Below are 55,976 nucleotides of genomic sequence, written 5' to 3'. Positions count from 1 at the left end.
CTGCTCAGTGGTTCTCGGAGCAATTGAACGCAAAATGGATTTGACTTTTGACCAAAACATCTCAATCGGTTATAAATCAGGAGAATAAGTGGGTAAGAAAATCAGTTTAGCGCCAGTATGCTCAATTGCAGTTTTGACCTCATCGCTACAGTGGAGATTGAGATTGTCTATCACAACGACCATTGTATCGTTTAGCTGTGGTACAAGTACCTCAGTCACATAAAACAAAAAAGTTACTGCATTGTTACTACCAAAAAATGATAGAGCCGCAATTACACCCGTAATGGTGATCGCCGCGATTATGGTCAGATTTTTACCTTTGTTGTGTGGGTTGCACCCATGTGCCCTTGTTCCTTTTTTTGACCTTGCATAAGTCCTAGCCATATTTAGGTTTGTGCCTGACTCATCGATAAACACCAGATTATTGGTTTCGATTGCCCACATCATCAGTTGATATTCTAGTCTCAACTGTTTGACTGCTTCACTTTCTTGTTTGTCGGCATGAAAAGTTTTTTTTGCGGGTTAACTCGATTTCCTACAAGGCTCGACAAATCGTGGACTGACTTCCCAATATCTCTGTCTTTTCCGCGAACCTTTGCCTGATTTCTAGCAAGATTATGTCGTTTTGACCATCAATGATTGCTTCTGGGATTGGGTAATGGGTTGCGTTGACTTTGGCTACTGCTCCTCCTCCATGGGGTTTTGCCGACACACTTCCTGTTTGTTTTTGTCTTTGCACCAGATTATTGACCCAGTTTCGACTTACCGCAAACCTATCTGCTACTTCTTTCATCGTGGTTTTCCCTTTTTGATAACCTGCGATTACTCGTTCTCTCAAATCCTGTGAATACGCTTTTCCTGTTTGCATTTTCTCTTCATTTTACCTTGCTCATGCTCATTTGAAAACCGCTATAACAGTTCTATCGTGGCGATCAACCTTGACACTTTCAAGCTCTCCGATTGGAAGTGAAAAATTTGAATAGCAAGTTTTTTTAGTTAGATCTTCAAAAATTATCTTTATCTTGATATTCATACCCGCGATCGCCTATTTCATTTAACAACCAGTAGACCTATTGGGTAATAAGCTCAAAAGCCTCAAAAGCTAATCTGGGTAAAAGTTTCAAGGTTATTGATTTAAAACTACTGAAACCTTTTCTGGATAACGATTTTAGCGATTTTAATTGTTACTACCCAACAGGTCTATTATTTACTGGAAGACAGGTAAACTGGTTGCATATCACACCATAGATGTGTTGTTTGTCATTGTGCGTTTGTGTTGCAAATCATTATTAACTCAACTGATGTAGAGGATATTAATTGGCATCAGATTTTTTCTGTCTCTCATTTTTACCCTTACATCGGAGTATTAATAATCCAAATGCCAGAAAAACTTAGTCTTGAGGAACTCAAGCTCGATCCATATATTTCACCAGTTGAAGCCAGACTTTTAGTACAAAAAATCTTGGAGGGGAAACCTGGTTTATTTCCTATAACAGGACAACTTGGCACAGGCAAAACCACAACATTATTTATAATTGCTTACTATGCTTGGCAAAAAAGTTTGCCTGTTACCTTGCTCTCCGAGGAGAGCAATTGGTTCGATTTAGTACAATTACAATTACCTCAAAGTTGGGTGACTCAACATGTGGAGCCATCTGAACAAGCTTGGTTGGATGCAATTGATCAGGCAACAGCCAATCCATCAACTATTATCGTCATTGATATACTCAATGGAAATAACGAAGCAGCAGCTCTCATGGCAGCAAAATCTAAGCACTGGGTCTTTGCCTGTATTGACACTCCTTTTGTAGGAATAGATGTACTTCCCAACCTACGGGCTAGAGGGTTAACCAGCCAAGAGATTTTGGAGAATGTTTCAGGGGTAGTTTCACAAATGCTCCTACCTCGTTTGTGTGGTAACTGTGGACAGTTAGTTGCAGCGAGTTTGGAGGAGACTCGGCTGGTTTATCCTGATAGTCGTAAATCAAAAGAACTATGGCGCGAGATTGGCTGCCAAGTATGTTCTGGTCGAGGAAAAATTGGGCGTTGTGCATCTTTTGAAGTCCTTCATATTGATGATGAAGTAAAACCTTTATTGGAAGACTATTTAGCCCGCAATATCTTAAATCGGCTTCCGAATCACAAACATTTCACCATGCAAAATGGATCGAGAGATTTGGTTAAAAATGGACTTGTGGGGATCCAAACTTACCAACGTGAAGTATTACAGAATCCACTGTTGCGGATACAACATTTCTGGGAACAAGAAAACTTTCGCGCTAAGCAGTTTCAAGAGATGTTTGGACGCTTTGTGACTCAACAGCTTGTAGACAGGATTATGTCTCAGCAAGACTTTGAGCAAATAGTTGAAGGCGAACGAAAATATGTCACCTGCTTCTTCTGTGATGTTCGTGGCTTTACAACTCGTGCAGAACAAAGCTCTCCGTCAGAAATCTTTCTAACTCTCAATCGATATTTTCGGGAAATAATCGATACAGTGTTCCAATATGAAGGGACGATCGATAAATTTATTGGGGATTCGGTGATGGTTGTTTTTGGGGCTCCCATCGAGCAGACTGACCAAGAACTTCGAGCTGTGCAATGTGCGATCGCAATCCAGCAAAAAGTGGCTGAAATCAATCGAACTGAGACTGTGCCGATTCACATTGGTATTGGAATTAATTCTGGCGAAGTTATGGCAGGCTGTCTCGGTAGCGATCGACGGATGGACTATACCATTTTAGGTGATGTTGTTAACACAGCAGCTCGTCTAGAAAGCCAAGCTCAGCCAGATCAAATTCTGATCGGTTCGGAGACTTATGCTGCTGTACAAGATAAGGTGGAATGTCGTGGCATTGGATCTTTAAAACTCAAGGGAAAAGTTGAGTCATTAGAAGTTTTTGAGGTTGTCTATGTATAGCAATCTTATCTGGAGTAATAAATCGTAGCTTTCATAGCGACAGGATGCTTAAACACCTTTTTGTTATGAATCTCAGTTTCCACAAAATGCAAACTTTATTTCTGATATGATTTCAAAGTTCCTACTCGATAGGAACTGTTATCTATTCAAAACAAAATTTTAAATGACCAAAGAAGAAAGGTGATCTCACGAGATCGCCTTTCTTTGTTAGTATAATGCCGCTTCATAGCCTTGGTAATAATCCCGATCTCTCATTTAACAAATAGGGGAATAATCTGCATGATCGAATAACTAGCGATCGTTCCCGCGATCATCATGGCTAAAAACCAAGGAAACATTTGCCAGATACAATATGCCATCACCCCCAATGATGCGATCGCATGGATGAAAAATAATAGGCGAAAATATGTGAGTCTAGATTATAGGTGTAGCAGATTTTAGTACCATGTTTGATGCTCTAGAGGAAAATTGTGAAAACCTTTGAAATGGACTGCGATCAATTTTTCAGAAACAATAAGATTACTCAGGTCATTTTCATGTCTTCTCAATCTCTACAAGAATTTAAAGACCAAATCTCACAATCAATTAACTTACAAGAGAAAATTGATTTGATTCAATCGCCTGTGGAATTAATTCTTATTGCTAAAGCGATGGGTATTGAATTAACTAACGATGATTTAAAGGAGATCGCGCAAACTGCTTTTCACCAATGGGTGTCACAGCTATCTGGGTCGATACAGAATTTTTTTGAAACAGCCCAAAATAATCAAGAGTTAAATCAAAGACTCAGACAATGTAAATCGTCAAGTGATGTAGTTGTTCTTGCTAAAGAACACCAGTTTGAATTTTCTGAAGTAGATCTTCAACAGGCAGCCACTTTATCTCAAAAATTAGAAGGGTTTAGTTTTGAAAAATTATGGTTCAAGCAATTGGGATTGATTTAGATAGAATTAAATAGCACCTCAGCAACAAAAAACTTAGTTTTCGGTTCTAGTGGAAAATAGAAATCGATGTTTGCCACTAGAACGACGGCAAGTCCTATGACTACAGAACAATTGCAAAAGATGTATACTGAGAGTCGAGCTTATTTGCGGTTGAATGCCTATATGTAAATAGAGATCGCTAAATCTCAACCCAACGCCATGATGATATTGTACTGAGACTCCACCACTATATAAGTACTCATCAGAATCTCTATGACCCCACCAGATGCCGAACGAGATCTCCTTGCTGCCTTAGAAAAGCTGAGGAATGCTTCCTTCCCTCTCGAATTATGGAAGAGTCCAATCTTCCGTGGAGCATCGGTGGTTCAGAGGTACTGTGCACCTAATTCTCCATATGTTGTCATTGCAATGGGTATTGTCTCTGACTTAGCTACCGTAGGCGCTAGTGGAGTCCTTGAACCAGGATGGGACAGCCCAAGGAGTAGTATGGTCGGACTATTGAATGCTGTACTTGAGGATGTGAGGGATGGCTCGCTTTGGCGTGGAATTTGGGACGCAAAGAACGAAACTTGCGCCGATATTCTTGAACAAGCTGAGAGCCTATTTGAGTCGAAATACTTTGCAGCCGCAACTGTACTTGCTGGGGGGACACTCGAAACCCATCTTAAGGATCTCTGCCTACGTTACAACATCAATTGGTCTGGTAATGGAAGTATCAACAATTATAAAGATGCTCTGTCAGCGGAGCAGAAAAAAGGTGCTATCTCATTTTTCTCTTTGGGTGACAGTAAGCAAGTGACTGCGTGGGGCGATCTAAGAAATAGTGCCGCACACGATCCTTCTTCAATCTCCACGGTAAACTCTGTAGCTATTCATAGCATGATCGTAGGAATTAGAGACTTCATTAATCGTGTACCTTAAAGCTTATATTGATCATACCCAATCCTAGATCTAACTTGCTAGAATAAGATTGTCGTACATATATCAGAGATGTTTGCTCTCGTTGACTGCAATTGCTTCTACGTTAGCTGTGAGCGAGTGTTTGACCCATCGCTTGAGGGTAAGCCTGTAGTCGTACTGTCGAACAATGATGGTTGTATCGTAGCGCGATCGCCTGAAGCAAAAGCACTCGGTATTCCAATGGGTACCCCTTACCACAAATATAAAGCTGTACTTCAAAAAGCAGGTGCGATCGCACTGTCATCTAACTACGAACTTTATGGGGATATGAGTCGTCGTGTCTAAGGTGTTCTTTTTGCCTCTGTGCCAGAAGTCGAGATTTATTCAATTGATGAATGCTTCTTAGAAAGCATTTATCAATTGACAGCAGTAAGATTTTTAAGCATTTTTCGGATCAAAGCTATGTAAATAAACGACTCTGAGATATTCTCATAAAATTCATAGTCCTTGCTAAGTCTACGATATTTGTCTATCCAAGCGAAGGTTCTCTCCACTACCCAACGCTTTGATTCAACAACAAACCCTTTCTGCGCTTCAGCCCGTTTGCTTACTTCCCAAGTGCAACTAAAGTTGTCTTTAACCCACTGGGTGATATCCTCGCCAGAGAATCCCTTGTCAACTAATATCTTTTGTAAGCGTCTCAGTGGATACTTGAGATTTGCTAATAGTCTCATCGCTCCTGCTCTCTCGCCAACATTTGCTGGGCATACGAGAGCGCCAAAGACTAACCCCAATGTATCAACCATGATGAAGCGTTTGCGACCCTTGACCTTTTTACCACCATCAATACCACGACTACCTGCACTATCCATTGTTTTAACACTTTGATCTTAGTACAGGACAAAAAGTTGCAAAAGTAGGCAGGGAGGGGTTTTATAAAAGATAACCACATCGTAAATAAAACCCCTATGAAAGAGATTAACCTATTCCGAGAAAAGTTGCAGCAACATCTGCAATGGAATAGAGCAAGACTAGCCTTTGTGTCCATGTTCTTGATCGCGCTAATGCGAGTAAAGACAGTAAACCTAGCTGAAATTGCCACAGGATTTAGTGGTTATGCCAAAGTCGAATCACACTATAAGAGGTTACAGAGATTTTTTCGAGACTTTGAAGTGGACTATGAAAAGATCGCACTCATGGTCGTCAAAGTCATGCAAATCCCCGAACCTTGGGTAATTTCTATCGACCGCACCGATTGGGAATTCGGTAAAACCGTGTTTAATGTGCTGACATTGGGAATAGTGCATTACGGTATTGCATTCCCGTTGGTATGGATGATGCTGGACAAAAAAGGTAACTCAAACACCCGTGAGCGCTGTGAATTGTGTAATCGATTTCTGGAAATATTTGGAGACCGCAAAATCGACTTTTTGAGTGCAGACCGAGAGTTTGTCGGTGAGGATTGGTTAGATTACTTGTTGTGTGAACCATGTAACCGTTTTCGTATCCGCCGTAAAAATACTTTGCTCAATGACGGGCAGAAAAAACTGCGTGCCGACATTTGTTTTCAAGACCTCCAAGTTGGTCAGTCCAAAGTATTGTCCAAGCCCAGAAAGGTTTGGAACCATTGGCTTCGTATAGCCGCTATGCGTCTTGATGATGGCGATTTATTAATTGTCGCGACGACTCATGACCCTGATACGGCTATTGCTGACTATGCTAAGCGTTGGGCTATTGAGACTTTATTCGGGTGCTTTAAAACCCGTGGCTTTTGTTTGGAGTCCACTCATCTTCAAGATCCTGAACGTCTTTCCAAACTAATTGCTTTGCTTACTCTGGCTTTATGTTGGGCTTTTTCTTCTGGGCTTTGGTTGGCTCAACTAAATCCCCTCAAGCCTAAAAAACACGGTCGTCTTCCTAAAAGCATTTTTCGCCTTGGTTTTGATTTCCTTCGTCACATCATCTTTGACTTACATCTCAATTCTCAAGCCTTCTTTAACTCCATTAAATTTTTGTCCTGTACTTAGCACTTTGACTATCGAGACTGACTAGACTCGGTGTTGCTTCTCGACCATCAGCTAATCGTACTTGTGTGCTTATCTGGTAATTGATTTCAGCTATAACTCCTGTTTTTGTCCATCTTTGAAAGTAGAAGTAGACCGTTGAATATGGTGGCAAATCATGGGGCAGATTTTCCCATGTACAACCATTCTTGGCTATGTAGAAAATCCCATTCAGCACTTCCCGAAAATTTGTTTTTGGTGGTCTCCCCAATTTTGATGGTTTTGGCAGCATTGGTGCAATTATTTCCCACTCTTCATTGGATAAATCGGTATTATAGGCTTGGCGCATTTTGGCTGGCTGATACTAGACTTCATCAGTATTCATACCTGTTTTGGTGCGCCCTTGCTTTCTTAAATGCTTTCTAAGATTTGGTACTGCTGCGATCGCGTCAGGCTTGGCACATGGTCAGTCTCATAAGTCACTGGTAACTTCAGATCGGGACAGACTTCAGCGTCAATGCCTTCAGGATGGATCTCACAGACTAAATCATTGCTATGGACATAATTGAGACAGCGATCGCAATCGGGTATTTGGGGTATTGGTTATAGATAGGCGATCGCGGTTCTAGTGGAAAATATTTTCCACCAGAACAGGTGTAAATATTTACAGTGGTTGATCGTGTTAAGAAATCCTCTGTGCGATCGCTATTCTCCGCCGACAACATTACTACTTCGGTTGAATGGCAGGTAGTGCTATTGAGTCACAGATCTTGAATAGATTCCATTTTTCTCTGCTAGTTTTTGCCGCAAAAGTCATTTGATGATCGTTTTTTAATGCGTAAACATAGGGGATTTTTTCTTTGTCGGAGATTACCATTGTGAATGATTGACTGTTTTGAGTGATCGTATATGGGAATTCAGAACGCGCAGAATTCTGCGTCTCATCAATAGATCGCCAAATCATTTTATTGTCTGAGGTAAAAATTGCTCTCACTACCATCGCTCGGGGTGCAATCATCAACCAAGTTCCAAGCACTGGATTTTTTGGCGAAGAAGTTAGTTCAGAAGTCTCGCAAGCCTTTCTTAATTTAAGCTTTTTGGAATAGTAAGATCCTGTGGAGTTGAATAAAGTAGCTTTATCATCTGCCAGCACTTGAACGTCATAGTTTGTGGTCACTTGATCGCTAGTTGTAATTGCTAACTTCTTACCGTCAGCAGAAAAAACATACTTGGCGATTTTCTCAGATCCTATTCTGTCTTCATAGGCAACGATTGGCAAAATCATTACTTGCCCATCTGCGGTGAAACGCATTCTGGAGAGACCTGAATTACTGTCGTCAGAGATCCAAATACCCTTTAATGGATTTGGTGGCTTAGCAGCTTGTATTTCAGTACTACAGGCGAGGATAGAGATAGAAGCACTAGTGACAATACCCAGCAAAGCTTGATTGATATTCAACATAATAGAGAATGGCATTGTTGCATAAAATAGGGACTGCGGTGGTGTGGCATGATAAGTTGAAACTACTACTAAGAAACACCATAGACATGAAAAGTATGCCCGATTAACAGCAGTGCGATCGCAGAGGTAACAGTAGTCAAAATCTGCTTTGCTTTCATGGCGTTTACCCAGATTGGTTCTAGTGGAAAATCTTAATACCCTCATAATCTCATGTTTGCCGAGCTATTGGTGATCGCAGTTTGTAACGGAGCGATCAACTTCTTACTCAATGGTCATTGTGGAGACAGCGATTATCGTTTTTTTTGAGGGGGAAGATACCAATAACAATGATGTCACGCTAATCGTTACAATGCGATCGCACTTTGTAACAGAATCCGATCCAAATAACCGCAGTATGGTCATATCAAAATAACTAGGCTTTATCCATGACAGCCAAAGAAATCACCGATCACCTCTCGACTCTATCCAAAGATTTGCTATTCCCCAGTGAATCCGAATATCCCCTATAACCGTTCACATGGGAATCAGCAACACTTACACCTCAAACTGTCTTTGAGCGATCGCATGATGTTCTAGGGGAAAGTTGCCAAGATTGTAGCGTTTATAAGATGAAATTTAGGGGCGATCGCATTTTGTAAATATATGAACCTTTTAGCCAAAAAATTTGTCTCAATACTACAAGTAGTCTGAATCATAGAGATGTCATGATTAGTTGTCTTTGCCAAAAAGAATATTTAAAGGAGATTTAACCGTGGAACGTCGTAAATTTTTGATGTTGTTTGGTGTTGGCACTGTGGCAAGTTATCTGCCTGTAGCGATCGCGGCTTGTTCTTCTTTGTTAAAACCCGATGCGGCTTCAGCACAATCTAATTTTTTGGTAGTTGGCACTGTCGCCGATCTAGACAATGCAGGTCAAATTCTTAAGGACACTGAAATTGGGACTATTGCAGTGGTTCGCTCTCCTGATAATCCACAAAACCTAGCAGCCGTCGATCCTACCTGTACCCATAACGGCTGTACGACAAGTTGGGATAGTAGCAGCCAAAGTTACAACTGTCCTTGTCATGGTGCTAAGTTTGATGCCTATGGCAATGGCATTAGTGGACCATCTAGAAAACCTCTCAGAACTTACGATGCGACAATTCAAGGTAATTCAGTTTTAGTTAGAAGAAGTTAAGCATAAGTTTCTTTTTGATGCGATCGCTTTTTTATACGGATGATATCTGAGAACTTGCGATCGCACTCTGTAAAACCTACCCGCAAGCCTAAACAGCCATTCCTAATCTCTCTACAAAATCCTTAAATACTTAGAGATAGACAATAATTGAAGATAGTCTTTTCAAAGATCGCATGATGTTCTAGTGGAAATTTACAATGCAAAAATGTGGTTTCAAGACTGCATTTAGAATCAATTACCGTTTGTATGGGAAATCAATCTGCAATTGATTATTTAGGCTTTGAGATAGAAAATTGCTTGCGGATAGGCTTGGAGTTGTCTGTATTTATGGAAAGTACAATCTCGTAATTACCATCGGGCCATCCATTAGTTGGGGCAGTTAGATAGGAATAAACGAATTTTGTGTCAGACTTTGTTTCGAGAGTTATGCTATCAATATCAGTTGCTTTAACTGATTCACCTCCTAAGTATTTCCAATCAATTTTGATCTTTGTTCCTTCAGGTGCATATTTGATATTCGATGTGACAAAGATTTTGGGTGTGTTGTTCTGAAATTGAGAGATGTCGCTAGCACATGGCTGATTTTCTGGGGCTTCGGTACAGGTTTTGACATCTTCTAGCGTTGCGGTAGATATGTTAAAGCTACAGGCTGCTGTAACAACAGCACTCAATCCAAATAGGACAGAAAGCCTTACAACTTTGGTGCTGTTTTTTTGCAAATTCTTTAACATTCTTTTCTCTTTTTTTGATTGTTTTCTTTACAATTTGTTCGAGACAAAACTATAGATGCGAAAAAATCATAGTGTTGTGATCCTTAAAGATCCAGTAGCGATCGCACTTCGTAACACCCTACAATCCAGACTATGAACACTCCCGTAACTTTAATCATTTCAGGTGGACAAACTGGTGCAGACTGGGGCGGATTGTTGGCGGCGGCGGATGTTGGTATTGCTATAGGTGGACTTGCTCCTAAAGGATACCTAACTGAGTTGGGAGCAAACCTAGAGCTTGCCAAGTTTGGCTTGGTTGAATCAGATAGCGCTGATTATGAGGTTCGCACTGTCCACAATGTCCTAGCTGCTGATGCAACGGTGATTTTTGCGGATCATATCGACAGCGACGGAACAAAATTAACGATCGCCACTTGCATCAAATATCAAAAGCCTTATCTCATCAATCCCAATGCTTTAACTTTGCATGATTGGCTATTGGAACAACAAATCAAAGTATTAAATGTGGCTGGTAATCGAGAATCTATAGCCCAAGGCATCAGCGATCGCACAAGGCAAATTGTTAGAGATGCCCTGTTATACTAAACTTAGTCAATAAACTTAGTCTAGTATGTTTATATGGAAACCGTTAATATTCATCAGGCTAAAACTAATCTTTCCCGTCTTTTGTCAAGGGTTGAACTTGGAGAAGAGATTGTTATTTCTAACCGAGGTGTTCCCGTTGCTAAGCTCGTTCCATTTTGTACTTCTTCTAATCGAAAAGCTAGTTTAGGAATAGATCGTGGGCGTTTTGTCGTGCCTGAAGATTTTAATGATCCTTTGCCAGAAGATATTTTGTCAGCATTTGAGGGTGGTGAAGGGTGAAACTGTTAATGGATACTCATATCTGGTTGTGGTGGTTTGCCCAGCCAGAGCGTTTGAGTGAAGAGGCGATCGCTTGCATAGTCGATGAAGCTAATGAAGTATGGTTTTCGGTGGCAAGTGTCTGGGAAATGTCTATCAAAGTTGCGCTCGGCTAGTTGCCACTACCAGAACCAGTAGATAGCTATATCTCAAGTCGCATGATGCAATTGGGGGCGCGATCGCTCGATATTTCAGCCAATCATGCATTGCAAGCGGCGGCTTTACCTTTACATCATCGCGATCCATTTGATCGAATGTTAATAGCACAGGCTCGATTGGAAAAGATGACGATTGTGACGGCTGATCATATGTTTAGCCAATATCAAGACGTTTCTATCCTTTGGGCGACAAATTTATAGAGATCCGATAGTAATCTCCAATCCCTTCACAAACATCGAACTATGATCGGATATGGTTCTAGGGGAAATTTGCCAAGATTGTAGCGCTTGTGAGATTTAGTTGGGGGGCGATCGCATTTCAGTCAGTTTATAGAATCCTTGAACCACGCGGAATTTTCAAGGATTCAGAATTTCACTGCAATCAATGGAGGAATTTCTTTCGGGGAATGAACAATAGCATCAGCACCATGATTATTTAATTCTTCTGGTGAGCCATAACCATAGGTGACTCCGATCGCAAAAACTTGATTTTGCTTTGCACCAATCACATCATGAGAGCGATCGCCAATCATCACGGTTGCATTAGGATCAAGATTTTCTGTGAGTAAAATATGCTTAATTAATTCACCTTTAATACTGCGTGTACTATCTAATTCACTGCCATAGATGCCATCAAAGAAAGCCGACAATTCAAAATGCTCAATAATCTGCTTCGCGTACACATGGGGTTTAGAGGTTGCTACATAGGTTTGATAGCCATCTGCACGAATAGATGCAAGTGCTTTGGGAATTTCGGGATAAAGCTCATTTTCAAATAAGCCAATGGTTGAGAAGCGATCGCGATACAAAGAAATAGCACGATTAATTACAGCTTGCTCCTCAGTTTGTAGCAGTTGTGCAAAACTTAGACTTAGGGGTGGTCCAATACACCATAGCAATTCATCAGTAATTGGTGGTTGATGACCAAGTTTGGACATCGCATATTGAATACAGGTCGTAATCCCAACCTTCGGATCGGTGAGAGTGCCATCAAGATCAAATAAAATTGCTGCCATTGTGATTTAAGCTTTTTCGCATCAGGGGATCGATATCTCCTTAAAGTTTATAAGGCGTTTAAATATAGAAATTCACGGTTACGCTGGGTTGCGGGGGCACATTGGCGATCGCATATTAGTTCTAGTAGAAATTTGCAAAGATTGTAGCGCTTGAGGGACTGGTTTGAGTGGCGATCGCTTTCCTCTCACCCCTTTTTATTTAGCATAATCCTACTGGCAAATGCTTTGTTATAGCGGTTTTCAAATGAGTGTATACTCATTTGAAAACAAAAAATCAGTCCCAGTAAGAGTTTTGAGTTTTCATTTTGCCGTAGGCAAAATGAAAACCGCTATAAAGGCTTCGACTTCTCTCAGCATAAGGTGAACGGTGAAATCGAAGCCTCATCCAACTATTTCGGATTGCTATATGTCCGCTCAGGCACGGGAAATCCACAAGAAGTTCCATCTTTATAGATTACTTCTTCTTCCCAAGGGAGAGAATACTTTCCCTTTACCATATCCTGCATATACGTGTAGGGACAGTCTTGAGCGCCACCTTTGACAGCCACATAGCCTCGATGCCCAAATTGGTAAATATTATTTTCTACACTCCAATATTTGCGAGCTTCACGAACTAGATCGGGACGAACTTCGGCAGTAATAATCTCATCAGGACGGTGACTACCCATCACCAAAGGCTGACCATCAAAGTTAACAATCATCCCTTCCCCCATAGAGTCAAAGCTACCATCAGACCCACACATGCAGACCGAAGCTGTCACCATCAGGTTACAGAAAGCATTTGCTTGATTAGTGATCTGCCAAGAATGACGAATTGGAGCTGTATAACCAGCAGTACGAATCATGATTTCTGCGCCCTTATAAGCACATTCCCTCGCCATTTCAGGAAACATGCCATCATGACAAATAATCAGCGCGATCTTACTCCCATTAGGTCCTTCACAAACTGGGATTCCGAGATCCCCCGGTTCCCAAGGTTCAACTGGAACCCAAGGATGTAGTTTGCGATAGTAAAGTTTCAATTCGCCTTGATTGTCAATGATAATTCCACTGTTATAGGGATTACCTTGAGGATTATATTCCATCAATGAGAAGCAACCCCAAATATTATTGTCAATGCAAGCTTGCTTAAATGCTGCTACTTCTGCCCCATCTAAGTTACACATGATTTCTGGATTAGTATCCATCGACAGACCATGCAAAGAATATTCAGGGAATACGACGAGATCCATAGTTGCCATATTTCGCCTTGCTTTAGCGACCATTTCACAAATACGTTGAGTTTGGGCTGCTAAGTCTTGTTTGGTGACAACTGTTGGAAGTTGAAGTTGCACCATCCCTATCACTAAACCATTAGGGGTTTTATTTAAGCCGCCGAGTCCACTCATGATTTCCTAAAAGTTTCTAGTTTTACATGGTTGATTATTAAGGTTATATCTCAAAGAGATGGTATTTTTTGATAGATAATCAATGATCAAATCGGGCATTGGTCAGCTAATCGGGGATAGGTGCTGAAACGCCCATTTCATGATGACAAAAAAGCCGCAAATACGTCGATCACACTTTAACTGTCCAGTGCCCGCTTGCTGTTACTGTCTTGGTTTAGCCATTCCACAGGTGAAATATTCCGCATTGCCAAATAAACCAGCTTGAAAGCAGCTTCGTCGGTCGGAAAAATCTGTTGAGACTTAATCACCTTCCGCAAACTGCTATTCATCGACTCAATGGCATTGGTGGTATAAATCGCCCTACGAATCTCAGTGGAGAAAGCAAAGAAGGGGATAATGTTCGCCCAATGACTACGCCAAGACTTGGAGATTGATGGATATTGCTTGTCCCACTTTTCAGCAAACAACTCAAGGTTAAACTCAGCCTCCGACTCCGTTGCAGCGCTATAAATAGCCTTGAGGTCAGCACAAACTTGCTTGCGCTGTTGCCAAGGTACAAAAGCGACTGAATTCCTGACCATGTGGACAATGCATAACTGCACCTGAGTTTTCGGAAATACCGTCTCAATGGCATTAGGGAAACCAGTCAAGCCATCGACACATGCAATCAAAATATCTTTGATGCCACGGTTGTGAATTTCGGTCAGTACTGACAGCCAGAATTTCGCACCTTCATTGGGAGAAATCCACATACCCAGTAATTCCTTGTACCCATCCATATTCACCGCCAAGGCAAAGTACAGGGACTTATTAATTACCCTGCCATTGTCTCGGACTTTAATGACCAGACAGTCCAGAAATACGATTGGATAGACCGCATCAAGGGGACGATTTTGCCATTGCTTTACCTCATCAATCACGGCATCAGTGACATTGGAGATTAATGTCGGTGATACTTCGACTCCATACATTTCCTGCAACTGGGCTTGAATATCCCTGACACTCATGCCTCGTGCGTAGAGAGCAATGATTTTTTCATCTAGTCCTGACAAGCGGCTTTGTCCTTTCTTCACCAGATGTGGTTCAAACTCACCACTGCGATCTCGCGGTACTGCAATTTCTGCTACGCCAAAGTCCCCTTGGACTTTTTCTGGCTATAACCATTGCGACTGTTGGTTTGTCCTTCTGGTCTGGGTTCATGTTTGCCGTAGCCAAGATGGTTTGATAGCTCTGCTTCCAACGCCCGTTCCACCAACGCGGTCGTCAGTTGCTTCAGGATTCCTCCTTCTCCGAATAGGTCAGGTGGAGTTTTACATTCTTGCAACAATTCGTTTAGCAATTCTTTGCGTATATTCATCTTTTGGGTGTTAGTTATTGTGTGTCTTGATTATCTCTCTGTATACTTCCTAGACTTTACACAGATTACTTTACACTCTCTGCTAATCCCTTCTTTGCCCTTTTTGTCAAAATACCTTTGTTTAAGGTCATCACTGAAAAGAATCACAATGCCACAATGGATAGAGCTTATCAAGCACTAAAACAGAAATTATAGGCTTAGCGCTGTAGAGCGCTTCTTGAGTTGAATTATTCCAAAGAATCTCCAAAAATAGATTTTGCCCAGAGTAAATAATTTTGCTCAACTGCGATCGCTGGTATGGCAATAATTTCTGGCACTTCATAGGGATGTAGAGAACTCAATCTAGCTGATAGGGATTCATAAAGGCTTGCCATGGTTTTGATTAAAACTAGATGCTCTGATTCTTGACAGGTTTTACCTTCCCAAATATAGGTAGATGTCATACTGGGCATCACTTGAACGCAAGCAGCAAGTTTTTCTTCGACAAGTATTTTGGCAATGTTATTGGCAATATTTAGATCGGGAAAGGTTGTCATAATGACTATTAACTCTGGGTTAGACATAGCTACTGACTGTCTCCTTACTTAACAAACAGTGTAATTATCTGCAAAATCGAATAACCTGCGATCGATCCTGAGATTATCATGGCAACAAACCAAGAAAATATTTGCCAGATGCAATATGCCATCACACCCAATGTTTGCGATCGCAGGGATGAAAAATAATAGGCGTAGATATAGCAATGTAAGAGATAGCTAGGACAAATCAAAACCCAAAAGATGAGTGGCAGCACTTCTCGCTGCCACTCATCTTTTGGGTTTTATGTCCTAAGCAAAACTTACATTGCTATACCTGAATTTTGATTTAGGTTTAGCAGACTTTAGTTCCATGTTTGAATTGTTCTAGTGGAAAATGAGGAGGATAGCTTAAGGGAACACTATGGAAATGGGTTTATATAAAGAAGATTTTTATCGGTGGACAGTAGAGCAATCTAATCTATTACGATCAATTGAATTAGAAGGGCTTGATACAAAAAACCTAGCCGAAGAGATTGCATCGTTGGGGAGGCAAGAACGGAAAGAGTTAAGGACTCATTTTAATGTTGTACTTGGTCATTTACTAAAGTGGCATTTACTACCACAAGAGCGCAGTAAACTTTGGCAAGTGACAATTGACAGCGAACGTCGAGAAATTCTCTGGATATTGCGAGACAGCCCTAGCCTCAAAGAAAATCTCAGCGAAATTATCAAGGATAGTTATGAGGCAGCTTTGTATCTTGTGAGGCTTGAAACTTCTCTTGAGTCTAAGGATTTGCCAAAAGAATGTCCTTATAATGGTGAACAAATTTTGGATTTATGTTTTCCTACTGGTATTGATGAGGAGTTGGATTAAAATCCTATGAAATGGACTGAGATCAATGAGGTTGTATTACTCAATGACAGAAAGTTATAAAATATTTCTAAACTTTATCTAGTTGTGAGAAATCTATGCCTCTTCCTGTTGGTTCTAATCTCAATCCTATTTTGCAATTAGCTCAGTGGATTACTGATCCTTTAGGAGTTATGGATAGCAATGCGGCTCAGTTTGGGGATATCTTTACCTTGCGTTGGGCGGGATTAAAAAACATTGTGATGGTCAGCGAACCGAATGCTTTACAAGTAGTATTGACTAGTCCTTCTTTTACGGCTCCTGGGGAAGCTAATGAGATTGCTCGTCCTTTGGTTGGCGATCGCTCAGTAATTTTAATGAGTGGTGAGCAACACCAACAACGCCGCAAGTTGTTAATGCCTCCTTTTCATGGCGATCGCTTGGTCAGCTATGGTCATATTATTAGCAAAATTAGCAATCAAGTTATAGACCAAATTGGCTTAAATCAAGCTTTTAATGTCAGAGCTATCATGCAAGACATCACGTTGCGGGTAATCTTGCAGGTAGTGTTCGGTTTGTATGAGGGTGAGCGCTTAGAATTACTGAAGCAACGCTTGGTTACTCGGCTAGATGTATCTTCCACAAAGTTGGGAGCGATGTTTATTTTTCTTCCCTTCCTACGCCAAGATTTAGGTGCGTGGAGTCCTTGGGGACGTGTCATGAAAATGCAAAAGGATTGCGATGAGTTGATTTATGCTGAAATTCAGGAACGTCGAGCTAATCCTGACCCCGAACGGATTGATATCCTTAATCTCTTGTTAGCGACTCAGGATGAGGATGGTAATTATTTAGGTGATGTGGATTTGCGTGATGAGTTAATGACTTTGCTGTTTGCGGGACATGAAACAACGGCTACGGCTCTAGCTTGGGCTTTGTATTGGGTGCATAAGTTACCCGATGTTTATCAACGATTAATGTCGGAGCTACAAAGCTTAGGCGATCGCCCCGATCCCATGGCTATCTTTAAGGCTCCTTACCTAACTGCTGTTTGTAATGAGACTTTGCGGATTTATCCTGTGGCAATGACGACTTTCTCAAGACTAGTAAAGACTCCCGTAGAAATTTCAGGTCAAATGTTGGATGCTGGCACAGAAGTCCTTGCTTCTATTTACCTCACGCATCGCCGTACAGATTTGTATCCTGAACCTGAGAAGTTTCGTCCTGAAAGGTTCCTCGAACGTCAATTTTCTCCCTATGAGTTTATTCCTTTTGGCGGTGGTAGTCGTCGGTGTTTAGGTATGGCTTTGGCTCAGTTTGAAATGAAAATTATTTTGGCGACCATTTTAACTAATGCTCGGTTGAGTCTTAGCAATCCATCCCAAAATCTTTCCCCCGTAAGGCGTGGGGCTTTACTTGCTCCAGAAGCTAATTTTACGATGCTCAAATCCTAATGGTTCGATACAAATTTTTGTGAAACAACTGAATCTATAAAATTACAATCGATGTTTTCCCTAGAAATAGTATGGTAGCCCTAAAAAGGAAAGTATTTATTGTGGTAAGGATGGGCGACGTGAAGCGCTGCCCATCCTTATCTATTTAGCACTCCCAAATCTCGGAGCGTTTGGGCTAGCGGCGATCGCACTTTAGCCAATTACTAATCTAATCAAAGTATTTGACCAACCATTAATTCAGCCTCCTCTTCATTAGAACTCAATTCAGGTAATGGTTGTGGAAGTTCAGAACTTTCTAGCATCTTTGCAGGAGGATCGGTTATTGGTGATGCAATATCTAATGAAGGATAGAGCCAGCCTGAGAATAACTTAGTCATTTGTGGCATCAGCAGATAGGACATTGTCGGAACAGCGATCGCTGTAATAATTGCCACACGAAATACTAAAGGCAAATTTGATAATGGCTGTTTAAGAATTAGAGAAATGAAAGTAATTAATGGGAATACCGCCAACCAAGTAACCACAGTCATTTTGTAGCGAGGTGGAGGTGTAATTGATGGATTTCCAGAAAGAGTAAACCAAGTTTCTAAACCAGTTAGCACCTGAATCTGAGGTGGACTGACAGTCAGTGATTCGGCTATGTCAAACCAGTACTTACGTTCTGGCGATGTTTCCCAATTACGGAGATTGCTGAGGCGATCGAACTTAAAAATGATGCGATACTCTGGATCATCAGAATTAACAGGGGGAAAGATACTACTGCCCAAATGACCATGAAACTTTTCACAGGCTGCGGTGATACCCGATAGAAACAATTCAAATTCGGCTTTACATTCAGGCTTAACCCGTCTTGAAATTACAACAGTTACCGATGGATCATGCAAATTATTTTGGGATTGTGACATGATTGATTTTCCCTAGTGATGTGATTTATGCCAAAACAGTCTCAGGCGATCGCGGATGAGGCGAGGTTGCTATTACAAACTGTGATCCCACATGGATCAGATAGCGTGACATTGCTATGCTATTTGTCAAATCTCCCTAGAATAGTTAATGAATGTAATGACAAACCTTATTAAATCAATAAAGCAGTCAGAATCAATTCAGATTTTAGTCCGCAGATTTGCCACTTATCTTGTCTTGTCAGCAGTTTTCATCCTATTAGGGCTAGGGATAGGCGTTATTGGTTATCACTGGGTTGCTGGTTTCAGTTGGGTAGATGCTTTAGTTGAAGCTTCAATGATTCTGAGTGGTATGGGACCAATTAGTCCATTACCGAATATCAGCGCTAAGATTTTCGCCTCTGTATATGCTCTTTTTAGTGGATTAGTTTTTGTCCTTGCAATGGGGATCGTTTTATCTCCTGTTGTTTATAGCTTGCTCAGACATTTTGATATCAATAAAGAAGCTTAGATGAGAACCAAAATCTTTGAGGCTTGGCGAAGCCACGCCTCAAAGATTTTGGTCAAAAAATGTTCGCTTTTACCTTAGTTTCAGATGGCTGCAAGTCACGGTAGAATAGGCATAGCTGAGCAAGAGTTATTTGTTTGTAGGAGTTGGGTTTGATTTCTTCAGCAGCAATGTCTAAAAGTTTAGAGTCTGACACTTTAGAGCGCGATCGCGAACAGGATTTGTTAATGCATCGATCGCATTTTCCTGCTTTAGAAGTTGAAAATCGTACTTACTTTAACTATGGTGGTCAGGGGGTTTTATGTGGGGCAGCCTTAGAATCAATCACCAAAAACTTTCATCATATTGAGCAATTAGGTTGCTTCTCCAATGCCGCAGGTGACTGGATGATGGCGGAATATGCAGCCACCAAAGAAGCGATCGCTCAAGAGTTTCAAGTGAGTGCAAATACAATCACCCTCACCGAAAATACAACTATTGGTTGCAATATTGCCCTATGGGCAGTGGATTGGCAACAAGGCGATCACCTATTGCTATCGGACTGCGAACATCACGGGATTATTGCCAGTGCCGTCCAAATTCAGAAACGTTTTGGTGTGGAAATCGACTATTTCCCTTTGAGCAATACGCGCAATGCTAGCTCCAATGACAAAGACAGCACCGAAGTTGTTGACTTACTAGTACAGCATTTGCAGCCCAAGACCCGTTTGGTCATGCTCAGCCATATTTGCTGGAATACAGGACAGGTTTTGCCACTAACTGCCATGGTTAAAGCTTGTCATGAGCATCATGTTTTAGTTGCTGTGGATGCAGCTCAGTCAGTAGGCGTATTGTCGCTCAACCTTGGGGAAATTGCCGCAGATTTTTATGCCTTTACGACCCATAAATGGTGGTGTGCGCCCCTCGGTTTAGGAGCCTTGTATATTCGTCCTGAAATTTTTGATCAAATCGAGCCTGTCTTTGTGGGTTGGCGTGGACTCACAGGTAAAACCCCGATTCCTCAATGGAAACAGGATGGTGCTAGGTTTGAGGTGGCTAGCTCGACCTACACACTTTATGAGGCTTTACGCCTAGCGATCGCCCATGCCAATAGTTGGGGTACGCAGCAACAACGCTATCAACGGATCTGTGAATTGAGTCAATTATTATGGCAACAACTCAATGATTTGCCCCACATTGATTGCGTTCGCCAAGTGCCGCCAGAATCAGGTCTAGTTTCCTTCCAAATTAATCGAGACATTGCTAAAAGCGCGATCACGCAAAAGTCACATGGGCTAATTGCAAGACAACTAGAATCAGAACATCAAGTCTTTATCCGTGCTCTTCCTGAACCAGACTGTCTCAGGGCTTCAGTCCATTACTTGACTACTATGGCAGATCTTGATCGCCTCGTCTCCATCATTGCCACACTTGCTTGAAGACATAAGTGAGTATCTCTCTCATAATCCTGCCCCTTTTTAACCCAACCAAATAATCATTAGGCTCCCGTCATGGCTCTCTTCTCACAAGCTCCTCAGCAAAATCAAGATAAAAAAAACGAAACTTTATCGCGATCGCAAGTCCTAATTGCTATGGCAGTGACCGCAATCATCTTTTTAGGAATTTCTAAGGGTTGGGTTTACTTAACAGGTATCCCGATGGTTCCGCTTTACTGGCAACCACAACATGGAGCGATCGGTTTGGGAATTGGCGTAGGAGTGGCTTTGCTCAGTAGTCTAATTTATGAAATATGGGAAAGCTATCGCCTTGCGGCTCAAGAATATCTAGAAATGGTACTTAAACCACTAGAACTAATTGATTTAGTTTGGTTAGGTTTATTACCTGGGTTGAGCGAGGAAATGCTATTCCGTGGTGTGGCTCTACCTGCTCTCGGCATGAATGGACTTGCCTTGATTATTACTAGTGTTGTGTTTGGTGTATTGCATATGGCAAGTGCCAAGCATTTGTCTTACACAGTTTGGGCGATCGCGGTGGGTATGATGCTCGGCGCTGTGACAATGTATACAGGCAATCTCCTATCCGCGATCGTTGCTCATGTACTGACCAATGCTCTCTCTGGGCTAATCTGGAAATACAAGCAATCTAAGCTTGCCTAGGGGTTCTGGGATTTAGATTTTACACATCATTAACTAGATACTTTCCTGCCAAAGTCAGGAAAGTATCTAGTTAAGATGTGTAAGTAACGCTTGACGCATGGTGTCAATGGGCACAGACTGATCTAGCCACCATTCAAGAGCGATCGCCCCCTGATTGATCAGCATCTCTAAACCATCGATCGCTTTTAGTCCCCTTGCTGCGGCGATTTGCAGAAACTTGGTAGGACGGGGGGTATAAATTAAATCATAGGCGATCGCCTTGTCAGGTAACATTGCCATCTCTGCTTCAGAAATCGGGGTATTGGTATCACTAGACATGCCTATGGGGGTAGCATTGATCACGATTCCAGCTACTTCTAATAAATGGGGAATTGACGACCAAGGATGCACCCGCAAATTGTAATCACGAAGTTGACTGGTCATTGTGCCGTGAAATTTTTTGAGCTTCTTAGCATCGCGCCCAACCACATGAATAACGGGACAGCTAAGTTCTAGACAAGCTGCTACCACTGCCTTTGCCGCACCACCACTACCGAGAATAATCGCGGGCATATTTTTCCAGTCGCAGTCAAGTTGCTTTAGTGGTTCGAGAAAACCTGCTACGTCCGTATTAGTGCCAACCCAGCGATCATCAATCCGCTTCACGGTATTAACTGCACCAACGGATTTCGCGATCGGTAAGACTTCATCTAGTAAGGGGATGACTTCAACTTTATGGGGGATGGTGAGGTTAAAACCCTGTACCGATTTAATAGCTTTGAGTCCAGCGATCGCTGCCGATAGATCTTCAACGGGAATTGGGAAAGGCACATATACATAGTCCAAACCCAAGGAAGCGATCGCCGCATTATGCATCACAGGTGAAAGGCTATGACTGACAGGAAAACCCATCACTCCTAAAATTTTAGTTGTCCCTAAGATGCTCCCGCTCATAGTCGCTTACCTAAACGTAGTTACAAAACTATGACATAAATGTTTCACCACAACTTTCATCAAACGAATAAATTTTTAGAAAATGTTGCGAAGCAACATTTTCTAAAAATTTATTCGTTTGGCTTTACAAACCTTTTAGATTAAGCAACTAGACTAAGCAACCTAAAAAGCCTTCGCGCAATTTATCTGCTTCGAGATGCCTGCCGATGAAGACTAATTGATTCTTGCGAAGTTCATTGTCTTTCCAAGGGCGATCGCGAGTTGCATCAAACTGCATATGCACACCTTGAAATACCAAGCGTTCCTCAGAACCAGCTAGATTAATAATTCCTTTAGAGCGGAAAATATCTTGACCTTGAGTTCTCAGTAACTCACTAATCCATGCTTGGAATTTATAGGGATTGACTGAGCCAGCTTCCAAAATACTGACCGAGCCAACTTCCTCATCATGAATGTGATGATGGTGTTCGTGATGCTCGTGGTCATGGTCATGATGCTCGTGATCGTGGTCATGATGTTCGTGGTCATGGTCGTGATCATGTTCATCCTTGACTTGAGCCGCGAGAAATTCAGGGTTCTTTTCGAGAATGCGATTGAGATCAAAACCTCCTACATCAAGGACTTTATTAATACTTTGTTCAATATTCTCTGTACTAGTTTGATTTAACTGAACGCGCTCCACTCTGGCTAAGACATTCAAATGCTTGATTTTTGCTTCTAGTTCCTCTAGCTCCTCAGGAGTAACCAGATCAGTCTTGTTGAGCAAAATCACATCGGCAAAACCAATTTGTTCGAGAACTTCGCGATCGCCCCAATGTTGTTGGACATGCTTGGCATCAACTACTGTGACCACAGCATCTAGAGACACTTGGCGATGGATATCCTCATCCATAAAGAAGGTCTGCACCACAGGACCTGGATCCGCTAAACCTGTGGTTTCGATTAAAAGATGATCAAACTTGTTGCGGCGGCGCATCAGGTTGCCAATAATCCGAATCAGATCGCCCCGCACGGTGCAGCAAATGCAGCCATTATTCATCTCAAAAATCTCTTCGTCAGCACCAATTACCAATTGCTGATCGATACCCACTTCTCCAAATTCATTAACAATGACGGCAACCTTCTTACCATGCTCAGCCGTGAGGATGTGATTGAGTAATGTCGTTTTACCTGCACCAAGGAAGCCTGTCAGGACGGTAGCGGGAACTTGTGCTGATGCGATGCTCATAGACTATGCCAATTGCCTGCAATTATTGATAAAAGGTTTACTGAACAAAATTATAGCGCTCTTACTTTATCGCGCTTCTCATATAGGGAAGTTTCCGTGCCTTCGGCACGGAAACTTCCCTAGCCACCACCAACAATTGTGACAATCTCTAGGCGATCGCTATTTTGAATAATTGTATTTTCCCAGAGTTGACGATGCAAAATTTCGCCGTTATATTCCACCGCAACGAGACGCGGATTTAGCCCTAGATATTTCAGCAATTCAATCATGGTGAGGTTTGGCTCACATATGCGATCATCACCATTTACTTGCAACGTAATCATAGATATTAAGTTTAAATTCTGATTTTTAATCTTGTCTTAGAGATCTTATACTTCAATACTAAAACGTACCTGTGTGTCTATGTCTCAATCTACATCAGCAAATACGCCAGACTTGCCAACAATCAACCTAGATATCGGGCTAAGTGAAGCTGAAATCGCCGAGAGAAAGCAGCGTGGTGATATTAATGTCGTCGTCATGCGATCGAGCCGCACCTATAAGGAAATCTTTCAAGAAAACGTTTTTACATTATTTAACGTTACCTTTGGCGTAGTTTTAGTTTTGATGACAGCTCTCGGACAATTCACTGATGCTATCTTTTCGGGATTTTCAGTATTTATGAATATTCTGGTGGGGGTTGCTCAAGAGATTCAGGCAAAGCTGACATTGGATAAACTCGCCTTATTATCAGTGCAAAAGGTGAAAGTGCGGCGCAATGGCGAATCTCAGGAAATTCCTGTAGGCGAAGTGGTGCGTGATGATTTGATTGAGCTAAACCCTGGCGATCGCGCTCCAGTCGATGGCGCAGTGCTAGTTTCACAAAATGTGGAAATGGATGAGTCTCTACTGACAGGCGAATCCGATCCCGTTGCTAAGCAGATTGGCGATATTGTACTTTCAGGTTCCTTTTGCTTAGCAGGAAGTTGTGTATTTCGAGCCGATAAGATTGGCAATGAAAGCTATGCTGTCAAGCTATCCCAATCCTCTCGGGTATATAAGCGAGTATTTACGCCTTTGCAGAAAAAGATTGACATTTTAGTGGAAATCTTCATTCTGGTGTTAATTGTTGCCGCCTTCTTGCATCTCGCCTCCAGCCTCAACTCAGGGCGGACAATGGTGGATACAATTCGCTATGCTTCGGTAATTATCAATAGCTTTGTTCCCGCAGGTTTAATTCTCTCAATTAGTGTTGCCTTTGCGATCGGGGCAGTGGAAATTAGTAAACGACGCACGTTAATCCAAAAAATCAATGCCGTTGATTCGATGAATAGTGTGCGGATTCTCTGTACTGACAAGACGGGAACCTTGACCCAGAATAAATTGGTGGTGAAGTCGATTGTGCCTTTAGGTGATACCGATGAAGATTCGCTAAGGGAATTAATCGCTCTCTATACCAGTTTTATGGGATCGCAAAATAGTAGTGCCAGAGCCATGGCTGCCTTTACGGACAAACCCCGATCGCAATCGAAGTTTGTTAGCGAAGTCCCTTTTAGTTCTAGCCGTAAATGGGGGGCGATCGCGATCGACATCGGTACAACGATCATGGTCGGTGCTCCTGAAATTTTATTCACTAGTCCTGAGACTCAAGAGCAAGCTAAGCAATTTGGTCGTCAAGGTTTGCGAGCGATCGCCGTTGTCACCAGCGAGGATAGTTTCGACGCTTCCGAAAAAAATCCCGCCTTACCCAGCAATCGGCGCGATCGCGGTATCGTTTTACTCGAAGACAGCCTACGTCCCGATGTAGTTGATACGATCTCCGAATTACAAAACAAGAATATTCGCCTCAAGGTAATTTCAGGCGATAGCGTCGAAACAGTTGCCTCAATTGCCCGTCAAGCAGGTATCGCTGTTCCTGAAGATGCAGTCTTTACCCAAAAGACCTTAGAAGAAATGGATAACAATACCTTTAGTCGTTCTGCCGCCTATGGTGCTGTGTTTGGCAGAATTACCCCTGACATGAAGCGTCGTTTAATCTCGGCAATGGTGAAGCGGGGTGGCTATGTGGGTATGGTCGGTGATGGGGTGAATGATGTCCCTGCATTTAAGGAGGCTCAGCTAGCGATCGCCATGAATGATGGCGCACAAATTAGCAAAGATGTTGCCGATATAGTCCTACTCGATAATAATCTCTCCGCCCTACCCCAAGCCTTCACCGCAGGTGACGATATTAAGCAAAAGATTCTCTCTTCCGCTTTGCTCTATCTCACTAAAAATATCATGGTGATCCTGACAATTTCCTTTGCGGGATTTGTGCAACTTCCCTTTCCTGTAGAACCTCGCCATATGACAGTTTTAACGATGGCAGTAGTTGGCTTACCGACAATTTGGATCGCCTTTGGCTGGCTCAAGCCTAGACGTTTAGAGAACTTCTTACGCGATGTGTTGGGTTACAGTTCCATTGCAGGGATCTTTGGGGCGATCGCCATGACGACAGGTTATGTCTTTTCCTACTACATTAGTGGTTGGGCTTTGCTCAAGATGCCTCATGGTGTGACGATGATTGATTCCGATACATTCCAAGATATTGCTAAAGGTCAAGCTCAATGCGTCAGTACGATCATTGGCACAGTCTTCTGTCTATTTGTATTTTGGACTTTAACCAATGTTTCCATCTGGAAAGTCCAAACCTTATTTAAAAATGCCACAGCTACAATTCTGGGTGCTGCCTCCGTTGGTTTGTCAATTATATTAATGCTGCTATTGCCCGAATTTTTCCAAGTTGAAGTTCCTGACCAATTCGGATGGGCATTGATTATCTTTTTACCCACTTCGAGTTATTACCTATTGCGAATGTTGCAATCAAGCAAGCTATTCCGCCATTTACCAAGCTATCTCAGTCAGCCTTAATCAAATCCTTAGATGACCAATCTCGCAAAACTTGAAACCCAGAATCAATGAAACCTAGAATCTCAAAACGCCCGATGGCAATTACGATACTTGCAACCACAATGGTTGGCTCCAGCCTCTTGCTGATTAGCGATCGCCTATTAAACTTCTACATCTATCGTTTACTAGAAGGAGATATTCCTTTAGTCGGCAATAATTCTACCAATTTACAAGTAGTTTCAGGGATTGCCTTCATTGGTTTTAGTTTAGTCCCAATCCTCTTAGCGATCGGTCTATGGCATTTAAAATCGTGGGCAAGATTTCTCAGCATTTGTCTGTTTAGTGCCGTGATGTTTCCTGCGGCAGCAGCATCTTTGAATTTGGTTTCACCCCCCTCAGCTACCAAACTTTTGGCGATTCCAACGGTATTTGATGATGCCCTCAATGTGGATGTGTCTACACCTGTTTCCCGACTAATGGTTTTAAATCCATATATTGCGCTTGGCAGTGCGATCGCCCTTGCCGTTTTGCTGACTCCTGCGATCGGTAGAGCTTTTCGCTCGTATCACAGTTCTAGAAATCTAGAAGATAATTAGACCGTCAGTAATTTTACAGAGTATTGCACTGAATTAAAAAATAGAGAAACCTTTAAAAGTATAGTTGTTTTAAATAATTTGCAGAGGGGCTTCGACTCCGCTCAGCCATCGGTGTAAGCTAGCTGAGCGAAGTCGAAGCTGTAGTTCTTATTTGAATTATCTATAAGGCTTTGCCTTGCTTTTAAAGGTTTCTCTAATAGGCTGTAATTAAACTGGTTGAAAATAGAAGGCGAAGCCTAGAATTGCGTAGGTTGCTACGAGTAGAGAACCTTCTAGCCAATTTGATCGCCCATCAGAGCTAATTGAGTTGGCAATCAAAACTGCTACGGCAACTGCCACTAATTCAAAGGGATTGAAGTTTAAATCCATTGGCTTACCAAGGAACCAACCGACAATTACGAGCGCAGGCGCAACAAAGAGGGCAATTTGCATACTGGAGCCAACAGCAACTGATACCGATAGTTCCATTTTGTTCTTCATCGCTACGGTAATTGCGGTTGTATGCTCCGCCGCATTACCAATAATTGGCAAGAGGATTACCCCAGTAAATAGTTCCGTTAAACCTAGTTGAGCAGTTGCTTCTTCTAAAGTGCCTACTAATAGTTCCGATTCAAAAGCGACTAGTAGAGTTACTCCAAACAGAACAGCAATCCATAGTGGTAGATTCACTTTTTGAGGATGTCCTTCTTCTGCCTCAGCGTCATCGGCTTCTGATTTACCGACATCATAGAGATAGGCGTGGGTTTTCATCGAAAATAGAAGCGTGAGACAATAGACAATGATCAACACGATCGCTACAGACAGAGATAATTTTTGCAAAATCTCTTCGCTAATTCCCGCAGTTGTAAAATTTGCTGCTGTGGGCAATAAAATCGCAATTACCGCCAAATTCATCACTGAAGCATTTAATCTCGCCATAGTTGGCTGAAATTCTTGCTCTTTGTAACGCAATCCGCCCAAAAACATGGATAATCCCATGACTAGCAAGAGGTTTCCAATAATCGAACCTGTGATGCTTGCTTTTACCACACTGGTAAATCCTGCATTTAATGCCACGATCGCAATAATTAGCTCGGTTGCATTACCAAAAGTAGCATTCATCAATCCGCCCCACGAGGGACCAAGGACTACCGCAATCTCCTCAGTTGCAGTGCTCAGCCAACCTGCTAGGGGCAAAATGGCGATCGCTGAAGTGACAAATATAAGCGTAGAATCCCATCCGAGAAAATGACCAATGATTGAAATCGGGACAAACACAAGTAATCCAAAGGAGAAGATGTTCTTAAACATAACCAGCCATTGTAGTGTCAAGGGTAAATGTACCAACGTAATGATATAGCAGTTTTCATTTTGCCGTAGGTAAAATGAAAACTCATAACCCTTGATATAGCTACCGCCAAGTGTATTAAGACGTAAAAGCCAAAAGAGAGGGACGGCGCTTCGCGCCGTCCCTCTCTTTTTAGGTTTTGATTTTGTCCTAACACAAGCGACGGTGGCTATATGACTAATTTTGGTGTTTTAAAATCAGGATATGCTGATTTTAAAATCACTAAGCAGCATCGCAAGTTTGCGTATTACACTTTAAAATGTTGGTATATCGCGACTTACAAGAAATCCTTATGACTGAACTTACTGCCGAACAACATCGTGTTAAGATGCAACGCCGTCAAGAGGTACAGCATCAAAGGATTGCTGAACGTAAACTCGAAAAGGGGCTGATCATCGTCAATACAGGTGACGGTAAGGGAAAAACTACTGCGGCTTTAGGAATGGTGTTGCGATCGCTTGGTCATGGTTACAAAGTGGCGATCGTCCAGTTTATTAAAGGAGCATGGGAGCCTGCGGAAAAGAAAGTTTTTGAAATGTGGCAAGATCAACTGGTTTTTAAGGCTCTGGGTGAGGGCTTTACATGGGAAACTCAAGACCGCGATCGCGATATTGCCAAAACCAAGGAAGCATGGGAAGTGGGACTTGGCTACATCAAAAATCCTGAATATAAGTTGGTTTTACTGGATGAAGTAAATATTGCGCTCAAATTGGGCTATCTCGATGTGGAAACAGTGATTGCTGGTCTAAAAGAGAAACCTGCGGATTCCCATGTAATTCTGACTGGTCGTGGTGCACCTGCAGAACTGATCGAAGTTGCCGATTTGGTCACAAGAATGGAATTGGTCAAGCATCCCTTTAGAGAGCAGGGTGTCAAGGCTCAAGCAGGAATCGAGTTTTAGAAATAATGCAAAGCATTATTTCTAAAAAAATTTCATTTCGCTAAAGTAGTGAGAAATATGTCAAAAATTGGTGTTGGTATTATTGGCACGGGATTTGGACAGATCATCCATATTCCTGCGCTACAAATTCATCCAGATACAGAAGTTGTCGCGGTCTACCATCGCGATCGCATCAAGGCACAGCAAATTGCGGATAAGTTTGGAATTCCCCATGCTTGCGATCGCCTCGAAGATTTACTTGCGCTTCAGTCAGTCCAAGCCGTAACCATCTCTACACCACCAAGCTTTCACTATGAACAGGCGAAAATGGCGATCGAAGCAGGCAAGCATATTTTGCTAGAAAAACCTGTAACGATGAACTTTCAAGAAGCGATCGCCTTGTATCGTCTTGCTCAAGAGAAACAAGTTGTCACAGCAACAGATTTTGAGTTTCGTTGTGTACCGCAGTGGAAATACTTTAAACATTTGCTAGAGCACAATCATGTGGGCAAAAAGCGGATGATTACCATTGATTGGCTAGTGCAGGGGCGTGCCGATCCTAAGCGGGTGTGGAATTGGTATAGCCAAAAGGATTATGGTGGCGGCGCATTGGGTGCGATCGGTTCCCATGCCTTTGACTATGTGCGCTGGTTATTTGGCGATATCAAAAGTCTATCTGGACAACTCAGTACAGGCATTACCGAACGTCCCGATGCTGATGGGATTCTGCGCCCCGTGGATGCTGATGATACCTGCAATATTCTCTTAGAACTTACCGATGGCACGCCTTGCAATATTTCTCTCAGCACAGTCACCTATCGTGGGCGTGGACATTGGCTGACAGTTTATGGCGAAAATGGAACCCTAGTTTTAGGAAGCTCTAATCAAGCAGATTATGTGCATGGTTTCAGCTTGCGCCAAGGCAAACTCGATCGCACCGAAATGGAAATTGTACCGATACCACCCGAATACGATTTACCAAAAACCTATACCGATGGTCGGCTTGCCCCTGTTTTAGCTATATGCGATCGCTGGGTCAAGTCCATTCAATCAGGAGAACCGATGACACCTAGTCTCTATGAAGGTGCATGGTCACAATTACTGATGGATTTAACCCAAGAGTCTCACCAGTCAAGAAAATGGATAGATGTTCCATCTTCACTATTTTTTTGAAAGTTATAGTAATGAGACATTATAAACCTCTGATATATTCAAAGATTTTAGGCAATCGCTTGTTGCCAACTGGTGACGATATCTTCTTTTTTGATCCCTGCTTCGATGAGTGCATTTGTTAATCCTTCTTCAAAATTATCTTCTTCGATGATGACTTGGCGATCACTATTATCTTTCTCAACAAGTCGTGCATGAAACAGTACAAAATCCATCCATTTTTGTTTGTCAAATCCTGTGGCAAGAACAACAAATTGACCAGAATCAAGATCGCAAACTGGATATAGTTTGATCGCCTGCAATCTTGGCTGATGGATTGTGGCATCATTCACAGTTCGTTTTAGAATCTCTGCATAGCTTATTGTGTTATCCATTGAGTAATAACCTCCTGCTCTGGTTTGTATACTATTAAATTAATTTTATTTCGCCTGATTGCGATCTGGAAAATTTCTTTTTGAAAGTGTTTTGTATACATTTCTTGACTGACAGCTAGAAACAATTGACGATCTGGTTCTTGGGTTTCCAATGACCATTGATAAAGCTGTAGCTGTCCCAATGTTTTTTGTAACTCATTAATTACTGAAGGTGAGTCAAAATCTTTGACTTCGACAGCAATTTTATGTCCTTCTTTTTCAGCAGTAAAGACTTTTTCAGCTCCTAAATCAGCTTTTAGCAATGTTTCTCCTAAGACCAAAAGTAGCGGATCATCAGTAATTGTCCAACCATCTTTTTCGAGGGTGCGGCGTAGGGATAAATGTAAGCTATCGCGTCTAGACATAATAGTGTGTATAAATAATCAAAATAATTCTGGCTGAACGGTCATGCTTTCTTTCTCGGCGCGTTTGAAGGTGATGTCACCGAGGCTGAGATCGAGATATTCGGGTTTCTTGGCTCCTGAGAGTAAATCTTCGATGGTGAAAATTTGGACGCGGGGATAGTCTTTGCCATTGGCGGCACGATAGAATCCTGCTTTGGTTGCTTCAGTGATCATGGCTTTGGTGGGTTCGGCTAAGGTGACAAAGAATCCGAGATCGGCTTTGTTGGTGGACATTGTACCGATGAGATCACGCACCATTGACACGCTGACATTATCGCCACCTTTGACGGAGACGACGATCTTCCGTTTAATTTCGCGTTTGTTTTCGTCAAGGTCAGAAATATAGCGCAAGCCATCAATGCCGCCATCTGCACCTTTCTTTTTACCTTGATAGGGTGGCACTTTGACAAGAGAGCAAGCCCACCATTGAAATTGATATTTGTCGCGTTTGGAGAGGTCTTGGGCGCTAGCAAAGTCTTTGGGTGTGCCGAATACTTCAAATTCAATTTTTGGGAATGCTGATTGTAAACGGCTTTCGATTAGGGAGATTGCGAGATGAGTAATGTCAATCCCAATCCAGTTACGGTTTAGTTTTTGGGCAGCATGAAGGGCTGTACCACATCCACAAAATGGATCTAAGACGATATCGCCTTCGTTAGAGCTTGCTTGAAGGATTCTTTCTAATAGTGCTAAAGGTTTTTGAGTTGGATATCCTAAACGTTCTTTTGCTTGAGAATTAATTGGAGGAATATCATCCCATAAGGCTTGTAAAGGAGTACCTAAGTTTTCATCAAGATAGCGTTTTAGTCGAATTCCACCATTTTTTGTAAAGTGAAGTTTATTCTCTGAATCAAGCTTTTGCATTTTTTCAATAGGACATCTCCATAAAGAAGTAATTCCCTTGTATTCATAGGTATATCCACCTCCTGATAATCCTTTAGCTGTTAAATTATCGTCTGTCCATCTTCTACCATCAGAATCTAGATGGCGAAACCTAGATTTATATGCCTCAGAATGTTCTGTAAATACTGCGTTCCAAACATAATTGGAACTTTTTGCGTAATACAAAAGAATATCTGTATTTGCTCCATATTTTTTTGGATCGTTATGTGCTGTTGTTCGCTTCCAAGTAATTTCACTACGATAATTTTGAATGCTAAAAATAGAATCAAGAATGACTTTGAGATAATGACTAGCTGTTGGATCGCAATGTAAATACAGACTTCCTGTAGGTTTGAGAACACGATGAAGTTCGACTAAACGAATTGCCATCATCACCAAATAAGCCGACAGATCGTTATGCCCCAAACGCCGCACCAACAAATCTAATAATTCTGCCAAATCCCCATTTACATCATATAAAGCTTGCAAAGTCCGCGCCGACTCATCGCTCCAATGCCAAGTATCCTCAAAAGCTGTAATTTGAGCCTGTGGCGGTACATCCCCCGACTTGCGACCACCAAAAATCACGTTATAGTCCGCATTCGAGTTAAAAGGCGGATCGAGATAAACCAAATCAACGCTTTCTGAGTTAATGCTCTCCCGCAAAACCTGCAAATTATCCCCAAAATATAAGCGTTTCATTAAATTCTAGTTAATTCTCATTTTTTATGACTATAACTTGAAAATACTTAAAAATAAGAGTAAATGACAAGAATATTTATTGAGTTTAATTGAGAATACTTGAACCAACTTAAAACTTCATACCTAGAGAGATCGCTTGACAATACATAGCTTCCAATCACTAAAGTTAGGAATATTATTAAAACCATTGCAAACAAAATAGACAGTTAGTAACGGGGTTTTATAGGCTTTGACGATAATGTAAACTTATCTTAACTAACATTAGTCATCACACCTGATCCTGCTGTAACCAAAGCCAATGCAACCAACCGATCCGAAAAAATTTACCGAAAAAGCATGGGAAGCGATCGTCAAATCGCAAGAGGTCGCAAGGCGATCGCAACATCAGCAGCTCGAAGTCGAGCACTTAGTAATGGCGCTACTGGAGCAGGAAGAGGGTTTGACGACAACCATCTTTACCGTGATGGCAGTACCAATGGCGCGGGCAAGGCGACAGGTGGAAGAGTTTTTGCGGCGACAGCCCCGTGTGGCAAGTCCCGAGCAGTTATATCTGGGGCGCAATCTAGAGGTATGGCTCGATCGCGCTGAAGAGAGTCGCAAGAGCTTTGGTGATGACTTTATGGCGATCGAGCATATGCTGATCGGTTTAGCCGATGACGATCGCCTCGGCAAAAGACTCTATCGTGACCTAAGCATCGATCGCAAAAAGCTAGAGGATGCAATTAAATCAGTTCGCGGTAGCCAGACGATTACCGATCAGAATCCTGAAGCGAAGTATGCCGCTTTAGAGAAATATGGGCGCGATCTGACAGAACAGGCAAAAGAAGGCAAGCTCGATCCTGTCATTGGGCGTGATGATGAAATCAGGCGAGTTGTACAGGTGTTATCTCGGCGCACCAAAAACAATCCTGTGTTGATTGGGGAACCGGGGGTAGGTAAAACTGCGATCGCAGAAGGGCTAGCTCAACGCATTATTCGTGGTGATGTGCCCGAATCCCTCAAAGACCGCACAATTATTAGCCTTGATATGGGTTCACTGATTGCAGGGGCAAAATATCGTGGTGAATTTGAAGATCGCTTAAAGGCAGTTCTTAAGGAAGTTCTCAACTCCGATGGTCAGATCGTACTGTTTATTGATGAATTGCATACGGTCGTTGGTGCAGGAGCAACACAGCAGGGGGCAATGGATGCAGGGAACTTACTCAAACCAATGTTAGCGCGTGGAGAACTCCGTTGTATTGGCGCGACTACCTTGGATGAATATCGACAATATATTGAGAAGGATGCCGCATTAGAAAGACGATTCCAGCAAGTTCTCGTCGATCAGCCCACAGTGGAAGATACTATTTCCATTTTGCGTGGTTTGAAAGAGCGTTATGAAGTGCATCATGGTGTAAATATCTCCGACTCGGCATTAGTGGCGGCAGCAACTTTATCAAATCGCTACATTACCGATCGCTTTTTACCAGATAAGGCGATCGATCTAGTCGATGAATCGGCAGCAAAGTTGAAGATGGAAATCACATCTAAACCATTAGAACTTGATGAGATCGATCGCCGCCTAATGCAATTGGAAATGGAAAGACTCTCCTTGCAAAAGGAAGGCGATTTTACCCCCGTTGAGCGTGTCGAGGCTGAAGGCAAGGTTGTTTATAAAACTAAGAGCAGTAAGGCTGTGCAGGATCGTCTAGATCGGCTCGACAAGGAGATGAATGAATTGCGCGATCGCCAAGTTGCCCTTGATGATCGTTGGCAGCAGGAAAAAGACACGATTGATAATTTGCGATCGCTAAAAGAGCAAATCGATCAAACTAAGTTGCAGATTGAGCAAGCTGAACGAGAATTTAATCTCAATAAAGCGGCTGAGTTGAAATACGGCAGATTAACGGAACTAGAGAAAAATCTTGATGAGGCAGAACTCGAACTGAATCGTGCTAGGGCTGACGGTTCGATTTTATTCCGTGAGCAAGTTACCGAAGATGACATTGCCGAAATTGTGGCGCGTTGGACAGGCATTCCTCTGAAGAAGTTATTGCTATCTGAACGTCAGAAATTACTCACCCTCGAAACCCATCTCCACGATCGTGTGATTGGACAGGAGGAAGCTGTAAGCTCAGTAGCATCGGCAATTCGCCGCGCCCGTGCAGGCATGAATGATCCTAATCGTCCTCTTGGATCGTTCCTGTTTTTAGGTCCTACGGGTGTTGGTAAAACTGAACTTGCTCGTGCCCTTGCGGAATTTCTGTTTGATGCCGATAGCTCAATGATTCGCATTGATATGTCGGAATATATGGAGAAACATTCCGTATCGCGACTAATCGGTGCGCCCCCCGGATATGTGGGCTATGAGGAAGGCGGACAATTCTCAGAAGCGGTGCGTCGTCATCCCTATTCAGTAGTTCTTTTTGATGAAGTCGAGAAGGCTCACCCTGATGTCTTTAATATTCTCTTGCAAGTTCTCGATGATGGACGTATTACCGATAGTCAAGGACGCTTAGTTGATTGCAAAAATACAGTAATCATCATGACTAGTAATATTGGTAGCGATCGCATTCTTGAAGTATCTAAGGATTTACCCACTGAGCTTGACGGTGACTCACGTTATGAGGAAATGCGCGATAAAGTTCTAGATGTGCTCCGCAATCACTTCCGTCCAGAGTTTCTCAACCGCATTGATGAGACGGTGATCTTCCATGCGCTACGTCGTAATGAGATCCGCTCAATTGCGACGTTACAAATTAAACGTATCGAAAATCGACTTAGCGATCGCAAGATTTCTCTAAATCTCAGCGAAGAGGCGAAAGATTACATCGCGGCTGTTGGCTACGATCCGTCCTATGGTGCGCGTCCTCTGAAGCGAGCGATTCAGCGAGAAATTGAGAACCCCATCGCCACCAAAATCCTTGAAGGAATTTTCACTGAAGGTTATAGCATCTACATCACCGTCGAGGATGACAAATTAGTTTTTAGCTAAACCCAAAGGCAGCTATGAGGCTTGCCTTCTTTAACGCGAGTTTGAGATTTTAAAATTTGCCAGCTTAACCTGAACTGACGTTAAATAGTTAGTAGAAATGCACCCCTTCGGGGTGCATTTCTACTAACCAAAAAAATCTACAAACGATTTAGAAATCCAATCCTTCCAAAAGAAAGACGGCGCTTCGCGCCGCCTTCCTTTTGGAAGGATTAGGATGAACATCGATAGAGAACTGCTATGATTTTCTCTAAATTTTTGTTTGCAGGATCGCGTAACAAAAATGGCAAATGACCAGTAGGTGGAGATTTGAAATTAGGTTGACGACCTTCGAGATAGTCCCATCGCGAAGTTTGACGATTGTAGGCAGTTTCGATCGCTGATTCTCCAGAGCTATTAATCCAGCCCATACTTTCGTATGTTTTACGAATATCTTTATCATTAGCAGTGTAAAGTTTCTTTTGAGCAGATAGACCCAACTTTCCATTACTTGCCTGTGTCCATAACTGATCGATCAAAACTAAATCAGCACAACTTATTTGTTTAAATTCGTCAGGATGAAAGCTTCCATCATTATAGGATTGATTTCCCGCAGCTTTGAGAAGTGATAAATAGGTTTCGTTATCCGCTTCTTTCCAATCTTTGGCGGCGAGATAGCTACGGAGTTGAGCATAGTTGCGATCAACTGGTACAGCCGGCACAGCTTGGGGACTAGGGGCTTCCAAAGAGCTACTAGGCAAGGGCGTTGAGCTAGGCTTAATGGTTAAGGAATTATCACTCCGTAATGGGTTCCAACCTGTTACTAGTAGATAACTGCCAGTAGCTATGATTAAAAATGCGATCGCCGATGGTAACAGCCAAGGGTTAGGAGGAACTTCGCGATCATCTGTAATTCTAGGTGAAGCTGTACTTAGCTTTGGTAACTTTGCCATGTCTTTGATCACTTCATCGACGGTTTGGTAGCGATCGCGAGGATTACATCGGATCATCCGATCCAAAATGGCGGCAAATTCGCGACTAACCTTGGCATAGTTTCGCCAAATAATTTCATTGTCCCGATCCCGTGAAAATTGGCTAGGATGCTTGCCTGTCAGTGCTTGTAAAGCAACCATTCCCAAGGAATAAATATCACTACATGATACCGACTGTCCCCGCTCTTGTTCGTAGGACATATATCCGGGAGTGCCTATTGGTAACGTGACTCTTGCTTTGTGATGGGCATTGGCAACTTCCATTTGGACTTGCTTGACCGTACCAAAGTCAATGAGAACTAATTTGCCATCACTATGACGACGAATTAAATTACTTGGTTTAATATCGCGATGAATGACATTGTAATGATGGACAAATTGAAGGATTTCCAAAACTTCTTTAACAATTTGGGCTACCCTTGCTTCTGCCATTTGGCTCCCCGGAACCATTTCGGTACTCAGTGGATGTCCTGCAATATATTCTTGAACTAGATAGAATTCTTTATTCTCTTGAAAATAGGCATAGAGTTGAGGAATGCGATCGTGTCTACCCAATTCTTGTAAGGTTTCTGCCTCGGCTTTAAATAGTTCAAGAGCCTTTTGGGTAAAAACGGGATCATCAATAGTGGGATTGAGATGCTTGACAACGCATTTAGGATTTTTGGGCAAACGAGTATCTTCAGCAAGGTAAGTTTGGGAAAAACCTCCTTCTGCTAATTCTTTCATAATGCGATATCGTCGATCGAGCAGCTTGCCTAGCATAGTGGCATTATTTTTAATCCTATTGATTTTACAGCGCTGTGCCTTGTAAAAATGTCAACTTAACTTAGGACAAGCCTTATCTGCGAGACTTGCCGTTGGGCATTGATATTCTAAACATGATTGCTCATAGGCAGGATCTACTGCTGGATCGGGAGGCATTTGTCCAAAAATCATTTTGCAACTGAGATCTTCAAAATTGGGGGTCATGGTTAGTGGAATTCCAAACTTCTCTGTAAAAAATGTTTGGGTCGGTACTTTACACATATTGACACACATACCAACACAACCACTATCAACCAGATAACGGCATTTTTTAATATGCACTGCTGATGGTTGCGATCGCACGGTTCCATCGGGCAAATCCACCTCAGCCTCAATAACGTCGCAGGGACCAACGAGCCACTCAAACAGTTGTGCCGCGAACCACGCATTGAGAACACATACTAGCCTCGTTGGAGAGAAAAAAGTGCGGATTGCCCAAAGTGCTGGCGATGGTACTAAGGATTGCAGCACTTTAGCAACAATTACTTGCTGCTCTTGCGCGTTGCGTCCCTGCATAATTTTCTTGGACAAGTCTACAAAGCCCGCATAGCCATCGATTTCAGTTCCTTTACCTAAAGCCTCTGACATTTTGCGGGAAAATAACCAGATAAACAAACGATCAATAAAATTATCGTTATATTCATCTTTAGCAATTTTTTGCAAGGCTTTAGGCTGCATAGATTCTCTCAAACTCAACTAGATGCATTAATTATCGCAATAAACGAATAACTGCATCCGCTAAACGATCATAAAAGAAATAGTCATGAGCACCGATAGTCTTTTTGACTGTGCCACCAAATTGACGTTTAAATCGGGAAAACTTGTAATAGGCATGGGTTGGATCATCACTGTAGCCATAAAAATCATAAATCCTGTGACCAAGTTGTTTGGCGCGTTGCATTGCTGCCCAATGCAACGCATATACGGGCATTACCTGCCTTGCGCTTTCACTACGTCCACCATAGAGATAAGTACAGCGATCGCCCCAGTAGATTAATAAAATTGTGGCGAGTATTTTGCCGTTGTATTTAGCAAAGCCAATTTCCGCCATTCCTTCACGAAATAGATTTTGGCAAAGTTTGATAAAAAATCCATAGGATTCGCTTAAAAAGCCTTGGCGTTGTGCTGTTTCATAAAATAAGTCATAAAAATGGGGAATTGCCGCATCTTCGCTAGTGAACACTGTCTCAACTCCATGACGCTGACTGAGACCGATGTTATAGCGTCCTTTAGGAAGCATTTCTGCAAGTAGTACTGATTCACTTTTTTGGAGATCGATCCAGAGAGTCTCTGAGGGCATGAGATCCGCAGGCGATCGCACAAAATCCTGATTCATCCATTCAGGCTTTGCTGATAATAAAGGCTCGATGCGTAAAGCGATCGCACCACCCGAACCCATGCCTTGAGATAATTTTTCTGCTTGATTTAATAAAAGCTGCATTCCTTCCGTTTCTAAATTTGGTGGTAATAGGGGAGCCGCAGAGGCAAAAATTAGATTTGCCGCACTCCGTTGAGGATAGAAGTAGAAAATACATCCCCCAATTAATTGATCTGATTCATCAAAAAGTCCATAGCGAAAGGTTTGATAGCCATCAAGTTCGCGAAAGTTTGCCCATGTCCAAGACTGCATAAAACAGCCATGATGATATGTTTGGGTGAGATTGTCCCAAGATATGCGATCGCTATCTAACAACTCCCTAAGAATCACTTTTTTGTTTTCCCCTGTTTAGGTGTTGATTTTCAGTTGTAGGAGTTTTCCAATGAGCGTACGCTCATTGGAAAACTCCTACAAATCATCATTTCTTATTGTCGTTAGCAAGATTAATTAACCAAAAAATACCTGCAACTGTCATCATCAACCCCCAAAATCCTAAGCCACCACTGCCATCATCGGAACCATTGCTAATAAATCCAGAAGAGGAGGTTGACCCCTTAGCAAATACAGCATCAGGAGCCGCTAAATTAGCAACTAACAGAGTTAAAGAGACGATCGCAATTACTTTAGCCGTAGTCAGATTAAAAGAAGGTCTAGATTCGGAATCTGTGGAAATTGCTTGGGATTCCTGCTCATCAAGAGGCTTAGCCTGCTGAAATTTGATGATTTTATTTTGCAATTCGCGCAAATCGTCAGCAATTTCATGGGGTAATTCTTGCGATCGCTCTAGTAGTTTGGCAATTAAGCGGGGAAAATCAATTTGATTGAGTAGTTGTTTTGCTCTACCTAACCATTCCTGCGAAATTTCTGGCGTATGCGAGTGATGCTGTGCAGGAATTAAAAGACTATCAGGATTTGACTCTAATTGCTTGAGCCAAGATTGCGCTAGAGCCTCTAGGCTCATGGGATCATTCAGTTGGAAATTATGTCTGCTAGTTGCGATCGCTGTTGGCGCATCTTGAAAATCAAGAAAATTAATTTGAGGATTTTCCGAAGAAACTGTTGAGGAATTAGGATGAGAGATATTTAAACGATTGAGTAAATAGAAAAGTAACTGCGACGAATCTTTTTGATGAATAGTTACGGAATGTCGTGTCTGTGCGATCGCCGTATCAAAAGTAAATACTGTCTGTAAAGCATCTAAACTTAACTCTTGTAAATTAGGTGGCAAATCTAGAGACTCTATTTCTGAGCGGATAATAGCTTTTTCGGAAGCGAGCAAGAATCCCCAATTACCATAGTCATGATTGATAAAAGAGGGAATTTGTAACTGCAATGGTTTTACAGATAAACCTGCGGCTTGTATGGTTTGATAAATGCACCAGAAAGCTAATGTATTGCGATCGGGGGAAACTGCATTTGTGGCAATAATTCCCAAAGGCATAAGCGCTTGTTTGAGCAGACTAAACCATTCCAGTGCATAGATTTGGGTGTCGGCAACTGAGGCGGGATAGGTGAAGTCGCAAATAATGGCGTGATATTTATAATCATGAAGGCTTTCCGTACAGAATTCTTGTACCAAGCGATTGAGAAAGGCAAAGGCTTCCTGAATATGAATCGCAACTTTAGGGTTAACTAAACTCCCTTGATTAAAACTCGCAAAATCCTGTTTACCCAGATCAACTACTTCTTGAGAATAGTCCACTAGATCAATTTGATTGACCTGTGGGAATCGTAAAATATCCCTCGCCGCAAGCCCATCACCACCACCACAAATGAGAACTCTGAGTAATTGATTAGGAAAGCGCTTAGCGGCTAAGGCGATCGCAGGAATCGTCAAATATTCGTGATAGATCGCTTCATCAGCACTATGAAACTGCAATTCCCCATTGATATAAAAAGCAATTCCATCGGTGTGCTGCTCGACAAATAAAGAGGTTGCCATGCCTTACCAATCTCCAGAGGTCATCAAAATGAAGCCAATAATTACCAATGCCCATGCACAAACCCATTCCCAAGTGCGATCATTGGTTTTCTGATTATGGCTCGGAGAATTTTTGGAGGCAAAGCTTTGGATGGTAATGGACTTCTCAGCGATCGCAAAGTCCTCAGGGTTAACTTTCTTTGTGGAATAAACATGGAGTTCCCGATCTTGCCAAGCCTCAATCGCTAAATTCCAAAGATGCTCCTCGTCCCAATAGTCCCATGTAGTCCGAGATTCACTACCATCTTCACTTTTATAAGTTCCCTCAGTTTGGGATTCAAAATAATAGAGTCTTCCTAAAGCCCTTAACTTGAAATAAGGCTCACGGCGCTCATGCATGGCATCCCAAAGCGCAAAGCGGACATCATCACCCACATGTTCCCCCGATATACGGTTAACTCCAATCTCTTCTGACAAATACCAATTGATGCGAGTTTCAGGGTTCTCAGGATCAACTTCTCGTAATAGATAATAACTAGATTTACCTGACTTTAGTAACCATTCCATTGTTTCGTAACCGTTAGCATCATCATAGGTGCTAAAGTCTTCAACTTCCCACTCTGTTCCCCCATAGGTAACGCGATCGCCTGCTCTAAGGCGCGTAAGGAAGCTAACATAGTCAGTCCCAAAAGAGGATTTCATAAATTCCTACTATTAGTTCAGGGTTGGTAAGCCAATTATAATTAAAAAAAGAGAGTTGCAGCGCTTTGCACTGCAACTCTCTTTTAATTCTGTAAAGCGGCTTTGCCGCACTCAGAAAAATAAGTAACCCTGACTAATTTAGAATTTAAATTTTGTGGCGTGACTTTGCCGCACTACGAAATTTAAGAAACTATGATTAATTTAGAACTTAAATTTTATGGCGTGGCAAAGCCACGCCATAAAATATGAGGAATCCTGACTAATTTAGAAAGGGAAGGTTAGGGTGTCTGGGAAAAAGCGGTTAGCTTCGATCAAGATACCAGCAGTGATGGTGAGCCATACAGCAGCTACAACAGGAGCAGAGGATAAAAAGCCGTTCAATAGAGTTCTCCTTATTAGATAGTTAGTTTTTATAATCCTCCAAAGTGTTAAAAGATCTAACTAAAACACTTTGGAGCAGTTGGTAAAGCGATCGCTAGATATCAAAACTAGCGAGGCGAAACTGTAACTTCATTTTCAGGAGCTACGAGTTCACCAGTGCCAAATTCCTTAAGAGCAAGAAGTGGCCATGCAAAGCCAGTTAGTGAAAACTTAACTGCAAGAGGAAGATCGATGAGGATTTCCTTTTGAGCTGCGGTTGCAACATCTTTGCGAACTGCGATCAAGTAGCTACGACCAACCCAGCCGATCCAACCTGCGATGTATAGGAACAGCAAGGAAGGAATGGTGAATTCGCCTGCATGGCTCCAACGACCATCGCTGATCAAGTGAGGTAGACCATCGTCACCGCAAAGCAAGCCAGAGCTAGCATATTTAGCAAAGCGCTCTTTGGTTTGGGTAACCTTAGCATTGAGGTAATCTGCTTGAGGAGTACCAGCTTTGAAATTAGCTAGACGTGCAGTGTAACCATCAACTTCTGTTTGCAAACGATCTTGGAAAGCAGCAGAAGAAGCACAAGGGGTCAAAGCTGAGAAGTCTGCGTATGCAGCAGGGGTTGAGGAAAGGCTAACGCCAAACCACAAAGCAATAACTAGAATGAGAGCAAAAAGTCTTTTCATAGACTGACCTTAACTTACCTTTGTTTAAGATTAGGCAAAAATAACGAGATTTTCGTTTGGGAACTTGGTTTCAGATCGTATATCAGCGATCGCGCCTTGGTAAAGCAATCTTCACATCCTGTAAAGTAAATTATCAATTAAGATGATCTAGATGTCGCAAATCGACATCTAGATCATCTTAATTTTGTTTAGAAATGCCAACTATTCTTGCGATCGAATCTAGCTGTGATGAAACGGCGGCGGCGGTAGTATGCGATCGCCAAATTCTTAGTAGCGTGGTTTCGTCGCAAATTCAAACCCATGCCCTCTATGGTGGCGTTGTGCCTGAGATTGCCGCACGTCAACATGTAGAGACAATTAATCCTGCGATCGCTCAAGCATACCGCGAATCGGGTAAAACATGGTCAGAGATCGATGGAATTGCGGTCACGACAGCCCCCGGTTTAATTGGCTCATTGATGATTGGGGTGACAGCCGCCAAAACCTTAGCGATGCTCCATAAAAAAACTTTAATCGCTGTGCATCACCTTGAAGGGCATATTTGCTCAGCTTTACTTGCTGATCCGACTTTAGAACCACCATTTTTATGCTTATTGGTTTCTGGTGGACATAGCAGCATTATTCTCGTTAAGGACTATACCGACTATCAGGTAATGGGTAAAACCCGTGATGATGCCGCAGGGGAAGCCTTTGATAAAGTGGCACGATTGCTTGGGTTAGGCTATCCGGGGGGACCAGTAATTGACAAAATCTCTAGCTCTGGCAATCCCAAAGCATACAAATTGCCGCAGGGACGAATTCCCGATTTTCCCTATGATTCTAGTTTTAGTGGATTAAAAACGGCAGTATTGCGACTGACCCAAAAGTTAAGCCCCAATGGAGAAGAATTGCCGATCGCTGATATTGCCGCTAGTTTTCAAGAAACTGTGGCAGCAGCTCTGGCAACTCGCTCGATTAAATGCGCGATCGAGCATAATTTATCGACCATTGTGGCGGTTGGTGGTGTCGCCGCCAATAGTGCCTTGCGATCGCGTTTAGTCACCATGTCCGCCGAAAATAATATTCGAGCAATCTTTCCTCCCTTAAGTTTATGCACTGACAATGCGGCGATGATTGGCTGTGCAGGCGCAATCCACCTATCGCGTGGTGAAACCTCATCAATGGGTATTGCTACGCGATCGCGCCTCAATCTCGAAGATTGCCAGAGTTTATATAATCTGACTTAATCCTCTTTCCCTTAGGCAAATTACTAGACATAAGGGACTTGCGATTAATTAAAGTAGCTACGGCTTCGACTTCGCTCAGCCAACGTTGGCTGAGCGAAGTCGAAGCCGTACAAACTCGGTGATACCTTTTTTCTCGTCAAGTCCCTAATCTCATTTTTGCAAGGAAATCATACAGGCTCACCATCTTCTAAGCTGTAAAGTTCAGGTTCATGCTCTAAAAAATCAAAGGAACCACCAACCATGGCTAATTGCGAAATCTCCTTGGTTGATATATTTGATGTTTCGAGAAATAATTTCTCCTCAAGCAAAAAGCGCTCTTCTGTAGAAAGTGTGTGAATGACCTGTATGAGGGTCTCGACTAATTTTGTGTTTACCATTGCATTGGCTCTGTGTTTACAAAATTAAAGCGTTGATCGCACAATTAAGTTGTTGAGGGAATTGGAAATCTCTTCGGTGAGTTTACGAGTACATTCCTTGGCAGCAGTGCGGCTGGATTGGTATTCAGGTAAACGGTCGGAGACTGACAGAGGCTCAGCGACAGAAATAATTACCTTGCGATCGCCAAAACTAGGAGTTTCTTTAAAAACTGAATCTGGATCGCGCTCGGTGACACGCTGCAACACGCTCCACATTAATTTTAAAACTTCCACATAGCGACTAGGGCTAGGATGTTGACGAACATAGTCGCTGGTCACACCAATAATACTTTCGGCGATTTTCATGTGCCAATTGCTGTAGTTAGCTTCGAGGGCAAGTTGATCGGCAAAGCTACGCTCGACCTGTGATAACTGGGCAATACCCTTGATGTCATTACGAAAAATGCGATCCCATCCCGCTTGTTCGAGGCGACGACAGCGATCGATCGCAGTGCCTTTAGATTTGATGCCAAAATTCATTTCTGCCACGCGCAAAATGCGATCGGCTAAGTCCTGTACGCGAGTTGCTAAATCATCGGTATCCGTGATTGTTGTATCAGTACTGGCATAGCTGCCATAAAAAGTTTTGTAATAATCGCTGACCCACTGTACTAAATAACTACCTAAATCATAGAGGCGTTGATAGCGTGTGTCGGGCGTAATTTCAGGTTTGGTAACACCACATTCCTTTTCGATAGTAAGAATCGTTTGATCGATCGCCCCCCAAGCTTTGGCTGAATATTCGTACTGAATCCCCACGGGAATAATCAGCATTTCTTCGGTACGCCCTTCTTTGAGCAAGTCCTCCGCAGACCAGAAGCCAATTTGAGCGATGCCCGGTTCTAGTTCGGCAACCAGTTCACTTTTGCCATTAGTCCCCCCTTCAGGAGCCATAGAAAGAGGCTCTTTGCCATTGATGATTTGTTGACGGATCAGGTTTAAGGCAGCGCGATCGAGTTTGCCCCGAAATATAGAAATCCCCCCTAGTGCTGGAAATAGCCAATTAATATATTCTCCCGCCCAGAAAGAAATCCCGCGATCATATACAAAACTGCTATGGGGAGTCTTCGTTAACTTAATGCCCATTTCTCGTGCTTGTTCGGGCACAGCATAAGCAAGCAGATACAACATCGCGAAGGGGTCATCTGTGGTGGGATGCCGAAAAGCTAATAGATATCGCGATTTGCCATCCTGAAATTTTTTAGTGGCTTCCACAAGGCGATCGATATATCGGGTTTCAATCTGCTTAATTCCACATTGTCCCCTTAACCAAAAAGGCGTTACCAGCCGTATGAGCTTCAATAAAAATTGGTTGGGTTTGGGCGGATAAACCTTAAGAGGTGGTTGGACGCGAGTCAGATCTACTGCCATGATTTCCGTTATTTGTATAGCAATACGAATTAAAACACGCCAAGCAAGAATTCACAATTTTGGGTTTCATTGAGTCAGCGCTATGCACTGACTCAGTGAAACCCTATAGATGCTTAAAGTAGTCCAGAGAAAATTTTGAAAGCACGGCGAAGCCGTGCTTTCAAAATTTTCTCTGGATTTCAAGTCAGCGCTTTGCGATGTAAATAAATATTGAACTAAATAGGGATTATGTGAGTCTTGTAGAGTATGGTACAATCGCGCCCAATTTCCCGAAACTTAATTTTTTATTTCGCTACCTTCGGCTGGCAAGCAATATGAGACTCCACACACATACACCTCTTCGTAGTTTTGCCATTGGGCTAATATCTCTAGCGAGTATTAGTACCAATATCAGCTTTAGCGCCTCGGCAAATGCCCAGTCTTTCCCTAATGATTCTGTACCAGTCACTCCGACCAACTCTGGTGCAACTCAATACCTCGTATATCTGCCGAATGTGGCAAATATTAAACAGGCAAAGATTTTAGCTCCTGACGCCTTTGTGAGCCGTTTAGATACAGGCGAGCAAGTGGTGCAACTAGGACGCTTTAATAATCTAAATCTTGCCCAAAGACGTGCCGCACAGTTTAGTCAAGCTGGACTCGCACCCCAAATTAGAATCGTCCAAAGTAAATTTGCGACTAATCCAGCAAATACAATTCCATCAATTCCTACCTCTAACCCTGTACCCAATAGTTCTGCACCCATACCTGTGGATTCCATCCCAAGGAATGATTCTTTACCTGGTGTACCAAATTCAGGATTTCCTAATACATCAAATCCCAATAACTCTCAGCCTAATTCGATTGAGATTGTGCGATCGCCTCAGCCTCAACCAATTCCTCAGCAAAACCAACCGATACCGATTCAAACCGCTTCACAACCCATTCCCGCAAATAGCCAACCCACAAACGATGTCTCACAACTGCACTATTTTGTCATCGTTCCTACTGGTTCTGTCTCGGAGTTACAAAGGGTGCAAACAGTTGTTCCTACTGCTCAATTGAGATCGTCCTATCGAGGCACTTATATTGAAGTACAAGGTTTCCCCGATCGCCCAAGTGCTGAAACCTTAAACCTGACGATGCGCCGCCAAAATTTTGATAGCCGTGTTGTTTATTTCTAATAATTTTTTCTAAAAAAGCAGCGCTTGGCGCTGCTTTTTTAATATGTGTTTTAATAGGTGCGCCCGCGCCAACTTTTCGGTTTTGTGACTGAAGAAATCCAGATCCGAATTACAGCAAAGGGATCGGCGAGGGGGGAAAGCCAAAACCAGAAGCCAACTTCGGTATAACTAGTACGGATACCAAATACCAGTAAGCATCGGATCAATACTAAAAAGGCATTGAGCCAGAATAAAGTATTGATGAATAATGATGGTGCTGGTTGCCAGATGGATAGGGCAATTAGTAGCGGAATAGGTAGCCCTTGAACCGCAGTGAGTAATAAACAATCCGCGAAGGTTTGACTAGGCGTTGAGGCATCCTTGAGATCGAGTGATCGCCCCCATTCCTTCCATGTTTCCTGCATAGAGATATACATACGTACCTGCATCAAGGCTGCCCCATCGAGAAATCCTACCTTTGCGCCCTTTTGAGCAGCGGCTCTAGCAAGGGTGACATCATCGCAAAATGAAGACTTGGCAAGCTCATAGCCATTGATTTCGACCAGTTTGGCACGTTTTGATAAAAAGCATTGACCATTTGCCATCACCCGATCTTCGGTAAATTGGTTGCGATCGCCTGTTGCCCCAAATCTAAAAATCAAGGTGATTAACAATGCAGGTTGGAGCCATTGTTCGCCTGCGGTTTTGAGAATAAATTTTGGCGAGAGGGAAACAATGTCAAAATTGTCAGCAGTGGCTTTCTGCACAAAACTAGCGACTAGCCCCTTTTGTGGAAAAGTATCGGCATCAATACCGAGAATCCATTCACTAGTCGGATCACTATTTAAAAATCCTGTATGTAAAGCCCAAGGACGACCAACCCAACCTTCTGGCAAAGGATCATCGGTAATTAGCTTTAAAGGAATCGGGAAATCTTTTTGCAATTTCTGCACATATTCAGGTGTGCCATCCTGCGATCGGCTATCGACGATGATGATTTCCTTAGCAGCCTGATCGCGCAAGCCTTCTAAACAAGTCGGCAAACGCTCAATTTCGTTAAGCGTTGGTATCACAATCGAAACATTCGGATTTTGTTTGGCTAATGCTTCGTCAGTTGCTTCGAGAGGTAATAGTGGCGGCGTGCGATCGCGGGCAGTGCTAAGCCTTTTTAGGAGTACAAGGGTTGCGGGGACTTGCAACAACAAAAGGAATATGGAGAAGCCTGTCAAGAAAAGCGGATTATTCAACTTCGATAAATTTGATAAAAATAATTAGGAATCAGGAAAAACTTTACTCCCCTCTCCCATTGGGAGAGAGCTTGTACAAAGTCTACCTCTTTACGTTTCAAGATATCTAAGCCCCCTAAATCCCCCAATTCTGGGGGACTTTGAAACTCTTGTCCCCCCAGAATTGGGGGCTAGGGGGCGATAAATTGTTGACTTAGTTAGGTTTTATAACTTGTGTGTACCTTAGTCGAATGGGAGGGACGGTGAACGCGAGATTAGTCTTCTAGCAAACTTCTCAGCATCCATGCAGTTTTTTCATGGACTTGCAAGCGTTGAGTTAATAGATCGGCAGTTGGTTCATCATTAGCCTTTTCCGCGATCGGAAAAATAGAACGCGCAGTTCTTACTACTGCCTCTTGCCCTTCCACGAGCAACTTGATCATTTCCGTTGCCTTAGGTACTCCCTCAGTTTCAGGAATCGAGGTGAGCTTAGCGTAGGCGGAATATGTGCCAGGGGCAGGAATTCCGAGAGAGCGAATCCGTTCGGCAATCAGGTCAACAGCGAGGGCAAGTTCGGTATATTGCGCTTCAAACATGAGGTGCAAGGTATTGAACATTGGTCCCGTGACGTTCCAGTGGAAGTTATGGGTTTTCAGGTAAAGGGTATAGGTATCAGCGAGTAAACGCGAAAGTCCATCTGCGATCGCTGTCCGATCATCTTCAGAAATACCAATATTAATTGTGCTGGATAGCTCTTTATCAGCAGATTTTTCCTTGTTTTTGCCCATGTTAATGTATTTCTCTTAATAGTACTGATTGCATTATAGCTATTCCCAAAATCGCAAAAAAGCACCCAATGGGTGCTTCTCTAGACATTAATGATAAGCGCCGCTTATCATAATCAATACTCAATGGTCATACTTTCGTAGGTTACGCCGCGAGTTTTTTGAATGCGCTCGGTGGGTTTGGCTTTAATTTTATTTACAAATTGGGCTTCAGACATCTCAGCATTCACCGCATTATTCTCGACATCAAGATCCAGTTGTGCGAGGTTGCGATCTAATTCAGCAAGGCGATCGATGATTTGTTGCTGGCGATCGCAGACTCTGACTAGCTCCTCCTGCAAACGCTCTTTCTCATTAGCAAGTTGATGCATCTGGATATATATCGCTGAAGGTGTTTTTCGCAGAGGCATAGAACGCAACTTGGGCTGGATCGGTCTGCGGGATGCACGAGAAATAGGCATAGGTTTAACCCTGATAGAAGCTTATTGGGGGCTGTGGCTAGCAAAAAATGCTGACCAAGCTATTTAGGATTAGGCTCAAAGAATACTTTATATAAAATAAATCCGACTAGCGCCAGAATGCCGATAGAAATTGCGGCTGTCACTAGTTTAAACACAAAATTCAGAATTGTAAATGCGACTAGTCCGATCACAACAATTGCGGCAATTTTAGTTGCCCCAGTCAAGCTATTTACCCAATCGATGAGGCTACTTAAACTAGTTTTCGCGGCATCCACACCTTGGCTAACTGCCACAAATTCTGGCTCAGCCCGCTTATCAGGTTCGTGGGTTTGCTTATTTGCTTGTTGCTTGCCCATCACTTCGCGCTCTAGCTCACGAAAGCGCTCTTCTAGGTTATCGGTTTGACTCATAGCAGCAAAGAATAAAAAACTATGGCTTATTCTACTGCAAACCAATAAAAGGCAGTGCTTAGTGCTGCCTTTTATTCTTCAGTACAGCTCATCTGAGTGTGTGAGATATAATTTTAGCTAGTTCATCATCTTTATATAAGAGTTGTATATGCTAGACAAACGCGACTATACGCTGATTATCGATAAAAGCGGCAGTATGTCTAATATCGATAGAGGTACAAACAAAAGTCGATGGGAGATTGTCAAGGAATCTACGCTTGCCCTTGCTCGAAAATGTGATCAACTAGATCCCGATGGGATTACGTTGTATTTGTTTTCGGGAAAATTTAAACGCTTTGATAATGTCTCTGCGGCTAAGGTTGAGCAAATCTTCCAAGAGAATGACCCAATGGGTGGGACAAATTTGACCGCAGTTTTGCAGGATGCGATTAATAACTTCTTTCAGCGCAAAAAGGCTGGGCAAATCAAAACAGGAGAAACTATTTTAGTAATTACCGATGGTGAACCCGACGATCGCCGTTCCGTGTTTGAAGTAATTATCGAAGCGACGCGCCGCCTAAATACTGATGCTGAGCTAGCGCTTTCCTTTATTCAAGTTGGTACTGATGCGAGTGCGACCGACTTTTTGAAGGCTCTAGATGATAAATTGCAAAGCATTGGCGCGAACTTCGATATTGTCGATACGATTACGCTGGCTGATATGGAAGATATGACCCTTGCGGAAGTTTTATTAAGTGCAATTAATGATTGAGGAAATAAATGGAATCTCTTGAGTCCATTCTTACGGATCTTCAGAATAAATACACAGATCCTGACGTGAATAAAAAACCTGAGTCTCAGCTTAAATCTGAGCGTTCGCATCAAGATTTACCTGGTCTAGATATTGAGGTCAAACCAGCAGCTAATCCTAGTTCTCTAGATCGCCTATTAGAGGATTTACGCAATGGTGTTACTAAGGCTGTAGAAGTAGAAATAAATGTCCAGCCAATGCCATCTAGCAGTAGTGCCGTTAATCATGATTTGCAGCAGGTAGAGGATCGCCAGAAAGTGAAAGGCCGTCAAATTTATGAACAAAAGGCAAGGGAATGGTTAAAAATGATTGATCCCCTCTCTGGTGAAGGGTTGTGGTTTGAGGAATTTGCCAAGAACTATCCATCCAAGCTAGAAGCCGCGATCGCCTTAATAGAATCCAAGTAAGCTGAGAGTAGTTATTTCGCAATTAGTCTCAGCTTTATTAGTTGGACTTACGTAAGTCCAACTAATTTACTCATTTTGTAAGCTTTAAGTTTATCAATAGCAAAACAAAAGTGACGATTGATTGGTAACCTTTCACGGGGTTTCAAAGTACGCACTTTGAAACCCTAAAAAGCTGACGATACATGATACCAGTGTGTATCACATACTAGTCTATACACTAGCTTTTAGGCGTGCGATCCTTTCCATAATCGTTATTTAATTTACTACTACACCCTTTTTTAATATTTCTGCTCTTTCTACAACCCCTTTCCAGAATGATGCAAGATCTCATTTATAGAAACTTTCAAATGGGTATGCACTCATTTGAAAACAAAAAATCAATCCTCTTCAACTACTTAACTTATAGCGCTTTTCATTCAAGCACAGGGCAGAGGTTTGTTTCCATCAAAGGCGAAGAAACAAAACCTTGCTTAAAAACGTTATACAAGGATCAGTCAATAAGAAATAATAAAGTCATCTTTACAACCTTTTTCTATATCTAGTGTCTGCTATGATGCTTTATGGAAAATTAAACACTAGATTTGTTTATGGTGGCTCAAATTAAAACGGCTCAGATTAAGGCGAATCAGCCCAAGACTCATCACAACCAGACCAATCAGCCTAAGACTAACCCCGCAGTTACCAACTCACCGAAAACCACATCTCTCGTGACACCAATTAAAGGCAATGTTCAGGTTTTTATTGCGCCCCATCGTAACCTTTATGCTGACATCATTGCTCAAGCGTTGCGGGTAGCAGGGCAAGGGACACAGGTATTACTCGTCCAACTTTTTCAAGCAGGTATTAATCAAGGCTTGAGTAATCCCCGTCGGCTGGTAGAAAATCTCGAATGGCTACGTTGTGATGCTCAGCGCGATCTATCTAACCCAGAGATCGAGTTGACCGATGAAGAAAAGACCGCAGTTTTAGAATTGTGGGACTACGCCAAGGTTGTTATTAAATCTGGTAATGCAGGTTTAGTTGTCCTTGATGAGGCAAATTTGCTTGTGGCGCGATCGCTAATTACTGAAGAAGAGTTGCTCAATGTGCTAGAAACGCGATCGCCTAAAGTGAATATCATTTTGACGGGTGTTGCGATGCCAGAAAGTATTGCTGATTATGCCGATCAAGTTACCCATCGCCGCAATTAATCTGCAATTTAAGTAAAGAATCAAGAAGGCTCGCTGAGCGGGCTTTCAAGATCCCAACTTGAAGGCTTCAAGGAATAAGCCATAAATTACACCAATCTTTAGCGAATTTAGTAGTTCTTGGATTAATGGTCTCGGAGCCAAGCTACCATCCGCAAGAGTTACGCGCTTAGCACTATAAATAAATCGGCTAATGACTTCTACAATCAAAACTGTTACTCCCGCCGCTACAATATCTAAATTCGATTTAGCACCAGTGGAAGTCGAGATCACCGAGGCTAAGAAGAATCCCATTAATAAACTAATCAAGATCAAAGAAGATCGCCGCCAAGATTGACGTGACCAACGATATATCTGTCCAGATACAACGCTTACAATGGTGCTGATACGAGTATTTTGCATAGTTGTATATTTGAAAGCTATTAGCGCTAATTCTATTACGTCAGTTCCTCAATGAGTGATGAGTTATATAGGTTACTTTTAATTGATAGCGATCGCATTTTTCGGATGGGGATGCGGTCTTGGTTGGCGCAGTTTGCTGATTTGGAAGTTGTGGCAGAGGTAGATACTGCTGAGGCAGCTTTGGAATGTCTAAGCGATGATGCAAGAGATATTGACTTGATATTACTTGATCTCAACTTAGAAGAGAGTGCTTCTGAAGTTAGTAACGAGTATCTATCAGGCTTAGAACTTTGTCAGCAACTAAAGTCAAGGTATCCAGATTTACCAATTTTATTATTAAGCTCACCTCAACCGACTGAATTAGTAGCGATCGCTTTGCGGACTGGGGTTGAAGGATATTGCTTAAAAGGAACTAAACCAGAAGAATTAATTATAGCGATTCGTCAGGTTGCGTCAGGAGAGATCTATTTAGGCGATCGCGATAATCCTCAGATTAAGCAATCTAAGCAAGCATTTACAAATCTACCCGATGAGCCCGTTAGTGTAGTAGCGATCATTCGACATAATTTCTATTTGTCGGGACTACGACGAATTGATCGTGCTTTAGGTGAAGTGAAGGCAGGTTTAGAGGGAGCTAACCCTCAACAAATTAGCGATCGCTTTGCTCAGTTAGTTTTAGCGGGGCAAGTGCGCGAGTTACAAGCGGCGCGTTGGCTGATCCATCAACTATGGAAGCCATCAAAAAGACCACATATTCTTTCGCAATCAAATGATGTAAGTCCTACTAATTTAGCCAGTGATTTATCCGTGGAAGTTGCAACCCCTAAAGTGGAAATAAGTGGCATTACGAAGGAGTCAAATATTCTAGCTATTCAAGCGAGTTTATGGGATCGGACTGTCGAAAAGTTACAGGCAAGTTTAGTAAATTTGAGTAGGACTCCTTTAGAAATTGACATTTTGAAGGATGAGAAAAAGCGGGAACTGTTATATATTGCGTTGCGGCAGGTGGAGCAAAGTTTGACGGAACTGCGTTTCTCTGAAATTCAACCAGATCAACTACATGATCAAATACCCACGATTTTAAAAAATATTTGGCAGGAAACGGTTATTAACTTTTTTGGTAAATACTATAACCTGAGCTATCCTTTGAATACTTCAGAAGTAAATGTTGTTGATGTATTACTGAAGGATGTTGCAATTGTGCAAGCTGCTTTTTTAAATAAAATTCCGCAAATCGAGAATTTTCTGTCCCATTTACTTTTTGAGACAGAATTAATAGTTAATAATGCTAATTTAGCGATCGGTACGCCCGAAGCCATGCAGCGAGCCGAATTGATTCTCGACAATTTATTGATTCAAATTGCCAATGGTGTAATCCAACCGCTTTTAAATCATTTTGCTGATGTGGAAGAAGTCAAGCACAAATTCTATCGCTACAATTTATTGCCCACCCGCGAGATTGAACGATTTCGCAATGATTTGTCTTGGAAATATCGCTTGGAGAAATATATTACCGATCCGCAATTAATCTTTGAAAGTCGCCAAGTGCTGTTTGCTTTTGCAAATTCTGGAATTAAGCAAGTCAGTATCTATGCACCACGTAGTCAGGAATTACAACAATTAGAAGGAATTCAACTGGCGGTAACTCTAGTACTAGAGCTTCAAGATGCGATCGCGCCGAGATTAAAATCAGCGATCGCCTTTCTCGGTAGTGGATTTGTGTATGTCTTAACTAATGTGATTGGTCGAGGGATTGGACTAATCGGACGTGGTGTATTGCAAGGGATTGGGACTGCTTGGCAAGAAAGTCGTCCTAGAAACAAGAAGTGATGCTCCACATCACTTCTTGTTTCTATTGTTTTGGTAAATTTGCTACATCCATAATCGCCGCACCGTTGCGTAATTGAAGAATATTCCCAGTTACAATTTTGTCTTTAGCAGTTAAACCTTCCAATACCTCTTGATTATTGCCAGTAATCTTTCCTAATTTGACTGGCTTCTGGTTCGCAATCAGCGACTTGCCATCGGGAGAAGCTTCGGCAACAAATACAAAGTCCTGACCACCAAGGCGGGAAATTGCCGATGTTGGGACTAGCACGCCAGAACGCGAAGACCAAATCAATCTGGCTCTCACAAATTGATTTGCCTTGAGCTGATTATTGGCATTGTTAAAGTTCGCTTTTACCAAAACCGATTGTGTTTGCGGATTGATATTTGGCGAAATAAAAGCAATATTCCCTTTGACTAGAGGCTTGTCCTGCGTATCTAACAGTTCTACGGGTTGCCCCATTTTCAAACGAGGTGCATTCTCAACAGGAACAGAGATCTGAACTTCCAATACTTGGTTTTGTGTCACCGTTGTTAATTGAGTTGTGCTGTTGACATTATCGCCAACCTTGATGGGAATATCGCCAACAATTCCCGCAAAGGGCGCTGACACGGTATAGAAATCTAGCTGAACTTCCTGTTGAATTGCCCCAGAGCGAGATGCTTCGATTCTTGTAGCGGCGCTATTAATATTGGCTTCTTGGGCAGTGATTTGAGCATCAATCTTTCCTAGCTCTGCCCTTGCATTTCTGAGACTATTTGAGACTTCATCAAGTTTTTGCTTAGCGATCGCACCCTGTGATGCCAAATCAGAATAGCGTTTAAATTCTTTTTGATTAAAATCGAGACTGGATAAGGTGGATTCTTTGGCGGCTTGCAATTGAGCAAGTGTGGCTCTGGCACTTTCAAAATCAGCCTGAGAACTTGCAACAACTGCTACCGACTGCTGCAAGGCAGCCTGTTGCTTCGCAGGATCGATTCGCAAAATTGGCGCACCTGCTTCCACGCGATCGCCTGCTTTGACATAGATCTCTTGCACATAGCCATCAACCCGCGGCTGCAATGTCACCGATTGGCGCGATTGTAGATTTGCCACATAGTCCGAACTATCGGTAACTGTACCTGTTTCAACCGCAGCAATTGGGACAGGCACTGCTCTAGCTCCTGATTGGGGTGCATTACCTGAGCAAGAAACTAGCAAAACACTAATTACAGCACCTAAGGCTTTGTTCCATGATTTATGACTGAGAGATTTGTCTCTTGTAGCGATCGGCTGTGGGAGTTGAGGTTTCATCATGAATATTGGCAAAGTCTCGTTGATGTATCGGTGCTATGAGCCTATTGATCTATACCAATAAATAAGCTTACAAAAATCACCCTTTGGGAGCTATTTCATCCCCAAATTTTAAGGGAGCGCTAGGCTCCCTTTATTACATATAGTCAAAAACAATACACAGCGTTGTTTTTGATTCTAAGAAATAGCAACGCTATTTTTGGTAATCGATTAAATTCCTGCATGTCCCATAGCAATGCCTAAGACTAGCATTCCAATGTTTTTGATTCCAAGAAATAGCGACGCTATTTCTTGGAATTTATTAAATTCCCGCATGTCCCATAGCAATACCTGCGACTAGCATTCCAATCACCAGAAAGGGTTGAGCGCTTGCCTGATATTTGACATCGTTCTTAAGTGGATCGCGTAGGAAGTACATATCTTGGAAAGTAATCTGTGGAATCACTAATAGCACGATTAAACTTGCCAATAGCTGCTGTCCAACAGTGACGAGATACACAGCAATTCCAATTTGAAAAACATCGATCGCTGTTGCTGAGA

59 protein-coding genes and 4 pseudogenes are annotated in these 55,976 nt (G+C 42.4%); 27 read left to right on the top strand and 36 right to left on the bottom strand.

Annotated elements, in window-relative coordinates; all coding sequences use genetic code 11:
• Positions 1 to 69: 69 nt before the first annotated feature.
• Both HC246_RS22690 and HC246_RS22685 read right to left on the bottom strand, forming a co-directional pair.
• The gene (locus tag HC246_RS22690) at positions 70 to 447 is read right to left on the bottom strand and encodes a transposase (protein WP_169365701.1); all 378 of its coding nucleotides are present in this window, start codon (positions 445 to 447) and stop codon (positions 70 to 72) included.
• Positions 448 to 535: 88 nt separating this feature from the next.
• Entirely contained in the window at positions 536 to 868 is a 333-nt protein-coding gene (locus HC246_RS22685) for a COG3415 family protein (RefSeq protein ID WP_169365700.1), read from the bottom strand.
• 510 nt (positions 869 to 1,378) lie between these two features.
• On the opposite strand from HC246_RS22685, the gene HC246_RS22680 reads away from it, so the two are divergent.
• The 4 genes and pseudogenes from HC246_RS22680 to HC246_RS22665 form a co-directional block, all read left to right on the top strand.
• Positions 1,379 to 2,920 (top strand): ATPase, T2SS/T4P/T4SS family, encoded by a 1,542-nt coding sequence (locus HC246_RS22680; protein WP_169365699.1) that lies wholly within the window; start codon positions 1,379 to 1,381, stop codon positions 2,918 to 2,920.
• Positions 2,921 to 3,390: 470 nt separating this feature from the next.
• Positions 3,391 to 3,864: a Nif11-like leader peptide family RiPP precursor gene (locus HC246_RS22675; protein WP_169365698.1), complete on the top strand. Its 474-nt coding sequence runs from the start codon at positions 3,391 to 3,393 to the stop codon at positions 3,862 to 3,864.
• A 252-nt stretch (positions 3,865 to 4,116) separates the two neighbouring features.
• Positions 4,117 to 4,785 carry a hypothetical protein gene (locus HC246_RS22670; RefSeq protein WP_169365697.1) on the top strand — a complete coding sequence of 223 codons (669 nt, stop codon included), beginning with the start codon at positions 4,117 to 4,119 and terminating at the stop codon, positions 4,783 to 4,785.
• 69 nt (positions 4,786 to 4,854) lie between these two features.
• Positions 4,855 to 5,172, top strand: a pseudogene (locus tag HC246_RS22665) (Y-family DNA polymerase); the annotation flags it as partial.
• An 8-nt stretch (positions 5,173 to 5,180) separates the two neighbouring features.
• Here the strand turns inward: HC246_RS22665 and HC246_RS22660 are convergent.
• Positions 5,181 to 5,636, bottom strand: a complete 456-nt coding sequence (locus HC246_RS22660; RefSeq protein WP_225903096.1) for a transposase — start codon at positions 5,634 to 5,636, stop codon at positions 5,181 to 5,183.
• Between the two features lie 96 nt (positions 5,637 to 5,732).
• Here HC246_RS22660 and HC246_RS22655 point away from each other — a divergent pair, with 96 nt between their 5' ends.
• Positions 5,733 to 6,791 carry an IS4 family transposase gene (locus tag HC246_RS22655; protein ID WP_169361901.1) on the top strand — a complete coding sequence of 353 codons (1,059 nt, stop codon included), beginning with the start codon at positions 5,733 to 5,735 and terminating at the stop codon, positions 6,789 to 6,791.
• On the opposite strand, the gene HC246_RS22650 is transcribed toward HC246_RS22655, so the two are convergent.
• From HC246_RS22650 to HC246_RS22640, 3 genes are all read right to left on the bottom strand, one after another.
• Positions 6,769 to 7,116 (bottom strand): transposase, encoded by a 348-nt coding sequence (locus HC246_RS22650; protein WP_225903095.1) that lies wholly within the window; start codon positions 7,114 to 7,116, stop codon positions 6,769 to 6,771. The genes HC246_RS22655 and HC246_RS22650 overlap by 23 nt on opposite strands.
• 193 nt (positions 7,117 to 7,309) lie before the next feature.
• The gene (locus HC246_RS22645) at positions 7,310 to 7,492 is read right to left on the bottom strand and encodes a hypothetical protein (protein ID WP_169365696.1); all 183 of its coding nucleotides are present in this window, start codon (positions 7,490 to 7,492) and stop codon (positions 7,310 to 7,312) included.
• Positions 7,493 to 7,494: 2 nt separating this feature from the next.
• Positions 7,495 to 8,244 carry a hypothetical protein gene (locus HC246_RS22640; protein WP_169365695.1) on the bottom strand — a complete coding sequence of 250 codons (750 nt, stop codon included), beginning with the start codon at positions 8,242 to 8,244 and terminating at the stop codon, positions 7,495 to 7,497.
• A 253-nt stretch (positions 8,245 to 8,497) separates the two neighbouring features.
• On the opposite strand from HC246_RS22640, the gene HC246_RS22635 reads away from it, so the two are divergent.
• The 3 genes from HC246_RS22635 (at position 8,498) to HC246_RS22625 (ending at position 9,406) form a co-directional block, all read left to right on the top strand.
• Positions 8,498 to 8,641, top strand: coding sequence for a hypothetical protein (locus HC246_RS22635; RefSeq protein WP_169365694.1), 144 nt, complete (start codon positions 8,498 to 8,500; stop codon positions 8,639 to 8,641).
• Between the two features lie 13 nt (positions 8,642 to 8,654).
• Complete coding sequence (locus tag HC246_RS27080; RefSeq protein WP_169365937.1) at positions 8,655 to 8,738, top strand: nuclease A inhibitor family protein; 84 nt, start codon at positions 8,655 to 8,657, stop codon at positions 8,736 to 8,738.
• Positions 8,739 to 8,980: 242 nt separating this feature from the next.
• Positions 8,981 to 9,406 (top strand): QcrA and Rieske domain-containing protein, encoded by a 426-nt coding sequence (locus HC246_RS22625; RefSeq protein ID WP_169365693.1) that lies wholly within the window; start codon positions 8,981 to 8,983, stop codon positions 9,404 to 9,406.
• 269 nt (positions 9,407 to 9,675) lie between these two features.
• Here the strand turns inward: HC246_RS22625 and HC246_RS22620 are convergent, their stop codons facing one another.
• On the bottom strand, positions 9,676 to 10,137 hold the full coding sequence (locus tag HC246_RS22620; RefSeq protein WP_169365692.1) for a hypothetical protein: 462 nt from the start codon (positions 10,135 to 10,137) through the stop codon (positions 9,676 to 9,678).
• A 132-nt stretch (positions 10,138 to 10,269) separates the two neighbouring features.
• Here HC246_RS22620 and HC246_RS22615 point away from each other — a divergent pair, with 132 nt between their 5' ends.
• The 3 genes and pseudogenes from HC246_RS22615 (at position 10,270) to HC246_RS27075 (ending at position 11,399) form a co-directional block, all read left to right on the top strand.
• A complete protein-coding gene (locus HC246_RS22615; protein ID WP_169365691.1) occupies positions 10,270 to 10,722 on the top strand; it encodes a YpsA SLOG family protein in 453 nt (150 codons plus the stop codon).
• 33 nt (positions 10,723 to 10,755) lie between these two features.
• Positions 10,756 to 11,001, top strand: a complete 246-nt coding sequence (locus HC246_RS22610) for a type II toxin-antitoxin system Phd/YefM family antitoxin (protein WP_169365690.1) — start codon at positions 10,756 to 10,758, stop codon at positions 10,999 to 11,001.
• Positions 10,998 to 11,399: pseudogene (locus HC246_RS27075) on the top strand (type II toxin-antitoxin system VapC family toxin). Before HC246_RS22610 ends, HC246_RS27075 begins: the two are co-directional and overlap by 4 nt.
• Positions 11,400 to 11,563: 164 nt before the next feature.
• Here the strand turns inward: HC246_RS27075 and HC246_RS22600 are convergent.
• From HC246_RS22600 to HC246_RS22580, 5 genes and pseudogenes are all read right to left on the bottom strand, one after another.
• On the bottom strand, positions 11,564 to 12,214 hold the full coding sequence (locus HC246_RS22600; RefSeq protein WP_169365689.1) for an HAD family hydrolase: 651 nt from the start codon (positions 12,212 to 12,214) through the stop codon (positions 11,564 to 11,566).
• Positions 12,215 to 12,603: 389 nt separating this feature from the next.
• The gene (locus tag HC246_RS22595; RefSeq protein WP_169365688.1) at positions 12,604 to 13,602 is read right to left on the bottom strand and encodes a formamidase; all 999 of its coding nucleotides are present in this window, start codon (positions 13,600 to 13,602) and stop codon (positions 12,604 to 12,606) included.
• Between the two features lie 176 nt (positions 13,603 to 13,778).
• A pseudogene (locus HC246_RS22590) lies at positions 13,779 to 14,959 on the bottom strand (IS256 family transposase).
• Between the two features lie 227 nt (positions 14,960 to 15,186).
• Entirely contained in the window at positions 15,187 to 15,522 is a 336-nt protein-coding gene (gene cutA / locus HC246_RS22585) for a divalent-cation tolerance protein CutA (protein ID WP_169365687.1), read from the bottom strand.
• A 17-nt stretch (positions 15,523 to 15,539) separates the two neighbouring features.
• Complete coding sequence (locus tag HC246_RS22580; RefSeq protein ID WP_169365686.1) at positions 15,540 to 15,752, bottom strand: hypothetical protein; 213 nt, start codon at positions 15,750 to 15,752, stop codon at positions 15,540 to 15,542.
• 146 nt (positions 15,753 to 15,898) lie between these two features.
• On the opposite strand from HC246_RS22580, the gene HC246_RS22575 reads away from it, so the two are divergent.
• Positions 15,899 to 16,351 (top strand): DUF29 domain-containing protein, encoded by a 453-nt coding sequence (locus HC246_RS22575; protein ID WP_225903094.1) that lies wholly within the window; start codon positions 15,899 to 15,901, stop codon positions 16,349 to 16,351.
• A 95-nt stretch (positions 16,352 to 16,446) separates the two neighbouring features.
• A complete protein-coding gene (locus tag HC246_RS22570) occupies positions 16,447 to 17,778 on the top strand; it encodes a cytochrome P450 (RefSeq protein WP_169365685.1) in 1,332 nt (443 codons plus the stop codon).
• 212 nt (positions 17,779 to 17,990) lie between these two features.
• On the opposite strand, the gene HC246_RS22565 is transcribed toward HC246_RS22570, so the two are convergent.
• Positions 17,991 to 18,683: a hypothetical protein gene (locus HC246_RS22565; RefSeq protein ID WP_169365684.1), complete on the bottom strand. Its 693-nt coding sequence runs from the start codon at positions 18,681 to 18,683 to the stop codon at positions 17,991 to 17,993.
• A gap of 157 nt (positions 18,684 to 18,840) precedes the next feature.
• Here HC246_RS22565 and HC246_RS22560 point away from each other — a divergent pair, with 157 nt between their 5' ends.
• The 3 genes from HC246_RS22560 (at position 18,841) to HC246_RS22550 (ending at position 21,284) form a co-directional block, all read left to right on the top strand.
• Positions 18,841 to 19,191, top strand: coding sequence for a two pore domain potassium channel family protein (locus HC246_RS22560; RefSeq protein WP_169365683.1), 351 nt, complete (start codon positions 18,841 to 18,843; stop codon positions 19,189 to 19,191).
• 167 nt (positions 19,192 to 19,358) lie between these two features.
• A complete protein-coding gene (locus tag HC246_RS22555) occupies positions 19,359 to 20,606 on the top strand; it encodes an aminotransferase class V-fold PLP-dependent enzyme (RefSeq protein ID WP_211167927.1) in 1,248 nt (415 codons plus the stop codon).
• 72 nt (positions 20,607 to 20,678) lie between these two features.
• Positions 20,679 to 21,284 carry a CPBP family intramembrane glutamic endopeptidase gene (locus HC246_RS22550; protein WP_169365682.1) on the top strand — a complete coding sequence of 202 codons (606 nt, stop codon included), beginning with the start codon at positions 20,679 to 20,681 and terminating at the stop codon, positions 21,282 to 21,284.
• A 66-nt stretch (positions 21,285 to 21,350) separates the two neighbouring features.
• Here the strand turns inward: HC246_RS22550 and HC246_RS22545 are convergent, their stop codons facing one another.
• The 3 genes from HC246_RS22545 to thiS form a co-directional block, all read right to left on the bottom strand.
• Positions 21,351 to 22,217, bottom strand: coding sequence for a shikimate dehydrogenase (locus HC246_RS22545; RefSeq protein WP_169365681.1), 867 nt, complete (start codon positions 22,215 to 22,217; stop codon positions 21,351 to 21,353).
• 148 nt (positions 22,218 to 22,365) lie between these two features.
• Positions 22,366 to 23,445, bottom strand: a complete 1,080-nt coding sequence (locus HC246_RS22540; RefSeq protein ID WP_169365680.1) for a CobW family GTP-binding protein — start codon at positions 23,443 to 23,445, stop codon at positions 22,366 to 22,368.
• Positions 23,446 to 23,564: 119 nt separating this feature from the next.
• Positions 23,565 to 23,768, bottom strand: coding sequence for a sulfur carrier protein ThiS (gene thiS, locus HC246_RS22535; RefSeq protein WP_169365679.1), 204 nt, complete (start codon positions 23,766 to 23,768; stop codon positions 23,565 to 23,567).
• A gap of 79 nt (positions 23,769 to 23,847) precedes the next feature.
• Here thiS and HC246_RS22530 point away from each other — a divergent pair, with 79 nt between their 5' ends.
• Together HC246_RS22530 and HC246_RS22525 are read left to right on the top strand one after the other, a co-directional pair.
• Complete coding sequence (locus HC246_RS22530; RefSeq protein ID WP_169365678.1) at positions 23,848 to 26,334, top strand: HAD-IC family P-type ATPase; 2,487 nt, start codon at positions 23,848 to 23,850, stop codon at positions 26,332 to 26,334.
• 47 nt (positions 26,335 to 26,381) lie between these two features.
• Positions 26,382 to 26,909 carry a DUF2127 domain-containing protein gene (locus HC246_RS22525; protein WP_169365677.1) on the top strand — a complete coding sequence of 176 codons (528 nt, stop codon included), beginning with the start codon at positions 26,382 to 26,384 and terminating at the stop codon, positions 26,907 to 26,909.
• Positions 26,910 to 27,116: 207 nt separating this feature from the next.
• Here HC246_RS22525 and cax read toward each other — a convergent pair whose 3' ends face one another.
• Positions 27,117 to 28,199 carry a calcium/proton exchanger gene (cax, locus tag HC246_RS22520; protein ID WP_174235265.1) on the bottom strand — a complete coding sequence of 361 codons (1,083 nt, stop codon included), beginning with the start codon at positions 28,197 to 28,199 and terminating at the stop codon, positions 27,117 to 27,119.
• 329 nt (positions 28,200 to 28,528) lie between these two features.
• On the opposite strand from cax, the gene cobO reads away from it, so the two are divergent.
• Together cobO and HC246_RS22510 are read left to right on the top strand one after the other, a co-directional pair.
• Positions 28,529 to 29,137, top strand: a complete 609-nt coding sequence (gene cobO / locus HC246_RS22515) for a cob(I)yrinic acid a,c-diamide adenosyltransferase (protein WP_211167926.1) — start codon at positions 28,529 to 28,531, stop codon at positions 29,135 to 29,137.
• A gap of 57 nt (positions 29,138 to 29,194) precedes the next feature.
• Positions 29,195 to 30,289, top strand: a complete 1,095-nt coding sequence (locus tag HC246_RS22510) for a Gfo/Idh/MocA family protein (protein WP_169365676.1) — start codon at positions 29,195 to 29,197, stop codon at positions 30,287 to 30,289.
• 47 nt (positions 30,290 to 30,336) lie between these two features.
• Here HC246_RS22510 and HC246_RS22505 read toward each other — a convergent pair whose 3' ends face one another.
• From HC246_RS22505 to HC246_RS22495, 3 genes are read right to left on the bottom strand one after another with little or no spacing between them, the layout of a single operon-like run.
• Positions 30,337 to 30,660 carry an element excision factor XisI family protein gene (locus HC246_RS22505; RefSeq protein ID WP_169365675.1) on the bottom strand — a complete coding sequence of 108 codons (324 nt, stop codon included), beginning with the start codon at positions 30,658 to 30,660 and terminating at the stop codon, positions 30,337 to 30,339.
• Complete coding sequence (locus HC246_RS22500; RefSeq protein ID WP_169365674.1) at positions 30,645 to 31,064, bottom strand: XisH family protein; 420 nt, start codon at positions 31,062 to 31,064, stop codon at positions 30,645 to 30,647. Before HC246_RS22500 ends, HC246_RS22505 begins: the two co-directional genes overlap by 16 nt.
• A gap of 18 nt (positions 31,065 to 31,082) precedes the next feature.
• The gene (locus HC246_RS22495; protein WP_169365673.1) at positions 31,083 to 32,687 is read right to left on the bottom strand and encodes a DNA methyltransferase; all 1,605 of its coding nucleotides are present in this window, start codon (positions 32,685 to 32,687) and stop codon (positions 31,083 to 31,085) included.
• A gap of 298 nt (positions 32,688 to 32,985) precedes the next feature.
• Here HC246_RS22495 and clpB point away from each other — a divergent pair, with 298 nt between their 5' ends.
• On the top strand, positions 32,986 to 35,661 hold the full coding sequence (gene clpB, locus HC246_RS22490) for an ATP-dependent chaperone ClpB (protein ID WP_169365672.1): 2,676 nt from the start codon (positions 32,986 to 32,988) through the stop codon (positions 35,659 to 35,661).
• Between the two features lie 209 nt (positions 35,662 to 35,870).
• On the opposite strand, the gene HC246_RS22485 is transcribed toward clpB, so the two are convergent.
• From HC246_RS22485 to HC246_RS22455, 7 genes are all read right to left on the bottom strand, one after another.
• Positions 35,871 to 37,391 carry a protein kinase domain-containing protein gene (locus tag HC246_RS22485; RefSeq protein ID WP_169365671.1) on the bottom strand — a complete coding sequence of 507 codons (1,521 nt, stop codon included), beginning with the start codon at positions 37,389 to 37,391 and terminating at the stop codon, positions 35,871 to 35,873.
• Positions 37,392 to 37,445: 54 nt separating this feature from the next.
• Entirely contained in the window at positions 37,446 to 38,111 is a 666-nt protein-coding gene (locus HC246_RS22480; protein WP_169365670.1) for a DUF4033 domain-containing protein, read from the bottom strand.
• Positions 38,112 to 38,142: 31 nt separating this feature from the next.
• Complete coding sequence (locus tag HC246_RS22475; protein WP_318655993.1) at positions 38,143 to 39,141, bottom strand: lipid II:glycine glycyltransferase FemX; 999 nt, start codon at positions 39,139 to 39,141, stop codon at positions 38,143 to 38,145.
• An 88-nt stretch (positions 39,142 to 39,229) separates the two neighbouring features.
• Complete coding sequence (locus HC246_RS22470; protein ID WP_169365669.1) at positions 39,230 to 40,753, bottom strand: spermine/spermidine synthase domain-containing protein; 1,524 nt, start codon at positions 40,751 to 40,753, stop codon at positions 39,230 to 39,232.
• Between the two features lie 3 nt (positions 40,754 to 40,756).
• Entirely contained in the window at positions 40,757 to 41,434 is a 678-nt protein-coding gene (locus HC246_RS22465; RefSeq protein WP_169365668.1) for a DUF4178 domain-containing protein, read from the bottom strand.
• Between the two features lie 264 nt (positions 41,435 to 41,698).
• On the bottom strand, positions 41,699 to 41,815 hold the full coding sequence (locus HC246_RS22460; RefSeq protein WP_126386881.1) for a Photosystem I reaction center subunit IX: 117 nt from the start codon (positions 41,813 to 41,815) through the stop codon (positions 41,699 to 41,701).
• A gap of 107 nt (positions 41,816 to 41,922) precedes the next feature.
• Positions 41,923 to 42,492 (bottom strand): Photosystem I reaction center subunit III, encoded by a 570-nt coding sequence (locus HC246_RS22455; RefSeq protein WP_169365667.1) that lies wholly within the window; start codon positions 42,490 to 42,492, stop codon positions 41,923 to 41,925.
• A gap of 194 nt (positions 42,493 to 42,686) precedes the next feature.
• On the opposite strand from HC246_RS22455, the gene tsaD reads away from it, so the two are divergent.
• Complete coding sequence (tsaD, locus tag HC246_RS22450) at positions 42,687 to 43,718, top strand: tRNA (adenosine(37)-N6)-threonylcarbamoyltransferase complex transferase subunit TsaD (protein WP_169365666.1); 1,032 nt, start codon at positions 42,687 to 42,689, stop codon at positions 43,716 to 43,718.
• 167 nt (positions 43,719 to 43,885) lie between these two features.
• Here tsaD and HC246_RS22445 read toward each other — a convergent pair whose 3' ends face one another.
• Together HC246_RS22445 and HC246_RS22440 are read right to left on the bottom strand one after the other, a co-directional pair.
• Positions 43,886 to 44,095 carry a hypothetical protein gene (locus tag HC246_RS22445; RefSeq protein WP_169365665.1) on the bottom strand — a complete coding sequence of 70 codons (210 nt, stop codon included), beginning with the start codon at positions 44,093 to 44,095 and terminating at the stop codon, positions 43,886 to 43,888.
• Positions 44,096 to 44,119: 24 nt separating this feature from the next.
• Positions 44,120 to 45,505: a lysophospholipid acyltransferase family protein gene (locus HC246_RS22440; protein WP_169365664.1), complete on the bottom strand. Its 1,386-nt coding sequence runs from the start codon at positions 45,503 to 45,505 to the stop codon at positions 44,120 to 44,122.
• Between the two features lie 314 nt (positions 45,506 to 45,819).
• Between HC246_RS22440 and HC246_RS22435 the strand changes: the two genes are divergently transcribed.
• Positions 45,820 to 46,668 carry a hypothetical protein gene (locus HC246_RS22435; protein WP_169365663.1) on the top strand — a complete coding sequence of 283 codons (849 nt, stop codon included), beginning with the start codon at positions 45,820 to 45,822 and terminating at the stop codon, positions 46,666 to 46,668.
• Between the two features lie 50 nt (positions 46,669 to 46,718).
• On the opposite strand, the gene HC246_RS22430 is transcribed toward HC246_RS22435, so the two are convergent.
• The 4 genes from HC246_RS22430 to HC246_RS22415 all read right to left on the bottom strand — a co-directional run bounded on the left by HC246_RS22430 (position 46,719) and on the right by HC246_RS22415 (position 49,529).
• A complete protein-coding gene (locus HC246_RS22430; protein ID WP_225903093.1) occupies positions 46,719 to 47,894 on the bottom strand; it encodes a glycosyltransferase in 1,176 nt (391 codons plus the stop codon).
• Between the two features lie 254 nt (positions 47,895 to 48,148).
• Complete coding sequence (locus tag HC246_RS22425; RefSeq protein ID WP_169365662.1) at positions 48,149 to 48,661, bottom strand: Dps family protein; 513 nt, start codon at positions 48,659 to 48,661, stop codon at positions 48,149 to 48,151.
• 113 nt (positions 48,662 to 48,774) lie between these two features.
• Positions 48,775 to 49,119, bottom strand: a complete 345-nt coding sequence (locus HC246_RS22420) for a hypothetical protein (RefSeq protein ID WP_169365661.1) — start codon at positions 49,117 to 49,119, stop codon at positions 48,775 to 48,777.
• A 59-nt stretch (positions 49,120 to 49,178) separates the two neighbouring features.
• Entirely contained in the window at positions 49,179 to 49,529 is a 351-nt protein-coding gene (locus HC246_RS22415; protein WP_169365660.1) for a hypothetical protein, read from the bottom strand.
• A gap of 148 nt (positions 49,530 to 49,677) precedes the next feature.
• Between HC246_RS22415 and HC246_RS22410 the strand changes: the two genes are divergently transcribed.
• From HC246_RS22410 to HC246_RS22400, 3 genes are all read left to right on the top strand, one after another.
• On the top strand, positions 49,678 to 50,280 hold the full coding sequence (locus HC246_RS22410) for a vWA domain-containing protein (RefSeq protein WP_169365659.1): 603 nt from the start codon (positions 49,678 to 49,680) through the stop codon (positions 50,278 to 50,280).
• Between the two features lie 8 nt (positions 50,281 to 50,288).
• On the top strand, positions 50,289 to 50,726 hold the full coding sequence (locus tag HC246_RS22405; protein WP_169365658.1) for a salt stress protein, Slr1339 family: 438 nt from the start codon (positions 50,289 to 50,291) through the stop codon (positions 50,724 to 50,726).
• Between the two features lie 587 nt (positions 50,727 to 51,313).
• Positions 51,314 to 51,916: a cob(I)yrinic acid a,c-diamide adenosyltransferase gene (locus tag HC246_RS22400; protein WP_169365657.1), complete on the top strand. Its 603-nt coding sequence runs from the start codon at positions 51,314 to 51,316 to the stop codon at positions 51,914 to 51,916.
• Positions 51,917 to 51,961: 45 nt separating this feature from the next.
• On the opposite strand, the gene HC246_RS22395 is transcribed toward HC246_RS22400, so the two are convergent.
• Complete coding sequence (locus tag HC246_RS22395; RefSeq protein ID WP_169365656.1) at positions 51,962 to 52,315, bottom strand: DUF565 domain-containing protein; 354 nt, start codon at positions 52,313 to 52,315, stop codon at positions 51,962 to 51,964.
• A 51-nt stretch (positions 52,316 to 52,366) separates the two neighbouring features.
• Here HC246_RS22395 and HC246_RS22390 point away from each other — a divergent pair, with 51 nt between their 5' ends.
• Positions 52,367 to 54,145: a DUF3685 domain-containing protein gene (locus HC246_RS22390; protein WP_169365655.1), complete on the top strand. Its 1,779-nt coding sequence runs from the start codon at positions 52,367 to 52,369 to the stop codon at positions 54,143 to 54,145.
• Positions 54,146 to 54,167: 22 nt separating this feature from the next.
• Here the strand turns inward: HC246_RS22390 and HC246_RS22385 are convergent, their stop codons facing one another.
• Together HC246_RS22385 and HC246_RS22380 are read right to left on the bottom strand one after the other, a co-directional pair.
• Positions 54,168 to 55,439, bottom strand: coding sequence for an efflux RND transporter periplasmic adaptor subunit (locus HC246_RS22385; protein WP_225903092.1), 1,272 nt, complete (start codon positions 55,437 to 55,439; stop codon positions 54,168 to 54,170).
• Between the two features lie 298 nt (positions 55,440 to 55,737).
• A pseudogene (locus tag HC246_RS22380) lies at positions 55,738 to 55,976 on the bottom strand (chlorophyll synthase ChlG); the annotation flags it as partial.

Source organism: Pseudanabaena yagii GIHE-NHR1 (assembly GCF_012863495.1).
GTDB classification, from domain to species: Bacteria; Cyanobacteriota; Cyanobacteriia; order Pseudanabaenales; family Pseudanabaenaceae; genus Pseudanabaena; species Pseudanabaena yagii.
Note: the sequence above shows the minus strand (reverse complement) of the source record. Positions and strands in the feature narration are given on the sequence as shown.

Excerpts from the sequence above, each read along its gene's own strand:
- HC246_RS22645 (WP_169365696.1), bottom strand. The coding sequence starts at position 7,492 with ATGTTGTCGGCGGAGAATAGCGATCGCACAGAGGATTTCTTAACACGA.
- HC246_RS22500 (WP_169365674.1), bottom strand. The coding sequence starts at position 31,064 with ATGTCTAGACGCGATAGCTTACATTTATCCCTACGCCGCACCCTCGAA.
- HC246_RS22635 (WP_169365694.1), top strand. The coding sequence starts at position 8,498 with ATGGTCATTGTGGAGACAGCGATTATCGTTTTTTTTGAGGGGGAAGAT.
- cax (WP_174235265.1), bottom strand. The coding sequence starts at position 28,199 with ATGTTTAAGAACATCTTCTCCTTTGGATTACTTGTGTTTGTCCCGATT.
- HC246_RS22385 (WP_225903092.1), bottom strand. The coding sequence starts at position 55,439 with ATGATGAAACCTCAACTCCCACAGCCGATCGCTACAAGAGACAAATCT.
- HC246_RS22410 (WP_169365659.1), top strand. The coding sequence starts at position 49,678 with ATGCTAGACAAACGCGACTATACGCTGATTATCGATAAAAGCGGCAGT.
- HC246_RS22400 (WP_169365657.1), top strand. The coding sequence starts at position 51,314 with ATGGTGGCTCAAATTAAAACGGCTCAGATTAAGGCGAATCAGCCCAAG.
- HC246_RS22415 (WP_169365660.1), bottom strand. The coding sequence starts at position 49,529 with ATGAGTCAAACCGATAACCTAGAAGAGCGCTTTCGTGAGCTAGAGCGC.
- HC246_RS22660 (WP_225903096.1), bottom strand. The coding sequence starts at position 5,636 with ATGGATAGTGCAGGTAGTCGTGGTATTGATGGTGGTAAAAAGGTCAAG.
- cutA (WP_169365687.1), bottom strand. The coding sequence starts at position 15,522 with ATGTCTAACCCAGAGTTAATAGTCATTATGACAACCTTTCCCGATCTA.
- HC246_RS22445 (WP_169365665.1), bottom strand. The coding sequence starts at position 44,095 with ATGGTAAACACAAAATTAGTCGAGACCCTCATACAGGTCATTCACACA.
- HC246_RS22540 (WP_169365680.1), bottom strand. The coding sequence starts at position 23,445 with ATGAGCATCGCATCAGCACAAGTTCCCGCTACCGTCCTGACAGGCTTC.
- tsaD (WP_169365666.1), top strand. The coding sequence starts at position 42,687 with ATGCCAACTATTCTTGCGATCGAATCTAGCTGTGATGAAACGGCGGCG.
- HC246_RS22550 (WP_169365682.1), top strand. The coding sequence starts at position 20,679 with ATGGCTCTCTTCTCACAAGCTCCTCAGCAAAATCAAGATAAAAAAAAC.
- HC246_RS22690 (WP_169365701.1), bottom strand. The coding sequence starts at position 447 with ATGATGTGGGCAATCGAAACCAATAATCTGGTGTTTATCGATGAGTCA.
- HC246_RS22655 (WP_169361901.1), top strand. The coding sequence starts at position 5,733 with ATGAAAGAGATTAACCTATTCCGAGAAAAGTTGCAGCAACATCTGCAA.
- HC246_RS22435 (WP_169365663.1), top strand. The coding sequence starts at position 45,820 with ATGAGACTCCACACACATACACCTCTTCGTAGTTTTGCCATTGGGCTA.
- HC246_RS22545 (WP_169365681.1), bottom strand. The coding sequence starts at position 22,217 with ATGAGCGGGAGCATCTTAGGGACAACTAAAATTTTAGGAGTGATGGGT.
- HC246_RS22560 (WP_169365683.1), top strand. The coding sequence starts at position 18,841 with ATGACAAACCTTATTAAATCAATAAAGCAGTCAGAATCAATTCAGATT.
- HC246_RS22390 (WP_169365655.1), top strand. The coding sequence starts at position 52,367 with ATGAGTGATGAGTTATATAGGTTACTTTTAATTGATAGCGATCGCATT.
- HC246_RS22510 (WP_169365676.1), top strand. The coding sequence starts at position 29,195 with ATGTCAAAAATTGGTGTTGGTATTATTGGCACGGGATTTGGACAGATC.
- HC246_RS22420 (WP_169365661.1), bottom strand. The coding sequence starts at position 49,119 with ATGCCTATTTCTCGTGCATCCCGCAGACCGATCCAGCCCAAGTTGCGT.
- HC246_RS22495 (WP_169365673.1), bottom strand. The coding sequence starts at position 32,687 with ATGAAACGCTTATATTTTGGGGATAATTTGCAGGTTTTGCGGGAGAGC.
- HC246_RS22565 (WP_169365684.1), bottom strand. The coding sequence starts at position 18,683 with ATGTCACAATCCCAAAATAATTTGCATGATCCATCGGTAACTGTTGTA.
- HC246_RS22480 (WP_169365670.1), bottom strand. The coding sequence starts at position 38,111 with ATGCAGCCTAAAGCCTTGCAAAAAATTGCTAAAGATGAATATAACGAT.
- HC246_RS22395 (WP_169365656.1), bottom strand. The coding sequence starts at position 52,315 with ATGCAAAATACTCGTATCAGCACCATTGTAAGCGTTGTATCTGGACAG.
- HC246_RS22530 (WP_169365678.1), top strand. The coding sequence starts at position 23,848 with ATGTCTCAATCTACATCAGCAAATACGCCAGACTTGCCAACAATCAAC.
- HC246_RS22620 (WP_169365692.1), bottom strand. The coding sequence starts at position 10,137 with ATGTTAAAGAATTTGCAAAAAAACAGCACCAAAGTTGTAAGGCTTTCT.
- HC246_RS22615 (WP_169365691.1), top strand. The coding sequence starts at position 10,270 with ATGAACACTCCCGTAACTTTAATCATTTCAGGTGGACAAACTGGTGCA.
- thiS (WP_169365679.1), bottom strand. The coding sequence starts at position 23,768 with ATGATTACGTTGCAAGTAAATGGTGATGATCGCATATGTGAGCCAAAC.
- HC246_RS22685 (WP_169365700.1), bottom strand. The coding sequence starts at position 868 with ATGCAAACAGGAAAAGCGTATTCACAGGATTTGAGAGAACGAGTAATC.
- HC246_RS22440 (WP_169365664.1), bottom strand. The coding sequence starts at position 45,505 with ATGGCAGTAGATCTGACTCGCGTCCAACCACCTCTTAAGGTTTATCCG.
- HC246_RS22640 (WP_169365695.1), bottom strand. The coding sequence starts at position 8,244 with ATGCCATTCTCTATTATGTTGAATATCAATCAAGCTTTGCTGGGTATT.
- HC246_RS22505 (WP_169365675.1), bottom strand. The coding sequence starts at position 30,660 with ATGGATAACACAATAAGCTATGCAGAGATTCTAAAACGAACTGTGAAT.
- HC246_RS27080 (WP_169365937.1), top strand. The coding sequence starts at position 8,655 with ATGACAGCCAAAGAAATCACCGATCACCTCTCGACTCTATCCAAAGAT.
- HC246_RS22405 (WP_169365658.1), top strand. The coding sequence starts at position 50,289 with ATGGAATCTCTTGAGTCCATTCTTACGGATCTTCAGAATAAATACACA.
- cobO (WP_211167926.1), top strand. The coding sequence starts at position 28,529 with ATGACTGAACTTACTGCCGAACAACATCGTGTTAAGATGCAACGCCGT.
- HC246_RS22455 (WP_169365667.1), bottom strand. The coding sequence starts at position 42,492 with ATGAAAAGACTTTTTGCTCTCATTCTAGTTATTGCTTTGTGGTTTGGC.
- HC246_RS22485 (WP_169365671.1), bottom strand. The coding sequence starts at position 37,391 with ATGCTAGGCAAGCTGCTCGATCGACGATATCGCATTATGAAAGAATTA.
- clpB (WP_169365672.1), top strand. The coding sequence starts at position 32,986 with ATGCAACCAACCGATCCGAAAAAATTTACCGAAAAAGCATGGGAAGCG.
- HC246_RS22570 (WP_169365685.1), top strand. The coding sequence starts at position 16,447 with ATGCCTCTTCCTGTTGGTTCTAATCTCAATCCTATTTTGCAATTAGCT.
- HC246_RS22610 (WP_169365690.1), top strand. The coding sequence starts at position 10,756 with ATGGAAACCGTTAATATTCATCAGGCTAAAACTAATCTTTCCCGTCTT.
- HC246_RS22650 (WP_225903095.1), bottom strand. The coding sequence starts at position 7,116 with ATGCGCCAAGCCTATAATACCGATTTATCCAATGAAGAGTGGGAAATA.
- HC246_RS22680 (WP_169365699.1), top strand. The coding sequence starts at position 1,379 with ATGCCAGAAAAACTTAGTCTTGAGGAACTCAAGCTCGATCCATATATT.
- HC246_RS22595 (WP_169365688.1), bottom strand. The coding sequence starts at position 13,602 with ATGAGTGGACTCGGCGGCTTAAATAAAACCCCTAATGGTTTAGTGATA.
- HC246_RS22600 (WP_169365689.1), bottom strand. The coding sequence starts at position 12,214 with ATGGCAGCAATTTTATTTGATCTTGATGGCACTCTCACCGATCCGAAG.
- HC246_RS22470 (WP_169365669.1), bottom strand. The coding sequence starts at position 40,753 with ATGGCAACCTCTTTATTTGTCGAGCAGCACACCGATGGAATTGCTTTT.
- HC246_RS22575 (WP_225903094.1), top strand. The coding sequence starts at position 15,899 with ATGGAAATGGGTTTATATAAAGAAGATTTTTATCGGTGGACAGTAGAG.
- HC246_RS22555 (WP_211167927.1), top strand. The coding sequence starts at position 19,359 with ATGTCTAAAAGTTTAGAGTCTGACACTTTAGAGCGCGATCGCGAACAG.
- HC246_RS22465 (WP_169365668.1), bottom strand. The coding sequence starts at position 41,434 with ATGAAATCCTCTTTTGGGACTGACTATGTTAGCTTCCTTACGCGCCTT.
- HC246_RS22670 (WP_169365697.1), top strand. The coding sequence starts at position 4,117 with ATGACCCCACCAGATGCCGAACGAGATCTCCTTGCTGCCTTAGAAAAG.
- HC246_RS22525 (WP_169365677.1), top strand. The coding sequence starts at position 26,382 with ATGAAACCTAGAATCTCAAAACGCCCGATGGCAATTACGATACTTGCA.
- HC246_RS22425 (WP_169365662.1), bottom strand. The coding sequence starts at position 48,661 with ATGGGCAAAAACAAGGAAAAATCTGCTGATAAAGAGCTATCCAGCACA.